Origin of the sequence: Stenotrophomonas sp. AG209 (assembly GCF_003550055.1) — a bacterium.
Lineage (GTDB): Bacteria > Pseudomonadota > Gammaproteobacteria > Xanthomonadales > Xanthomonadaceae > Stenotrophomonas.
The window spans coordinates 221,861-277,257 of record NZ_QXDB01000005.1 but is presented as its reverse complement, the minus strand read 5'-3'; the positions used below and the strand labels follow the sequence as shown (position 1 = coordinate 277,257).

Genomic DNA, 55,397 nt, shown 5'->3' with positions numbered 1-55,397 from the left:
CCACCAGTCGCTGCGCTCGTTGTTTGGTGGCAAGGGCGGCATCGACACGCCGCATCTTTACATGATGCAGCCCTACGACCCGAACCGCCGCGTGCTGTTGATGATCCATGGCCTGGCCAGCAGTCCGGAGGCCTGGGTCAACGTGGCCAACGAACTGATGCGCGACGACGAGATCCGCCAGGACTTCCAGGTCTGGCAGTTCTATTACCCGACCAACATGCCCATCGCGATGAGCCACGATGCAATGCGCCACACGCTGGCCGAAGTGTTCAAGCACTTCGACCCCAGCGGCAAGGCGCAGGCCTCGCATGACATGGTGCTGGTCGGGCACAGCATGGGCGGGGTGATCGCGCGCTTGATGGTGTCCTCTTCCGGCGACCACCTGGTCGACACCCTGCTGGCCACCGCGCAGATGACGCCCGCCCAGCGCGAGCTGCTGCGCACCAAGGGCGCGCCGGTGCTGACCTTCCTGCCGGAACCGGAAGTATCGCGGGTGGTGTTCATCGCCACGCCGCATCGCGGCACCGACGTGGCCGGCACCCGCCTCGGCCGTTGGATTGGCCGCCTGGTACGGCTGCCGCTGACCGTGCTGGAAGACGTGACGACGCTGGCCAACGACGGCCAGATCGATCGCAACGATGGCAAGCACGGCTACCAGATGAACAGCATCCAGAACCTGGACAAGGACGATCCGTTCGTCCGCGCCGTCGCCGACCTGCCGATGTCACCGAAGGTGCACTACCACTCGATCATCGCCCGCGCCAAGGCCGATGGCCCGCTGGAAAAGACCGACGACGGGCTGGTGCCCTACTGGAGCTCGCACCTGCCGCACGCGGATTCGGAGAAAGTGATCGTGTCTGGGCACAGCGTGCAGGAAGCCACGCCGGCCATCATCGAGCTGCGGCGGATCCTGCATGAGGACATGCAGGAATACGGACGAACGGGGAAGTAAGCCGCCGGCCCCGGCAGATCAGGCACCTGCCGTGCGCCGCGAGAACGTACCGTGCAGCGCTGCCGGGATCGCGAAGCCCTCCATGCGCACCTCGGGCCGGTAGCCGGCGCTGGGGGTGAAACGGAATTCGCGCGCCAGCAGCCCGCACAGCAGTACCAGCTGCGCGTTGCCGACCGCCGATCCCACGCAGGAACGCGTGGGGAAGCCATAAGGCACATAGATACCAGCGGTGCGCTTGCGCCGCTCCGGCAGCCAGCGATCGGGATCGAACTGCAGCGGGTCATCCCAGTACTTCGCCGAGCGATGCTGGATGAACGAGCTCAGCTCGAACACCGTGCCCTCGGCGATGGCCTGCCCTTCCACCTGCAGATCGCAGGCGGCCACGCGACGGTTGTTGAAGGGCGTGGAGTACAGCCGCATTACTTCCTTCAGGAAGCGCATGGTGCAGGGAATCCTGGCCATCGGCAGCGCATGGATCTCCGCATCCGAGAGCGGTGCGAATTCCTCCTCGATGCGCTGGCGCCAGTGCGGATGCATCTGCATCGCCAGCAGCAGGCAGGCGGCCATCATGCCGGGCACGCCGGAAATGGCGATCAGCTGCACGGTGACCAGGTAGGTAACCTTGTCCAGGCCGATGCGCTCGCGCAGGCTCAGCAATGACTGCGCGTAGTCCAGCGGCACGCGCCCGTCGCGTACGCGTCGCTTCAGTTCGGCGGCGATCGCCCGCGATTCGCCGCGACCGATGAGGAAGTTGCGCAGCAGATGACGCCGATGGATGACCTGCTCGACCTGGGTGGTGTAGCGCAGATGCAGGGCGCGTTCGATGGCCGCGGTGCCGCGCGCGTCGAGCCCGTCGATCACCAGTGGCACCAGCGGATGCGCCATCACCTTCCACACGGCGGGCGTGGCATCCAGCTCGCGCCCGCACAGTGCGTCCAACGCCTGCCGCATGCGCGACTGCAGCGCCTCCAGGGTCTGCGCTCCGGTAAGCTCAGCACTGCGCGTGGCGATCAGGCTGCGTACTTCGGTCCAGCGCACGCGTTCGTGCCGGCGGAACAGGTCGGCCAGCGACTCGACCACGAACAGGTGCTCGGAATTCTTCTTGTCGACCTTGCCGGCCAGCTCCGGGCAGAACACCCCGATGCCGCCGGTTTCCAGTTTCAGCACCGGTCCTTCGCGCTCCACGCGCGCAGCCAAGCGCTCGGCAGCAATGGCGCTGCCTTCATTCGACATCCCTTGCATGCAGTGCGTCTCCGGCAGGAAGGGACTCGAAAGACGAGTCCCTTCGTCTTGCTACCGCTCAATCGCGGGGTTGCCCCGCAGGATCAGAACTCGACCCAGAGCGGCCAGGTATTCCACACACTGCTCTTCTCGTTCGGATGGATATTCAGAGTGACGCGCAATGCTCGGGCGAATCTTTTCATTTTCATTCCTTTGCTTGCTGTGTGGTTATGCCGGGATTATCCCGGCACCGGCTAGATAACACGACATAATCCTGCTGTCCAACCGGGCCGCTGCCGCGATGCAGCATCCGGGTGATGGTCCATTGAGGGGAATCCCTCATCGCGCCTGCGCACGCGGCCTCCTATGCTGGGCTCACTTTCCCCCCAACGGAGGTCCGCATGAACACGCAAGAGCCCAGCCGCCAGCCCAGCCCCGATCCGGCCGAGCGCGATGCCTTCTTCCCGTCGCCGTATTCGCTGTCGCAGTTCACCTCGCCGAAGAGCGACCTGTCCGGCGCCGACTATCCGGATGCGCGCCGCGATGGCCGCTGGAAGGTACTGATGATCGCCGCCGACGAACGTTATCTGCCGACCGCCAATGGCCACCTGTTCTCCACCGGCAACCACCCGGTGGAAACCCTGCTGCCGATGTACCACCTGGACAAGGCTGGCTTCGATATCGACGTCGCGACGCTGTCCGGCAACGCCGTCAAGTTCGAATGGTGGGCCTTCCCGCGCGAGGACCGCGAGATCGGCGCCCTGTACGAACGCTACGAGGCGCGCTTCCGCCAGCCGTTGCAGCTGGACGAGGTGGTGGCTGGCCTGGGCGCCGATTCAAACTATGCCGCCATCTTCATTCCGGGTGGCCACGGCGCATTGATCGGCCTGCCTGAAAGCACGGCAGTGAAATCCGCGCTGCAATGGGCCATGGCCGGCCAGCGCCACATCATCACGCTCTGCCATGGCCCGGCAGCGCTGCTGGCGGCAGGTATCGACGAAGCCGGGGATGGCTCGCTGTTCCGTGGTTACCGCATCTGTGCCTTCCCCGACGCGATGGACCGGCAGACACCGGAGATCGGCTACATGCCGGGGCAGTTGCGTTGGTTCTTCGGTGAACGCCTGGCCCAGCAGGGCGTGCAGATCGTCAACGAGGGCATTGATGGCAGCGTGCTGCAGGATCGCCTGCTGCTGACCGGCGACAGTCCGCTGGCCGGCAATGCGCTGGGCAAGCTGGCCGCGCGCACGCTGCTCGACGCGCTGGCCGGGCGCTGAGCCAATGCCTGCGCTGGTGCCCGCGCTGCTGGAACTGGAACAGGCGCGGTCGCTGGCCGCGGTGGGCGGCGTGCTGCGCGCCGCCGCCTCGCCACTGGGCTACGACCGGCTGCTGGTGTTCGCCACCGGAACCGGGCTGGAGCGCGACGCGCAGCGCGTGTACTGGATCGAGGGTGACTGGTTCGGCGACGGCAGCGATACCGATCTCACCCGCTACCTGCACGCCTGCCCGGTCAACCGCCATGTGCTGGACAGCAATGCGCCGTTCTTCTGGAGCAAGCGCCAGGGCGTGCGCGGCGAACGCTACCAGGTGGTGAAGCAGCCGCGCGGCGATGGCCTGCATGGGTTGCAGGTACCGGTGTTCGGCCCGACCGGCCTGGAAGGTGCGGTCAGCTTCGCCGGCACCTCGATTGATGCGTCCGCCAGCGCGCGCCTGCAGCTGGAAATGGTCGGTGCGTCAGCCTTCCGTGCGGCGCGGCGGCTTGCCGAAGCGCCGGCGGATGTTCCCGTAGGCGCTTTGAGCGCACGCGAACGCGAAGTGCTGCGCTGGGTTGCCGCTGGCCGGCGCCAGGCCGAAATCGCGGCCACGCTGGGGCTGTCTGCACGCACGGTGGAGAACCATCTGCGGCGAGCGCGGCAACGGCTCGGCGTGGCTACCACCGCGCAGGCGGTGCGCGCGGCAGCCCGCCGTGGCGAGATTGAAGACTGATCCAGGCACTGCCGTTGCCGTCACGCGCAGCGCGGCGTCAGCGTACCGATGAAGTCGACCGGAATGGCAAAGCCTTCCAGCTGCATCCACGGTGTTGGCTCATCCTGTACCGTCAACTCGAAATCGCGGGTCACCAGCGCGCAGAACAGCAGCAGCTGCGCGTGGCCGACCGCACTGCCGATGCAGGCCCGCGAGGAAAAACCGAAAGGTACGTAGGCGCCCTTGTTGGCCTGGCGTCGCTCCGGCAACCAGCGATCAGGATCGAAGCTGTCCGGGTTCTGCCAATACTCCGGGGAGTGATGCTGGAAGTAGGACGACAGCTCGTACGCCCCGCCCTTGCGGATGCACACGCCCTCGATATCGATATCGTGCGAGGCCGGACGGTGCAGGGCGAACAGCCCCGGCCACAGCCGCAGGGTTTCCTTGACGAAACGCGACGTGCACGGCAGCGACTTGATCGGCAGTGCGTACAGCTGCTCCAGGCTCAGCGCCGAGGTTTCCTCGCGGATGCGCGCCTGCCAGTGCGGAAAACGGTGCATTGCGTACAGCAGGCTGGCCGCAGTGATGCCCGGCAGGCCCGACATGCCGGCCAGCACCATCGATACCAGATAGGCCACGCGATCCACCCCCACCCGCTGCACCAGCGGCAGCAGGGATTGCAGGAAGTCCTCGCGCGGCACGGTCCCGCGTGCACGACGCCGGATGTGCCGCGACACCGTGCGGGCCGCGCGGCGGGAAAGATGGAAGTCGATGATCCGTCGCCAGAACGAGAAGTTCTGCAGCACGATGGCGTTGTATCGGGTCTTCTGCTCACCGATGAGCGCATCGACATCGGAACGACTGAGGCCATCGATCAGCAGCGGCAACAGCGACTGCGAAATCGTCCACCAGCTCAGTTCGCTGAGGTCGTGCGGCCTGTCCGCGCGCTGGGCAAGGAAGCCGTGCATGCGCGTGTAGAGGTCGCGCATGTGGCCGGGACTGGCCAGCCGCCCGGCCTGCTCGCTCAGCAGTGCCCGCACCTCGCGCCACGCAACCGGATCCCTGCCTCTGCGCAGCCCGAGAAAATCAATCAGTGAATCCGGTACGGTGTGCTGGTCGGTGTTGGCCTTGTCGATCCTGACCGCCAGGGCCGGATCAAAGATGCCGACAACATCATTGTTGAAGCGCAGTACCGGCCCTTCGCGACGCACGCGTTCGAGCAGATCGTCGATGGAAACCACTTCCGCATCCGCTGCACGCTCATCCATGCCCTGCCTCCAATGCCAGGGAAGATCATCGACCTTCCCTGGCGATGTCATCGAATACGTGGAGTCCTTCCGGTCAGAAGATATTCCAGTAGCGATACTTGGAACGGATGCACTGCGTGGAATTGTCCGAACGCAGGTTCAGCGACACCTGCAGGGCGCGAATCAATCGTGACATGGCACAGCTCCTTGTGGTTCCGTTGATGGTTGCTGCGGCGCCGGGTTCAGTGGCCGGCAGCGCCGTTCTAGCACGCAGGCCCGCGCGGGCGGGTCAATGCGCCGTCAAGGCCCTGCTGAATACGCCGCGGCGACCGGCGGATACCGCCAGCGCACGCACAGCCATGAACAGGCAATCCGTGCGATGCTCCGTGAAACCGTTTTCATGGAATGGAGGGATTCCACGATGTTGTCGCGTTTCCGTCGCCCCGTACTGTGTGCCCTGCTGGCGCTTGCCCTGCCTGCGACCAGCGCCTGGGCCGCAGCGCCCGCGCCGTTGAAGGTGATGTCGTTCAATGTGCGCACCCCGGCCGATACCGAGCCCGGCAAGCGCTGGCCCGATCGTCGCGATGCGATGGTGAAGGTCATCCTCGATGCGCACCCGGCGGTGATCGGCACCCAGGAGCTGGTGCAGGAGCAGGCTGAGTACCTGGCCGGACACCTCCCCGGCTACCGCTGGTTCGGCGAGGGCCGCCGCGGCGGCAGCGGCGACGAGCACATGGGTGTGTTCTACGACAGCACGGTGCTGGCGATCGAGGAATCAGGCAACTTCTGGCTGTCCGACACGCCTGATGTGCCCGGCAGCATCACCTGGGGCAACCTGTACCCGCGCATGGTCACCTGGGCGCTGTTCCGCCGCATCGACGACGGCCGCCGCTTCTATTTCATGGATACCCACCTGCCCTACCGTGACGAGGACGAACCACGCCGGGTGAAGGGTGCCGAGCTGATCGGCAAGCGCCTGGCCAGCCTGCCGGCCGACCTGCCGGTGGTGCTGACCGGTGACTTCAACAGCGAGCCCGGCGGTGACACCTACAAGGCATTCACCCGTGTGCTGCAGGACACCCGTGCCCAGGTGAAGGCACCGCAGGGCCCGCGACTGACCTTCCACGATTTCACCGGCAAGGCCACCGTGCAGCTGGACTGGGTGCTGGTGCGCGGCTTCCGTGCGCGCAGCTTCCTGACCGATGACCGCCGCATCGACGGCGTGCTGCCATCGGACCACTTCCCGCTGGTCGTCGAACTGGACTGGCCGAAGCACTGAACCCCCACGGCAGCCACCGCTATAGCGGCGGCTGCCGCGACAGCAGGCGATACAGCGCCTGGTGCTGATCGCGCGCCTGGCAGATGCGGGCGCCGATTGCCAGGAACACGGCGACCCCGATCAGGCCCAGCCCCAGCATCGAATCCTGCAGGCGCAGGAAACCGACCGCGGCGGCCATCGTCGCCAGCACCAGCAGCACCACGACCGCCACCGACAGCCCCGCACCCGGTGGACCCGGATCGCCGAACAACATCCGTTGGGTATCCCGCCTTCCGTCCGCCATCGCCTGTCCTCCCGTGTGTCTGACCCACTAGTTACACGGCGGGCCGGCATTCCGGCAGAGTCAGAAACGTCACGACGATGGCAATGTGCACGGCATGCACCGCCCTTCCTGCGCCTGCCGCCCACGCAGGGAGCAGGACACACCGCTGCCGCGGGGCGTGAAAGCAGAAGGGGACGGAAGCCACTGCCTCCGTCCCCTGCGGTTACTGCACCTGCGCCACGCTCGGTTGCTGCGGTGATTGCCCCCAGCCGCCCAGCGCCTTGTACACGCCGACCACGCTGACATTGACTTCGGACTCGGCCGCCGCCAACGCGTCATCAGCCGCCAACTGCGTGCGCTGCGCATCCAGCAGGGTCAGGAAGTCTTCCGAACCCTCGCGATAGCGGATCTGTGCCAGCGATTCGGCACGCCGTGCCGCCTGCGCCTGCTCGACCACGATCGCCAGCCGCGCCTGCTGCTTGGAGTAGCGGGTCAGCGCGTTCTCGGTGTCTTCCAGGGCCAGCAGTACCGCCTGCTCGTACTGCGCGGCCACGCCTTCGGCTTCAGCCTTGCTGGCACGCAGGCGCGCACGCACGGTGCCGAAGTCGAATGCGGCCCAGCTCAGCGACGGGGTCAGCGACCAGGCCTTGTTGTTGCCATTGACCAGGCCGCTGGCATCGCCCCCCAGGAAACCGACGAAGCCGGACAGCGACAGCCGCGGGAACAGGTCCGCGGTGGCCACGCCCACGCGTGCGGTCGCGGCCGCCAGGCGACGCTCGGCCACGCGCACGTCGGCGCGCTGACGCAGCAGTTCGCGGGTATCGCCCAGCGGCAATGCCTTGGCGAAGGCCGGCACGTCATGCGGCGCGAGCATGTCGGTCAGCACTTCCGGGCGCTGGCCGAGCAGCACCGCCAGTCGGTTGCGCGACTGCGCCTCGGCCACTTCCAGCAGCGGGATGTCGGCCTCGATCGCCTTCAGGCGGGCGCGGCTGCTCTGCACATCCAGCTCGCTGCCGGCGCCCAGTTCCCAGCGCGCCTCGGTCAGCTTCTGCGTATCGCGCAGGTTTTCCAGGGTGTGCTGGGCTACGGCAATACGCTTCTGCGTGCCGCGCAGCTCGAAGTAGTTGCGTGCCACTTCGGCGGCGACCAGTACCTGTGCGTCGGCCAGGTTGGCCTGCTCGGCACCGAGGTCGGCACGCGCGGCTTCGGCAGCACGGCGCTTGCGGCCGAACAGATCCAGCTCCCAGCCGGCGTCGAAGCCGAGCTGGTAGCTTTCACTGAACACCCGCTGCCCACCCAGCTGCGGATCGGGTTGCTTGCGGCGGTCGTAGCTGCCGCCTGCGGTGATGTGCGGGGCCTGGTCGAAGCGGCTTTCGACGAACACCGCGCGGGCCTGGCTGACGCGGGCCACGGCCACGCGCAGGTCCAGGTTGTCCGACAGTGCGCCATGCACCAGCTGTTCCAGCACCGGATCATCGAACTGCGCCCACCAGCTGGCCACCGGCGAGACGGTGCTGAAGACCGGCTGCTGTGCGCTCTGCAGGACCACCGGTTCCTGCACCGGGGCCTTGTAGTTCGGGCCGACGCTGACACAGCCTGCCAGCACCAGGCTGGAGACGGCCATCGCCAACGTGCGGATCACCATGGCAGCACCTCGCCCAGGTAGGTGAAGCTGCCGTTCGGGCCTTCATGGCCGATCAGTGCCATCTGCACGCTGGAACGCGCGCCCTCGGCGATTTCGATTTCGCCCTGGCCACCGTTCATGTCGGTCTTCACGTAGCCCGGATGCACGGTGTTGACCTTGATCTGCGAACTGCGCAGTTCGTGTGCCAGGGCCAGCGTCCAACTGTTCACCGCTGCCTTGGAGGCGTTGTAGGCCGGGATCTTGAAATCGTAGATGCCCGATGCCGGATCGGCGTGCAGGGTCTGCGAACCGAGGATGCTGGAGACGTTGACGATGCGTCCGGCCTTGGCCTGCTGCAGCAGCGGCAGGAACGCCTGGGTCACCGCGACCAGTGCATAGACGTTGGTGTCGAAGGTGCGGCGCCAGGTATCCAGCGACTGCTCCGACGGCAGCTGCGCCGGGTTTTCCAGCAGCACGCCGGCATTGTTGACCAGGATGTCGAGACGGCCGTGGCGTTCGCGCACCTGCTGCACGGCGTCGGCGATGCTGGCGCCGTCGGTGACGTCCAGCTGCAGCGCTTCCACCGGCAGGCCCTCGGCCTGCAGCTTCAGCGCCTGCTCCACGGCGGTCTCGCGCTTGCGGCCGGCCAGCAGCGTGTGCACGCCGGCCTGGGCCAGCTGGCGCACGGTCTCCGCGCCGATGCCACGGGTGGCGCCGGTGACCAGCGCGATCTTGTTCTGATGGGTATTCATGGATGCATGCCTTGTGAGGGGAAAGCCGCCGCCGGCCAGTGACCGGCGGCGACGGGGTTCCATGTCAGTGGTGGATGGTCGGCTCGCCGTGCTGCACCAGCTGGCCACCACCGTTGCGGGTGACGAACTTGCGCAGGGCCACGTAGAACACCGGGGTGAGGAACAGGCCGAACAGGGTCACGCCCAGCATGCCGGCGAACACGGTGATACCGGTCACCGAGCGCACCTCGGCGCCTGCACCGTGCGACAGCACCAGCGGCACGGTGCCGGCGATGAACGCGATGGAGGTCATCACGATCGGACGCAGACGCAGGCGGCAGGCTTCCAGCGCGGCTTCAACGATGCCCTTGCCGCCCATCTCCAGCTCTCTGGCGAATTCGACGATCAGGATCGCGTTCTTGCACGCCAGGCCCATCAGCACCACCAGGCCGACCTGCACGAACACGTTGTTGTCGCCACCGGTCAGCCACACGCCGAACAGTGCGGACAGCAGGGTCATCGGCACGATCAGGATCACCGCCAGCGGCAGCGACCAGCTCTCGTACAGCGCAGCCAGCACCAGGAAGGCCAGCATGATCGCCACCGGGAACACGATGAAGGCCGCCTTGCCCTGGGTCGCCTGCTGGTAGCTCAGGTCGGTCCATTCGGTGGTCATGCCCACCGGCAGCACCTTGCCGGCGATCTCGGTCAGCTTGTTCATCGCCTCGGCCGACGACAGCACGCGCGGGTCGGCTTCACCGGCCAGGTCCGCTGCCGGATAGCCATTGAAGCGCAGCACCGGGTCCGGGCCGAAGGTCTGCTTGATGGTGACCATCGAACCAATCGGCACCATCTCGCCGCGGTCGTTGCGGGTACGCAGCTTGCCGATGTCCTCGACCGTCTCGCGGAACGGACCATCGGCCTGGGCGATCACCTGCCAGGTACGGCCGAACTGGTTGAAGTCGTTGACGTAGGCCGAACCGAGGTAGGTCTGCAGGGTGTCGAACAGTTCGGTGAGCTGCACGCCCTGTGCCTTGGCCTTGACGCGGTCGACCTCGGCATCCAGCTGCGGCACGTTGGCCTGGTAGCTGGAAATCGGGAAGGCCATGCCCGGCGTCTGCGCAACGGTGCCCTGCATTGCCTGCACGGCATTCTGCAGCGCGCCGTAGCCCAGGTTGCCGCGGTCCTCGATGAACATCTGGTAGCCGTTGCCGTTGCCCAGGCCGAGGATCGGCGGCGGCATCATCGCGAACGCGAAGCCCTCCTGCAGACCGGCGATCTTCTGGTTGATCTCGGCATTGATCTGCGCGGCGGTGCGGCCATGGCGCTCGGCGAACGGCTTGAGCGGAATGAACGCCACACCGGTGTTCGGCGTATTGGTGAACTGCAGCGCGTTCAAACCCGGGAACGAGATGGTGTGGGCCACGCCATCGGTTTCCTGGGCGATCTTGGCGACCTTGCGCAGCATTTCATCGGTACGCGCGATCGACGAACCTTCCGGCAGCTTCACACCGGCGATCAGGTACAGCTTGTCCTGGGTCGGGATGAAGCCCGGCGGCACCAGCTTGAAGATCACGCCGGTACCGACCAGCAGGATCGCGTAGACCACGAACACCGCACCGCGACGGCCAAGGATGCGGGCCACGCCACGCTCGTACTTCTCCGAGCTGGACTTGAAGAAGCGGTTGAACGGACGGAACACCCAGCCGAACAGGCGGTCGATCAGACGGCTCGGGCCATCCTTCGGCGCACCGTGGGCCTTCAGCAGGCGCGCGGCCAGGGCCGGCGACAGGGTCAGCGAGTTGATCGCCGAGATCACCGTGGAGATGGCGATGGTGACCGCGAACTGCTTGTAGAACTGGCCGGTGACACCGGACAGGAAGGCCATGGGCACGAACACGGCACACAGCACCAGCGCGATCGCCACGATCGGGCCGGACACCTCACGCATGGCCTGGTGTGCCGCCGCGGTGGGCGACAGGCCTTCCTCGATGTTGCGCTCGACGTTCTCCACCACCACGATCGCGTCGTCGACCACGATGCCGATCGCCAGCACCAGGCCGAACAGGCTCAGCGTGTTGATCGAGAAGCCCAGCAGGTACAGCGCGGCGAAGGTACCCACCACCGACACCGGCACCGCGATCAACGGAATGATCGAGGCACGCCAGGTCTGCAGGAACAGGATCACCACCAGCACCACTAGGGCGATGGCTTCCAGCAGCGTGGAGACCACGGCCTTGATCGAGTCGCGCACGAAGATGGTGGTGTCATACACCGCTTCGTACTTCACGTCGGCCGGCATGGTCTTCTGCATCTCGTCCATAGTCGAGATGACCTGGTCACGGATCTCCAGTGCATTGGCACCCGGCGACTGGAAGATACCGATACCGACCGCATTCTTGCCGTCCAGCTGCGAGCGCAGGGTGTAGTCGCCGGCACCCAGTTCCAGGCGGGCCACGTCGGCCAGGCGCACGATCTCGCCATCGGTGCCGCTCTTGAGCACGATGTCGCCGAATTCCTTTTCGGTCTTCAGACGGCCCTGGGCATTGATCAGGGTCAGGAACTGGCTGTTCGGCAACGGTTCGGCGCCGAGCTGGCCGGCCGAAACCTGCACGTTCTGCTCACGCATCGCGCGCACCACGTCGCTGGCGGTCAGGCCGCGCGAAGCCACCTTGTCCGGGTCCAGCCAGGCACGCATGGCGTAGTCGCCGCCACCGAAGATCTGCGCGTCACCCACGCCCGGAATACGCGCCAGCGCATCCTTGACGTGCAGGCGGGCGTAGTTGCGCAGGTACAGCGTGTCGTACTTGCCTTGCGGCGAGGTCAGGTGCACCACCATCAGGAAGGTCGGTGACTGCTTCTGCGTGGTCACGCCCTGCCGGCGCACGTCCTCGGGCAGGCGCGCCTGCGCCTGCGCCACGCGGTTCTGCACCTTCACCGCCGCCGCGTCCGGGTCGGTGCCCGGGCGGAAGGTGACGGTCATCTGCAGCACGCCGTCCGAGCCGGCCACCGACTTCAGGTACATCATGCCTTCGACGCCGTTGATGGCCTCTTCAAGCGGGGTGGCGACGGTCTCGGCGATGACCTTGGGGTTGGCGCCCGGATACACCGTGCGCACGACCACCGACGGCGGCACCACTTCGGGGTACTCGCTGATCGGCAGGATCGGAATCGTGATCAGGCCTGCGGCGAAGATCACGATCGACAGCACCGCCGCGAAGATCGGCCTGTCGATGAAGAAACGGGAAAAGTCCATGGAGGAATTCCTGGGAAAGGCATTCGGCGGGCAACAGCCACCCTGCCCCTCGTCGGGACGACGAAGGCAGGGAAGGCTGCCGCTGGCGCCGGCAGCTAAGCGGGGACGCGGATCAGTGGTTCAGTGCGGCGGTGGCATCGCGGCCCGGTGCCGGCGCAGCCTGCGGCTGCATCGCCACGGCCTTGGCCTGCACCGGCATGCCCGGCATGAAGACCTTCTGCACGCCGTCGATGATCACCTTGTCACCGGCGGCCAGGCCGTGCTCGACGATGCGCAGGCCTTCAGCGGTGCGGCCAAGCTGGATGTCGCGGCGCTGCGCCTTGCCATCCTTGTCGACCACGTACACGTACTTGCGGTCCTGGTCGGTCAGCACGGCCTTGTCGTCGATCAGCAGGGCCTGGAACTGGCCGCTGCCGAGCAGCTGCACGCGGGCGAACAGGCCCGGGGTGAACTGGCGGTCGGCGTTGTCCAGCAGCGCGCGGACGCGGATGGTGCCGGTGCTGCGCGCCACCTGGTTGTCGAGGAAGTCGACCTTGCCCGCATGCGGGTAGCCCTCTTCGCCCGACAGGCCGACCTTCACCGGCAGTTCGCTGTCACGCTCGCTCGGGCGCTCGCCCTTGCGTGCCATCTGTGCGTAGCGCAGGAAGGTGCTTTCGTCGGCATCGAAGTAGACGAACACGGTATCCAGCGAGACCAGCGTGGTCAGTACGCTGGCACTGTCGCCGGCCGTGACCAGGTTGCCGGCGGTGACCATCGCGCGGCCGGCGCGGCCGTCGATCGGTGCGCGCACCTTGGTGAACTCCAGGTTGAGGCGGGCCGCATCCAGCGCAGCCTGCGCCGCCTGCACGGCGGCACCGGACTGGTCGGCGGCAGCGCGACGCTGCTCGGCGGTCTCGGTGGAGATCGCCTGCTGCTCGGACAGCCGCTTGGCACGCTCGGACTCGCTGCGGGCCAGCGTGGCCTGGGTGCGGGCGCGGGCCAACTCGGCGGCGGCACGATCGTATTCGGCCTGGTAGCTGCGCGCGTCGATGGTGAAGAGCACTTCGCCCTTCTTCACTTCCTGGCCTTCGACGTAGTTGACCTTGTCGATGTAGCCGGACACGCGCGGGCGCAGTTCAACGCTCTGTACCGCTTCGACGCGGCCGCTGAACTCGTCCCACTGGCTGACCTGCTTGACCAGCACCGGCGCGGCGCTGACCTGCGGCGGCGGCGGTGCACCGGCTTCTTCGGCATGGCCGCCGCTGCAGGCTGCAAGCACGGCCGCGGCGAGGATCGACACGCCGACCATCGCGATGCGATGGCCGAAACGATGTGGGGTGGTGTTGGGGGAAGTCATGGCATGCATCCGTACGGAGGGGTGGTACAGCTATATGAGAAGGTGTTGCGAAAATCGGCGGCGCATACTGCGACCTCAACCATGGTCGAGGTCAAGCAACGCCTGCGGTGTCGCGCCAAAGCGGAGGAACTTCCAGGTGCAGCAGGCCGCGCGGCAGTTCGGCATCGCTGCTGTCACAGCGGACGATGGCGCGGTTGTCGCGACACCCATCGAGCAGCGAGACCACGCGGCGACCGACCAGCAGCGAGCTGGGCCACTCGATGCAGGCGTTGGCCGCGTTGGCCGGGGTACACACCGGGCTGCAGACTTCCAGCATCTGCGCGCGCACGCCGATCGCCTGCGCTTCCTGGTGCACCACCTGCGCGTACATGCGCATCGCCGCGGCGGTGATCGAGCTTTCGCCGTAACCGGCCCACGGCTTGACTGCGGCCGGGCTGCCGATCATCACGTAGCGGCGCGCGTGCATGTTGTCCTGCAGCAGCGGCAGCAGATGGCGCACGGCGTGCACGTGCGGCATCAGGTCGGCGTGCAGCGCGCCGAGCAGTTCGTCGCCGTTGCGGTCAACCACGCGGCCGCGACGGTAGGGGCCGCCCATCGCGGCGATCACTGCAGCCAACGGACGCGGCCGCTGCGCGATGCGTTCGGCCAACGCCCGTGCCGAGCCGTCATCGCTGAGCGAACCCAGCACGGTTTCCAGGCCCGGCTCATCGGCGAACTGCTCATGCAGCGCCGCCAGCCGGCCCGGATCGCGACCGACCACCAGTACCGGGCTGCCGGCCTCCAGCAGGGCGCCGACCACGCCCTGGCCCACGGCACCGGTGCCGCCGAGGACCAGAACTTCGGGCGTCAGTATCCCATTCACGGGACATTTCCTCCCAAATCCGGGATAGTCCCAATTCGACGCAGTCGGTCGCCCTTGTGTGGGACCAGGCGGATGACGCCGCCACGCTGCTGACGCATGGGCGCGGTAAACTCACGAAAATCCTTGTGTACCAAGGAACTCGGACGAGCTTCGACGGTCATCGCCAGGTCCAGGGCGTTCTGGCCGGCATGCCGGAAGCGGGCAAGAATGTTGCGCAGGCTCATGGCGAGGGGGCTCCATTTCACGAATGGCGCCACGATAGACCTCAAACCTTTACTTGATTAGTCCTGATTAAGGGGAATAATCATCCCGCTCCCGGTCCAATCGTTCTGTCACGATTGTCCCATCCCCGACGTCCAGGATCCCCGACCATGTCCCACGATCTCAACGAGACGCTGATCTTCGTCAAAGTGGTCGAGCAAGGCAGTTTCATTGCCGCTGCCAAATCGCTCGGCCTGCCCAAGACCACGGTCAGCCGCAAAGTGCAGGAGCTGGAAACGCGCCTGGGCGCGCGACTGCTGCACCGGACCACCCGCCGCCTCGGCCTGACCGAAGCCGGCTCGATCTACCACGAACATTGCCAGCGCATCGCGCGCGAGCTGGAAGAAGCCGAGAGCGCGGTGAGCCAGTTGCAGTCCGGCCCGCGCGGCTGGCTGCGCTTCACCGTGCCCTACTCGATCGGCATCACCTGGATCGCCCCGCTGCTGGGCCAGTTCCATGCGCAGTATCCAGAGATCCGCCTGGACATGCACATGGGCAACGAGAAGCTGGACCTGATCGCCGGTGAGGCGGATCTGGCGCTGCGTGTCGGTGCCCTGCCCGATTCCAACCTGGTCGCGCGCAAGCTCGGCAGCCTGCGCACGCAAGTGTTCGCCAGCCCGGCCTACATCGAGCGCTATGGCGAGCCGCTGCATCCGGAAGAGCTGCAGTTCCATCGCATCCTGGCGATGCGCAAGCCGTACCACACCGGTAATTCACCACGCTTCACCTGGCAGCTGGGCGAGAACGGCGGCGAGCTGCGCGACTTCCCGGTCACCCCGCTGATGACGGCCAACGACATGTCCGCGTTGAATGGTGCACTGGTATGTGGCGAAGGCCTGCTGCTGACCGGTGATGTGATGGCCAAGCCGTTCGTCGAGTCGGGCATGGTACGGCGCGTGCTGGCCGGCTGGACCGGCCCGGAAGTGGACTTCAACGCCGTGTTCGCCGGTGGCCGCCTGGTCTCGCCGAAGGTGCGTGCGTTCGTCGATTTCCTGGTGGAAAAGCTCAACTTCGACGCCAACTACATGCTGGCGCAGTGCCCGGGCGCGAAGCTGGCGCAGCAGCAGAAGGAAAAGGAAGACGCCGCGCTGGAGAGCAGCGGCAAGCGCATCCTGGAGAAGGTCGCTGCTTCGGCGGCGTAACCGGGTTTTGTAGAGTCGAGCTTGCTCGACTTGGTTTTTTGAACGGTGCCGACCTTGGTCGGCGCCATTCGGAAAAGCCGCCACCGGGAGCGCTGTCGGCGTGCCGAGCAACGCTCGGCACCCACAACAATGCCGCCTGCAGGAGCGGCATTTTCGTTCCGGCTGCCTGGCTTCCGGTAGATGCCGACCTTGGTCGGCGCCATTCGGAAAAGCCGCCACCGGGAGCGCTGTCGGCGTGCCGAGCAAGCTCGGCACCTACAGAAAATGCCGCCTGCAAGGGCGGCATTTTCGTTCCGGCTACCTGGCTTCCGGTAGATGCCGACCTTGGTCGGCGCCATTCGGAGAAGCCGCGACCGGGAGCGCTATCGGCGTGCCGAGCAAGCTCGGCACCTACAGAAAATGCCGCCTGCAAGGGCGGCATTTTCGTTCCGGCTACGCCGGAACAGCAGTAACGCTATGCGTTACTGCTTGAGCGGAATCACGCGGATCTCGACGCGGCGGTTCTTGGCACGGCCGGCATCGGTGCTGTTGTCGGCAATCGGATACGACTTGCCGGCGCCCAGCGTTTCGATACGCACGCTCTGCACGCCCTGGCCGATCAGGTACTGCGCCACCGAGTCGGCGCGTTCCTTCGACAGGCGGTTGTTGACCGCGTCGCTGCCGATGCTGTCGGTGTGGCCGACCACTTCGATCATGGTCTGGTTGTAGTCACGCAGGGTGCCTGCCACGCCGTTGAGCGAGCCGTAGAACTGCGGCTTCAGGGTCGACTTGCCGAAATCGAAGGTGATGCCATCCGGCAGGTTCAGCATGATGTTGTCGCCCTGGCGCTGCACATCGATGCCGGTGTTGGCGGTGCGCTCGCGCAGTGCGCGTTCCTGGCGATCCTGGTACTGGCCGACGGCAGCGCCGCTGAGCGCGCCGATACCGGCACCGATCAGCGCGTGCTGACGACGCTCGGTAGCGCTGTCGCCGGTCAGCAGGCCGGCGGCCACACCAATCGCGGTGCCGATCAGCGCATTGCGGCCGGTGCGGTTCTGCTGCTCGGTCGGGTTGCCGTACTGGTCACTCTGCACGTAGGAGCCGCCGGTGGCGCAGGCCGACAGGACGGCCGCACTCATCAGGGCCAGTGCGACGTTGCGGGTGGTGTTGCGGATCATGTGGTTCTCCTTGGTTTCCGGTCGGGCCGGCGGCTTGCGGGCGCAGAGAGAATAAACAGCCCAATGCGATGTCGGGATGATGATGCGGCGCGGCGACAGGGCCGCGTTCAGCTAACTGACTGGATCGCTCATCCCGCGCTTTACCCTGCCCCCGTCTCCCGGTAGGCGGCCAGCGCGGCATCCCGACCGGCGGCCAGGTCCACCAACGGGGTGCGCGGATAGCCGGGGGCATGCGCGGCCAGCAGCAGTGGATGCTGCCACGGCGCGAAGCGCGCCTTCACCGGCAGCGCGGCCAGTTCGGGCACCCAACGACTGATGTAACGGGCCTGCGGATCGAACTTTTCGGCCTGGGTCACCGGGTTGAACACGCGGAAATACGGCGCGGCATCGGCGCCGGTCCCGGCCACCCATTGCCAGCCCATCGTGTTGTTGGCCAGGTCGGCATCGACCAGGGTGTCCCAGAACCAGCGCGCGCCATGCAGCCAGTGCGCGCGCAGGTGCTTGCACAGGTAGCTGGCCACGATCATCCGCACCCGGTTGTGCATGTAGCCGGTGTGCCACAGCTCGCGCAGGCCGGCATCGACGATCGGCACGCCGGTGTTGCCGCGTTGCCAGTCGTGCAGCTGAGCGTCACTGGGCGTTGCCCATGGGAAGCGATCGAAGCGCGGGTTGAGGTTGTCGGTCGGCGTCTTCGGGAAGTGATGCAGCAGGTGATAGGCGAAGTCGCGCCAGCCCAGTTGCCGCAGGTAACCGTCGATGTCGGCGTCAGTGCCTGCACTGCGCAGCCCCTCCAGCGCATGGGCGATGCGCCACGGCGCGATCTCGCCGAAATGCAGGTGCGGCGACAGCCGCGAGGTCCCCACGCGATCCGGCAGGTCGCGCTGTTCACGGTAGCCGCGCAATGCACCGTCCTCGAACACGGACAGTGCCTCCAGCGCACCGGCCTCGCCGGGCTGCCAGTGCTCCCAGAAGCCGGTATCCCAGTCCAGCGTCGGTGCCAGCTGGAGATCATCCAGTGCGAGGCTGTCGACCGTGTGTGGCGTCAGTGCCTGCGGCGCGGCCTGCAGCGCCGGCAGGCGCCAATGACTGAGTACGTTGCGCCAGTACGGCGTGAACACCTTGTACGGCTGGCCCTGCTGGGTCGCGATGTCCCAGGGCTCGAATAGCAGGCTGCCATTGCAGCTCTGCGCGTCGATGCCCTGCTCGCGCAGCGTACGCTTGATGGTCGCGTCGCGTGGCTGGGTGGCCGGTTCGTACTTGCGGTTCCAGTACACCGCCTCGGCGCCGGTCTGCTCGATCAGCAACTGCAGGATCGGCAGGCTGTCACCGCTGCGCAGCACCAACGACGAACCACGCGCGCGCAGGTCCGCATCCAATCCGCCCAGTGAACGGTGGCGCCACGCATCGGAGGCCGCACCGGGCACCCACTCGCCTTCCTCGTGCGGCGCATGGATGTAGACCGGCACCACGTCGTGGCCCGCATCCAGCGCGGCCTGCAGGGCCGGATTGTCCTGCAGCCGCAGATCACGGCGGAACCATACCAACGCTACCGACACGTGCACCGCCTTCGTTGTGGAAGGCGCACATCATAGCCAGCGGCGGTGAAGGAGATGCGCGCAGACGCCGTCTGCTAGACTGCACGGCCGCTACCCGTTGGGCTCTGACATGGATGATCTGCACGCCTCATTCGCCCGCTTCGGGCTGCTGCATGCCCAGCACGAGCGTGACTGGCAGGGCCCGTTCCCGCTGCCCCCGGCACTGGCGTGCTTCTACGCGCAGGTCGGGCCGCTGGGCGAAGAGATCAATGCCAGAGTTGGCCGCGCCGGCATCACCGTTCCCGGCCTTGATGTCTGGATACCGCCACTGCAACGCCTGTGGAGCCAGCAGGCCGGCTATCGATGGCACGGCATCAGCGGCGAACGGATCAACGACTGGCCATCGAACTGGCTGGTGATTGCCGATCGCGGCGCTGATCCGTTCATCCTCGACCTGGACGACGGCCGTGTGCTGTTCAGCCACCACGGTGCCGGCCTGCTGGATGCCGGCGAGATCACTACCGATGTGCCGACCTTGATGGCGGCTCTGGCTGCTGCAGGCACGGTGTACCTCGATGCCGGCGATGACCTCTACAACGACGATGACGATGGCGGCATCCGTCCTGAATACCAGGAGGCAGCCGTACAGGCGGTGGCCCGGGTACTGGGCGACCGCATGCAGGCCGAGTCGTTCATCGAGACGTTGCTGGACTGAATCCACGCATGCCGTGGATCTACTTTTCGAAGCGCTTCATCGCTTCGATGATCAGCGTGCGCGCCTCGGCAGCATTGCCCCAGCCGTTGAGCTGCACCGGGTTGCGACCGGGCGGCAGGTCCTTGTAGACCCGGAAGAACGCCTCGATGCGCTGGCGCTCGACCTCCGGCAGATCCGCCAGGTCGCGGATGCTGGCGTAAGTCGGGTCGACCTTGTCGGTCGGCACACCGATGATCTTCTCGTCGTGCTCGCCGCCATCGATCATCTTCAGGTAACCGATCGGCCGGAAGCGCACGATCACGCCTGGGTGCAGGGGTTCGCGGGTCAGCACCAGCGCATCCAGCGGATCGTTGTCACCGGCCAGGGTGCGCGGCATCGAGCCGTAGTTGGCCGGATAGGCCACCGGCATCGACTGGAAGCGATCCACGTGTACCAGGCCGTCTTCCTTGATCTCGTACTTGGTGAAGCTGCCGGCCGGAATCTCCACCGCCAGATTCACCTCCTGCGGGGCCTGCTTCGGCTGGGCGACTAGGAACGGATGCAGCACGGTATCGGCGGCCGTCACCGCACTGGCCAGTAACAGCAGCGCGGCGCCGATGGCAGCGACAGGAAGGATTCGTCGGAGCGTGGTCATTGGCATCTCGTCATTCCCAGCAGCGGTCGGCGCGACCCGTGGCGGTCTGCGCACGCGGGCAGTCGCGCGGTGCGATGCGGCCTTCGGTCAGCTCCGTGCGCTGCTTTCCACCCTTGGCATCACGACGCAGTTCGAAGGCATCGTAAAGACGGCCGGTCACGGTGCGTGCTTCATAGCGCAGGTGCTGCGGGTCGATGTTCAGCACCTGGAACAGCTGGGTGTCCTCGGCCACCGGGTCCATCGTCCTGCGCGCTTCGTCGGAAAGGCGGTACTGCTTCGGTCCGGCCACGGTCACCACATACTGCGGCGTCGCGGCCTGCCCTTCGCCACGGCGGCCATAGGTGTGATCGTGGCCCTGCAGCACCAGATCGACGTTGTGGCGGCGTACCACCGGCAGCAGCACGTCACGCAACGCGGCGTTCTCGCGCCCTTCGCGCGGCGAGTAGAACGGCTGGTGCAGCAGCACGATGGTCCATGGCTGCGGGTTGCCGGTCAGGACCTTATCCAGCCACTGTGCCTGCGCCTTGGCCGTGCCGAGGTCGAGTGCCGAGGTACCATCGACCACGGCCACGCGCACGCCCTGTGCATCGAACCAGTAGCTGGTCTGCTGCGCGGCGGTGGCGCCATTGCCCGGCAGCGCGAAGGTCACCGGCCAGTGCCGGCCCAGCACGCGACGCTCCTGCGGGGTGTCCTCGAATTCCTCGAAGTACTCATGGTTGCCGATCGCGGGGGCCACCAGCGTTTCCTGCGCCAGCCAGCCGGTGGCGGCAAACCACTCGCCCCATTCGCTGTCGTCCATGTTGTCGCCGCCACTGACCAGGTCACCGGCGAACAGGCTCATGCGCGCCTGCGGCGCAGCCTTCTGCGCGGCACGCACCACGCGGCTGACATGGCTGACGTTCTTGTTCTGGGTATCGCCGAAGTACAGCAGGGTCAGCGGCTGGTCGGCGCCGGCCAGCGTGCGCAGCTGGTTCCAGGCGCTCCAGCTGCCATTGCCCTGCACGCGATAGACGTACTGGGTGTCCGGCTGCAGGCCATCGATGTCGGCACGGTGATGGTGCGACAGCCCGTTCTCGGTCTGCAGCGCACGCGTCGTCGCACGCACCTGGCGGATGCCCTCGATGGCCGGCGAATCTGCGGCCAGCGCGATCTCCAGCAGTGGCGCCTGCACGCTGCCATCGGTACGCCAGGCCACGGCGAAACCGTGGCTGGGATCAGCCGAGGGCGAGGCGACGATGCGGTCCGGCACCGACGTCGCTGCGTAGTGGCGGCTACCCGCCGGCACCTGGGTATTCGGTTCGGCCGCCGCGAACGACAGCGACGGCAGCGCCAGCAGCAGGCCCAGCGCCAGCGCGCGCATCACGCACTGCCGGCTCATGCGCCACACTCCAGCGGCAGCGCGAGCTGCTTGGCGATGCTCTCCCAGTCGAACGCCACCACGCCCTGGTCGTCATGCACCGCATACAGCGCACCGTGCGGGAAGCGCGCGCTGGGCTGCTGCATCATCCAGATGCCATCGGTGTTGGCCACGGTGTTGCCCTGGAACGCGCCGACCGGCTTCAGCGTGTGCCGGTCGAACAGGTGGAACACGCTGCGTTGCTTGCCCTGCTCGGTGGTGATCCACCAGCCGTCCTCGCCACAGGTGCGCAGGGTCACGCCTTCGGCCTGCGCCTTGAACACGTCGCGGCCGAAGGTGGTACCGGTGAAGCGTCCGGCCAGCGTGTAGACCTTGAACTCGCTGGCGTAGCTCTCGTCCTCTTCGGCAATCAGCAGCCGGTCGTTCTCGGGGTCGCCCCAGATCGACTCGACCACGCGCAGCGCACCGGCTTCGGTGGTATCGCCGATGCTGGCCACCAGCTTCGCCTCGACCTTGGCGCCATCGCGGGTCACGTGGTACTGGCGCACGCGCTTGTCCAGCTCGGCCAGCGGCGGCAGGATGTCACGCCCCTGCGCATCCTCGCCGTTGTCCCAGGAGTCGGTGACGTAGACGCTGTAGCCATCGGCACGGCGGTCGACCCACAGCCCGTACGGCTTGCGCAGGTCGTCCGCAGCGAACGTCGCCAGCGGCGTGAAGTCCGGCAGGCTCAGCACCTGCACGCGGTGATTGTCGCGCTCCACGATCCACAGCAGGTCGTCGGTCACCGCGATGCCGTTTGGGCGGTCGAACTGCCCCGGTGCGGTGCCGCTGCTGCCGACGTCACGCAGGTGCTGGCCGGTGCTGCCGTCGTAGACCACCAGCTTGTCGGTGGCCTTGGCGGTGGCGATCAGCCACAGCGTGCCGTCCGGCGCGCGCCAGGCCGCCGGCGAGTCGATGTTGTCGGCCGGGGTCATCGGGGAAAGGAAGGCCTCGGCGATGGTGGTCACCACGCGCCCGCCGCTGGCGGCCGGCGCGACCGCTCCCGCAACCGGATCGGTGCCGGTGGCCGGCGTGCAGCCGGCGACCAGCGTGGCCGCCAGCGCGGCGGCCAGGACAGTGACGCCACGCCCCATCACAGCGCCACCTTCAGGCCCAGCGCATAGGTGCGGCCGTACTCTTCCATCTGCAGGGTGCGCGAACGCGTGCCCTGGTACAGCTCAAGCGGCTTGTCCAGCAGGTTCTGCGCTTCGAAGTACACGCTCACGCGCGGGGTGAACTTGTAATCCAGCGAGAAATCGAGCTGGGTGTTGGGTGCCACATAGATGTCGAATGCGCGCCCCTTGCCGATGCTGTCCAGGTACTCGCTGCGGTACACCGCCGCCAGGCGCGTGCTTACACCATATTTTTCATAGCCGATGTGCGCGCTGTAGACATGCTTGGAGGCACGCGGCAGGGTGAAGTCCTCGCCCTCCCGATCCTTGATGCCGGCATCGAATTTGGTATCCAGCCAGGTGCCACTGGCACCGACCAGCAGGCCATCCAGGCCGTCCGGCAGGAAGGCCAGCTGCTGCTGCCAGTTGAATTCCGCACCACGCACGGTGGCCTTGCGGCCATTGATCGGCTGGGTCACGTCGAAACCACCGTAGGCCGGATCATTGGTACGCACGGTTTCCACGATGTAGCCATCGATCGACTTGTGGAACAGGCCCAGCGAAACGATGCCGCTGCTGCCGATGTACTTCTCCACCGACAGGTCGATGTTCTTCGACTCGTACGGATCGAGTTCCGGATTGCCCAGGCGCACTTCCTCGTCACCCCGGCTGTAACCCACGCGCGGCGAGACGTCGCCGAAGGACGGGCGCGATACGGTCTTGTTGGCCGAGGCGCGCAGCACCCAGTCATCGGCCGCGTCATAGCGCAGGTGCAGGCCCGGCAGCACGTTGGTGTAGCTGCTGTTGGCCACGCGCGGGGTGACGGTGAAGCTGCGGCCGTTGGCGGCCACGTCCACCTGGTTGCCGACCGCCTTGAAGCGGGTGTTCTCCACGCGCACGCCGCCGATGATGCGCAGCGCGCCTACGTCCCAGGTACCCATGGCATAGCTGGCGAAGATGTCCTCGCTGGCCACGTAATCCTCTTCCAGCGACGTCATTGCATTGCCGCCGACGTCCTGCGGGCGGGAACTGTATTGGCTGCCGCTGGCCGCCCAGAACGCGCGCATCGCGGCCGAGTCCATGCCATCGCCCATGTTGCCGTGGCGATGCTCCGGCGAGGAAGTGGTCCAGCTCGACAGCGCCACCTTCGGGCCGACACGCAGTTCGCGCTCATCCACATTCACGTCGCGGTCGCGCCAGCGGCCAAGCAGGCCGAACTTGATGCTGCTGCTGTCGCCGTCGAAGCGCACGTTGACCTGTGCGCTGTGTTCCTTGTCGTTCACCTGCTTGGGCGAGAGCACGAAGCGGTCGAACGCGTAGTTGCTGTTGTCCAGCCACTGCGGGTTGTCGAAGCTGTAGCTCGGCAGGCGGCTGCTCTGGTCCAGGGTGCCGTTGAAGACCTTGCCGTTGAGCTTGAAGCGCGCCTCCATCTCGTCGTTCACGCGCTCTTCGGTACGGGTGTAGCCGATCCGGTAATCGACCACGGCGTTGGTCAGCTTGTTCTCGCCACCGAGGCTGGCCGCAAACGTGTTTTCCTTCTTGGTGCGGTAGCGCATGCGCTTGTCGATAGAATCCTTCGGCATGCCGTCCAGGCGGTACTGGTCGGTGCCGGTCTTGACCATCTTCGCGTCGTCGAAGTTGAAAATCACGCGCTGGCGGGTCTCCGCATCATCGAACTGGCTGTACAGCGTGCGCAGGTAGTACTTGCTGTCTTCGTTGGGACGCCAGTCGAGGTTGAGGTTGGCACCGATGCGCTTGCGCTCGATCTCGTACTTGCGGTGCTGCAGGTTGATCGCAGTCACGTCACCGGGGGCGGCATCGTCCTCGCCGTCGTACTCCACTTCGGTGTTGTCCGACTCGAACTTCCGCTTCTGGTAGTTCACGCCCAGCGCCACGCCGAAGGTATCGTTGAACACCTCGCTGTAGTTGAAGGCGGCCTTGGGGCTGGTCTCGCCGGACAGCTGCTGGTGGCTGCCCTCGATCTTGCCGCGCAGGCTGCGACCGTCGCGGTCGAAGGCCGACGCCGATTCCACCAGCACGGCGCCACCGATGGCATCACCCGGCATGTCCGGGGTCGGCGACTTGACCACGCGCAGGCGCTCGGTGGAATCGGAGGGGATCACGTCCAGCGGCGCGGCACGGCTGGAATCTTCCGGCGTGCCGATGGCGATGCCGTCCACGCTGACGCTGTTGAGATTGGCATCCAGGCCACGAATGACCACGAAGCGGCCTTCGCCCTGGTCGCGGGTCACACTGACGCCCGGCAGGCGCTGCAGTGATTCGGCCACGTTCTTGTCCGGGTACTGGCCCAGGGCATCGGAGGACACCGCATCCTCGATGGCATCGCTGCTGCGCTTGAGGTCGACTGCACGGATCTGCGATTCGAGCTGGGCGCGCACTTCAATGCGATCCAGGTCGACCGCGTCGGCCGCCACGGCGCCGGTGGCGGCTACCGCCTGCTGCCCGGCGGCCTGCAGCGGGGCTGCGGCCCCCATCGCCAGGGTCAGGGTGATGGCAACGGCCAACGGAGTCTTGATATGCACTGGGAATCCCCATTCCTGTTAAGAATGGGTCTGCACGGTATGTCCGCAAGGTTGCATGACCGTGACATGCATCTGCACATTTCATGTACGGCGGCTCGGGGCCCGGTTTGGGGTTCGACACGCCAATCCGGCAAAATGGCGTCCTCTCTCCTTTTCCCCCTTCCCGACCATGAAGATCGTCGAAGTGCGCCACCCGCTGGTGCAGCACAAGATCGGCCTGATGCGCAATGCCGCGCTCAGCACCAAGGATTTCCGCGAACTGGCCAACGAGCTGGGTACGCTGCTGGCCTACGAGGCCACCGCCGACCTGGACACCGAGCCGCACACCCTGCCCGGCTGGGCCGGCCCGGTCACGGTGCAGCGCATTGCCGGCGCCAAGATCACCGTGGTGCCGATCCTGCGTGCCGGCCTGGGCATGCTCAGCGGCGTGCTGTCACTGATCCCCGCCGCCCGCGTCAGCGTGGTCGGCCTGCAGCGCGATGAGGAAACCCTGCAGCCGGTGCCCTACTTCGAGCGCCTGACCGGCCGCCTGGAAGAGCGCGACGCGCTGATCCTGGACCCGATGCTGGCCACCGGCGGCACCCTGATCGCCACCATCGACATGCTCAAGCGTGCCGGCGCACGCCGCATCAAGGGCATCTTCCTGGTGGCCGCGCCGGAAGGCATCGAAGCGGTCAAGGCCGTGCACCCGGACGTGGAAATCTACACCGCGGCCATCGATGCCCAGCTCAACGACAAGGGTTACATCCTGCCGGGCCTGGGCGACGCCGGTGACCGCATCTTCGGTACCCGCGTCGGTTGAGCCGGCGAGCCGGGGTCAGAGCCCTTTCTGCGAAAGGGATCTGACCCCATCCCGCATTCCGGCCTACAGCCCGGCTGCGAAGGTTTCCAGCTGGCCGATGACGGTGTTCCAGCCGTCGAAGAAGCCCAGCTGCTCATGCTGGTCACGCAGGGCCTTGTCCGGGTGCATCACCCGCGCCGTGTAGCGGCAGCCCTGCCCCTCGTCCTCCATGGTGATGATGGCGGTGAAGCCCAGCCAGGGTGACTGCGGCCGCCAGCCTGCGCCCAGCATCGAGGTGAACACCAGGCGCTGCTGCGGCACGATCTCCAGGAAGCTGCCCGGATTGTCACTGCTGCCGCCATCCGGGCCCTGCATGAAGGTGTGGAAGGCCCCGCCGGGGCGCAGGTCGAATGCGCGCACCTCGGTGGTCCACGGCTCCGGGCACCACCACTGGCGCAGCAGTTCCGGGTCGGTCCACGCCCGCCACAAGGCCGCGCGCGGTGCGTTCAACACACGGCTGATGACCAGATCGGTATCGGGGTTGTTACCTGCGTCTACGGCCACGGGCCTGCTCCTGTCGGTGAAGGGTTTCGACGAAATCGACCATGCGGTCGGCGCGCGCCTCCCACACGGCACGCTGTTCGGCCAGCCACTGCTCGGCCTGGCCCAGCCGCGCCGGCACCAGTTCGCAGGTGCGTATGCGCCCCTGCTTGTGGCTGCGCACCACGCCGCTGCGTTCCAGCACGGCCAGATGTTTCATCAGCGAGGGCAAGGCCATCTGGAAAGGCTCGGCCAGCACCGACACCGTGCGTGGCCCCTGCCCCAGCGCGGCCACGATCGCGCAACGGGTCGGGTCGGCCAGTGCGTGGAAGACTTCCTGGATGGCGGGATCATACTTACCCATATGGCTAAGTAATACGCCGATCTGAATGCCGATGCAAGCGGACGCAGCCGAGGCGCGATTCTTCACGTGGCCTTGCGGGCCGGAAGCGAATGCTCCGCGCACCCGCCACCGCTTGGAGCACCCTGATGAAAGCCTCTTTCCTGCTGGCCGCCGCCCTGCTGGTCGGCCTGCCCCTGGCTGCCAACGCCACCACCCCGCAGCAGCAGCGCATGGCCGAATGCTCGGCCAAGAACAAGGGCTTGAAGGGTGATGCCTACAAGACCGCGCAGAGTTCCTGCCTCAGCGGCCACGCTGCCGACTCCAAGCCGGCCAATGCGCAGCAGGAACGCATGCGCAAGTGCAACGCCGACGCGGGCGCCAAGAAGCTGGCCGGTGATGCGCGCAAGACCTTCATGAGCAGCTGCCTGAAGGCGTCTTGACGCCTGTCTCTTGCAGGGCGCCATCCACGCATGGCGTGGATCTGCCGCGTCAGTGGAAGGCCGGGCATTGCCCGGCCTTTTCATTACCCCAGGGCGCGCGCCTTCAGCTCGCCCTGCTCGTGCAGGGTCACGAAACGCCCCTTGTCATCGCGCCCGAGCTGCGCCAGCGCGACCTGCGGGTCATGGGTGAAGAACAGCCGTACGTTGCGCGCCAGCTTGTCTTCAAGGAACTGCCGCTTCTCGTCGATCAGCAGTTCGGCGTTGCGGTCGTAACCCATGGTGATCGGCACGTGCACCCATGAACGCCCTGGAATCAGGTCGGCACAGAACACCACGCCACCGTGCGCACCCTCGCCTGCATGCGCGTGGCCGACGATCTCGGCCAGCATCAGTCCCGGCGTATGCCCGTCGCTGTAGCTGAAGCGCACGCTGCGGCCGAGGATCTTCGAGTACTCCCCGTCCACCACTTCCAGCCGGCCACTGGCCTGCAGCAGGCCGGGCAGCTCCGGAATGAAGCTGGCCCGGTCACGCGGGTGCGGTTGCACGGCGCGCTGCCAATGCTGCGCGCCGACCACGTAGGTCGCGTTGGGGAACAGCAATTCGGGCTCGCGACCTTCGCTCCATGCCGCCAGCAGGCCGCCGGCATGATCGAAATGCAGGTGGCTGAGCACGACGACATCGATGTCCTCATGCTCGAAACCCGCTTCGCGCAACGAATCGATCAGCACGTGCTGGCTTTCCTGCACGCCATAGCGCTCACGCATGCGCGGGTCGAAGAATGCACCGATGCCGGTTTCAAACAGCACCGTCTTGCCTTCCAGCGGGCTGGCAAGCAGCGCACGGCAGGCCAGCTCGATGCGATTGAGCTCGTCCGGTGCCGCCCATTTTTCCCACAACGCACGCGGTGCGTTGCCGAACATCGCACCGCCATCAAGGCGCTGCGAGTTTCCACGAATAGACCAGAGTTTCATGCGCCGATTATCGGCGCCGGCTCGTTAAATAATCGCTAGAAAGGAAACAGAAAACCCCGCCGACAAAGGCGGGGTTTCGATGATCTGCCAGATTGCCGGCCAGCGGCCGGCGCGACCGGATCAGCGCGCCGGTACGACCTGGGCGCTGCCCACCGGGTTGCGCGGGTCGCTGCCACCGAACAGTCTGTTCGCCTTGCGGTCCCATTCCACGGTCTGCAGGTTGCCCCACACGTGGCTGGAACCGCGGCCGCCTGCGGCGACGTCACCCGGCAGATCGATCTTGTGGCCCATTGCCTGCAGCTGCTTCACCGTCGCCGCGTCGAATGCATCGTCCTCGGCCTCGATCAGGTCCGGCAGCCACTGATGGTGGTAGCGCGGCAGCGCGGCCACCTGCTGTGCGTCCAGGCCGGCGTCGTAGCCGAGGATGCCCAGCAGCACCATGGTGATGATGCGGCTGCCGCCTGGGGTGCCCAGCACCACCACCTTGTCGGCGTTCTCCATGAAGGTCGGCGTCATCGAGCTGAGCATGCGCTTGCCAGCCTTCGGCGCATTGGCCTCGTAGCCCATCACGCCAAACGCGTTGGGCGTGCCCGGCTTCAGCGCGAAGTCGTCCATCTCGTTGTTCAGCAGTACGCCGGTGCCCTTGGGAATCAGCCCCGAGCCATACAGCAGGTTGACGGTCTGGGTGGCGCCAACGCGGTTGCCGTCGCGGTCGATGATCGAGAAGTGCGTGGTCTCGTCGTCTTCCAACGGCGTCGGGTTGCCCGACAGCAGGTCGCTGGGCGTGGCCTTCTCCGGATGGATGGTCGCCCGCAGGCCCTGCGCGTAGTCCTTGCTGGTCAGCACTTTCTGCGGGATCTGCACGAAGTCCGGATCACCGAGGAAGAAGGTGCGGTCGCGGTAGGCGCGGCGCATCGACTCCACCACCAGGTGGGTGCGGTGCGCCGGGTCCATCTTCCTGATATCCCAGCCTTCCAGGATCTGCAGCATGCTGGCCAGCGCGATGCCACCGGACGACGGCGGCGGCGCGGTGGTGATCTTCCAGCCGTTGTAATTGAACACGATCGGCTCGCGCTGCTTCACGCGATAGCCGGCCAGCTCTTCGGCGGTCCACTTGCCACCAGCCTGCTTCACGCCGGCCAGCAGCAGCGAACCGGTCTGGCCCTTGTAGAAGCCATCGAAGCCACCGGCGGCCAGCCGCTCCAGCGTCTGCGCCAGCTCCGGCTGCTTGAACAGGTCACCGGTGGCGATCGGCTTGCCATTGCGCAGGTAGACCTCGCGCGTGCCGGGGTAACGCTCCATCACTTCACGGCGCGAGGCATAGCCCTTGGCCATGCGGTCGTACACCGGGAAGCCTTCGCGCGCGATGCGGATCGCCGGCTGCAGCGACGCCGACAGGGGCAGCTTGCCGTACTTGGCCGACAGTTCGACCAGCGCTGCGGGCAGGCCGGGAATACCCGCCGACCAGGCACCGTTGACCGAACGATCACGGTCCAGGTTGCCCTGCTTGTCCAGGAAAGCCTGCGGGGTCGCAGCGGCCGGTGCGGTCTCGCGTGCATCCAGCATCACATCCTTGCCGGTAGCCGCGTCGTGCAGCAGGAAGAAGCCGCCGCCGCCCAGCCCGGAACTGATCGGCTCGACCACCGCCAGCGTGGACGACACCGCCACCGCGGCGTCGAAGGCGTTGCCGCCCTGCGCCAGGATGTCGATGCCGGCCTGGGTGGCCAGCGCGTGGCCGCTGGCAATGGCCGCGCCGTCGGGGCGCTCGGCACGGGCCGGGCTGTCGGCCCAGGCAATCGGGCTCAGCAACAGGCCGAGCAGCAACAGCGGACGGACGATCAGCGTCTTCATTCGGATGGAGGCTCCGCGTAGAGTTCGGGGTGATCGTGCTGCAGCTGGCGCAGCTTGGCCAGCAGCTGGTCTTCCGTTTCCACGATCTCCGGGTCCGGGTCGATGCACTCGACCGGGCAGACGACCACGCACTGTGGCTCGTCGAAATGACCCACGCATTCGGTGCAGCGCGCAGGGTCGATCACGTAGATGGTTTCACCCATCGCAATGGCCTGGTTCGGGCAGGCCGGCTCGCATACGTCGCAGTTGACGCAGAGCTCGTTGATTTTCAGTGACACGGCGATACTCCTCGCCCGCGCCCTGGGACAAAGGACCGGCCAGCGCGGGCGCGCGGGCCGGTCAGGTCATCAGCGGCGCCCCTGCAGGACGCCGCCCGGGCCATGCCGGAGCATGGCCGCCATGGCTCGGTATTACTTGGCTTCGACGAAAATGTACTCGGCACCGGTCGGCTGGATCGCAGCCTGCACGCGGGCATTGTCGGCCGACTGGCCGATGAAGACGACGCGCACGCCCTTCATCGAATCCGGCGACACGTCCTTGAACACGGCCTGGATCATGTCAGCCATCTTGCCCGAGGCCGACGAACCGAAGGCCAGCATGTTGCCCGGCTGCACGCCACGGGCCACGGCCTGGGTCGCGCTCTCGGTCTGGCGCTCGTACTTGGCCTGGAAGTCCGGGTCCGATTCCGGCGAGAGGTAGTACAGGAACGGGCTGTTGGTGATGTTGCCCATGTTCTGGATCGCCACTTCCTGCAGGTACTTCTTCCAGCCTGCATCGTCGTCCTTGGACGGAGCGACCAGAGCCTGCTTGGCCTCGTCGACCGGAGCGGCCTCTTCCTTCTTGCAGGCGGTGAAGGCCAGGGCCAACGAAGCGATCAGCATCGCGCGCATGGTGGTGTTCATGGGTTTCCTCCCGGAATGGTGCGTGGTGTTGTACGTAATGGGGTGCGGGTACAGCGGGGCTTACGACTGTGCCGACTTCGCTTCTCGGACCTTGCGCAGGGCTTCGAGCACCGCGGCCGGCACGAAACCGGACACGTCGCCGCCCAGGCGTGCGATCTCGCGGACCAGCGAGGACGAAATGAAGCTGTGCTGCTCGGCCGGGGTCAGGAACAGGGTCTCGACCTCGGGGATCAGGTGACGGTTCATGCTGGCCATCTGGAACTCGTACTCGAAATCGGACACCGCGCGCAGGCCGCGCAGCAGCACCCCGCCCTGGACCGAGCGTACGAAATGGGCCAGCAGGGTATCGAAGCCGATGACCTCGACGTTGCCGTGGTGGGCCAGCGCGCCACGCGCCAGCTGCACGCGCTGCTCCAGCGGCAGCGCCGGGCCCTTGGACGGGCTCTGCGCCACGCCGACCACGACCTTTTCAAACAACGGCGCGGCGCGGCTCACCAGGTCGATGTGACCGTTGGTGATCGGGTCGAACGTGCCGGGATAGACGGCGATGCGGCGGTTGGCCACGGTCATGGGCGGATGCAGATGTTCAGATGAGGTCAAAGTGTAGCAGTGGCGCGGCGGTACAGGGCAAAGCGCACCTCGCGGGTGCCACCCTCGCGGTGCAGCAGCCAGTCCGGCGGCAGCACCGGCACGTGGCCGGCCGGCGATTCCAGGTACAGCCAGGCATCGGCGGCCAGGTGCCGGGGCAGCTGGGCCAGCACGTCCTGCCACAGGCCATCGGCGAATGGCGGGTCGATGAAGACCAGGTCGGCCTGCTGCGCGGGTGCGCCCTGCAGCCAGCGCAGGGCATCGGCCTGCACGACGCTGATCTGGTCGCCGGCCTGCAGCTTGGCCACCGCAGCGGTCAGATTGCGCCCCAGCTGTGCATCGCGCTCGACCAGGGTGGCGTGGGCGGCACCGCGCGAGACCGCCTCCAGCCCCAGCGCACCGCTGCCGGCGAACAGGTCCAGCACGCGGGCCCCGCCGAGCCTGGGCATCAGCCAGTTGAACAGGGTTTCGCGCACGCGGTCGCTGCTGGGGCGAAGCCCCGGCAGGGTCGGCACCGGCAGGCGGGTATTGCGCCAGCGCCCGCCGATGATGCGGACCTGGCCGTCATTGCCCCCACGGCCGCTCATCGGCGCCCCCGGCGGCGGGAGGTATTCGAGAAATTCAGCATGAGCGGGATTGTAGTTCGGCCGGGCGGCGCCCGGGGACGCGCCAACGCATGCGCGCTGTCGCTCCCACGCTTCGCTGCGCGAAACGCGGGCCCACCTACCAACTTCCACACCCCCGCCGCTTCGCGGCCGCCCCCTGACTCAGGGGGCTCTACCCCAGACGCGATCCGATGCCCGACATACAGGTGGGGTCAGATCCGTTTTCCTGCGGAAAGCGGATCTGACCCTGGTTTGGATTTCGATATCTGAGAGATTCCATCCACGCATGGCGTGGATCTACTGGCCGCCGGCCAACTGTCGAAGGCGGGGCGGTGTCGGATTGCGGGGTGTCCGCGGCATGGATGCCGCGGCCAAGCCCCCAAGGACGGGTTCACGGCGTCCCCGCAATCCGACACTGCCCCGCCATCCCACGGATAGCCCGCTGTTGCTTCGGCTGTTGCTCTGGCCTCTGCGGGTGCAGGGCGCAGCCCTGCCCGACCAACCCCTTGATTTCGGGACAATCAGCCATACCCCTTGGCGAGGCCGCACGCGCTGGCGCGGCATTGCACACGGAGCCTTATCGATGACCGAGACCACCCAGACCGAAACCCTTGGCTTCCAGACCGAAGTCAAGCAGCTGCTGCAGCTGATGATCCACTCGCTGTACTCCAACAAGGAAATCTTCCTGCGCGAGCTGGTCTCCAACGCCGCCGACGCCGCCGACAAACTGCGCTTCGAGGCCCTGACCCAGCCGGCTCTGCTGGAAGGCGACAGCGAGCTGCGCGTGCGCGTCAGCTTCGACCCCACCGCCCACACCATCACCATCGAAGACAACGGCATCGGCATGAGCCGCGCCGAAGCCATCGCCCACCTCGGCACGATTGCAAAGTCCGGCACCGGTGACTTCCTGCGCCAGCTGTCCGGTGACCAGAAGAAGGATTCGCAGCTGATCGGCCAGTTCGGCGTCGGCTTCTACAGCGCCTTCATCGTCGCCGACGAAGTGGAAGTGACTTCGCGCCGCGCCGGCCTGGCTGCAGGCGAAGGCGTGCGCTGGACCTCGCGCGGCGAAGGCGATTTCGACGTCGCCACCGTCGACAAGGCCGAGCGCGGCACCCGCATCGTGTTGCACCTGAAGGATGGCGAACACGATTTCGCCGATGGCTGGCGCCTGCGCAGCATCCTCAAGAAGTACTCGGACCACATCGGCCTGCCGATCCAGATGCCCAAGGAGGGCGGTGAAGAAGGCGCAGCGGTCGAGTGGGAAACCGTCAACCGCGCCAGCGCACTGTGGACCCGTCCACGCACCGAAATCAGCGATGCCGAGTACACCGAGTTCTACAAGCACGTCGCGCACGATCACAGCGATCCGCTGGCGTGGAGCCACAACAAGGTCGAAGGCAAGCTGGAGTACACCTCGCTGCTGTACGTGCCGGGCCGCGCGCCGTTCGACCTGTACCACCGCGATGCGCCCAAGGGCCTGAAGCTGTACGTGCAGCGCGTGTTCGTGATGGACCAGGCCGAGCAGTTCCTGCCGCTGTACCTGCGCTTCATCAAGGGCGTGGTCGACTCCAACGACCTGTCGCTGAACGTCTCGCGCGAGATCCTGCAGTCCGGCCCGGTCATCGATTCGATGAAGGCGGCGCTGACCAAGCGCTCGCTGGACATGCTGGAGAAGCTGGCCGCCGACAAGCCGGAGCAGTACGCCACGTTCTGGAAGGAATTCGGCCAGGTGCTGAAGGAAGGCCCAGCCGAGGACTACAACAACCGCGAGAAGGTGGCCGGCCTGCTGCGCTTCGCCTCCACCCGTGGCGACGGCGATGCGCAGAGCGTGTCGCTGGCCGAGTACCTCGGCCGCATGACCGAAGGCCAGGACAAGATCTATTACCTGACCGGCGAGAGCTACAGCCAGGTCCGCAACAGCCCGCACCTGGAAGTGTTCCGCAAGAAGGGCGTGGAAGTGCTGCTGCTGACCGACCGCATCGACGAGTGGCTGATGGGCTACCTGACCGATTTCGACGGCAAGGGCTTCGTCGACATCGCCCGTGGCGACCTCGACCTGGGTGCCCTGGAAACCGAAGCGGACAAGCAGGAACAGGAAGCAGCGGCCAAGGACAAGCAGGGCCTGGTCGAGCGCCTGAAGACGGTGCTGGGCGATGACGTGGCCGAAGTGCGCGTCTCGCACCGCCTGACCGATTCGCCGGCGGTGCTGGCCATCGGCGAGCAGGACCTGGGCCTGCAGATGCGCCAGATCCTGGAAGCCAGCGGGCAGAAGGTGCCGGACAGCAAGCCGGTGCTGGAGATCAATCCGGGCCACCCGCTGATTGCCAAGCTCGATGCCGAAGCCGATGGCGCGCGTTTCGACGACCTCGGCCGGGTCCTGTTCGACCAGGCCGCACTGGCCGCTGGTGACAGCCTGAAGGACCCGGGTGCCTACGTGGCGCGCCTGAACAAGCTGCTGCTGGAACTGTCGGCCTGATCGACAGATCGGGTGCCGGGCAAGGCTTGGCGATGCTCTGGTAGGTGCCAACCTTGGTTGGCACTGCTGCCCTGGTAGAGGCCAACCTTGGTTGGCGCCCACCAGGGGCAGCGGTTGGCACCTGCCAAAGCGGTGTTGCTCAGGCTTCCCGATCCAACAGCGAGCCCAGCATCTGGTCGTGGCGGCGGATCACCGCAGCATTGGCAGCGAAGGCCACCACCTCGGCTTTCGCGGCCAGCAGATCACCCAGCGGCGCGGGGGCATTGGCGCCGGTGGACGTCACCGAAGCCTGCACCCCACCCTGCTCGGTGGTATTGCGCTGCAACTGCAGGCGCTGGGCGTCCGGGGTCACCAGGTTGGCCACGTTGTGCGCGGCCACCTGCACGCCCTGCTGGGCCGCACGCATCCCGCTGAGGGCGATTCCCATCACGTTGTCCATGGCGGTCTCCGGGCCGCACGACGCAGCCCTCCGGACCGGTTAACGGCCGGTGGGCCGCGACCTTGAGTCCACATCGGCCGGACAGGCCCGAGTGGTAGCATATCCCTCTGATTTCAGCGCCTTTTGCCAATGCTCAGTTTTTTCCGCCGCAAGAAGCCCCAGGATGCCCCCGCAGCGGAGGCACCCAAGACCCAGCACTACTCGGCTGAAGAGCTGGCGGCGGCATTCCCGTCGGCCGCGCCGGTCGAGGACAAGGAACCCGCGCCGGTAGCTGCGCCGGCCGCACCTGCCCTCGTTGAGCCGCCCCCGGCAGCGGTCGCCCCGGTAACGGTCGAGCCCACCCAGGCGGCTCCCGCTCCGGTGGTCCCGGCCGTCCCGGCACCCATTGCCCCGGCCCCGATCGCGCAGATCGACGTCGCCCCTGTCGCTGCGCCGGCCATCGAGCCGATGCCTGCGCCACTGCCGGAACCTGCGCCTGCACCGACCCCAGCAGCGGTCTCCGACGACCTGCCTGCCGCCGCCTCGGTCGATGCCGCCCCGGCGCCTGCCGGCAAGCCCGGCTGGCGCGAACGCTTGCGCAACAGCGTCATCGCGCGCAGCTTCGGCGGCCTGTTCTCGCGCAATCCCAAGCTCGATGACGACCTGCTGGACGAGCTGGAAACCGCGCTGATCACCGCCGACGTCGGCGTGGGCGCCACCACCGACCTGGTCGAGGGCCTGCGCAAGCGCATGAAGTCGCGCGAGTTCGCCGACGCCAATGCACTACTGGCCGCGCTGCGCGCCGAGCTGATCGCGATCCTGCAGCCGGTCGCCAAGCCGCTGGTGATCGACCGCAATGCCAAGCCCTTCGTGGTGCTCACTGTCGGCGTCAACGGCGTCGGCAAGACCACCACCATTGGCAAGCTGGCCAAGCGCTTCAAGGATGACGGCCACAGCCTGATGCTGGCCGCCGGCGATACCTTCCGCGCCGCCGCCGTGGCCCAACTGCAGGCCTGGGGCGAGCGCAACGGCGTGGCCGTGGTCGCGCAGGGCCAGAACGCGGACGCCGCCTCGGTGGCATTCGATGCACTGCAGGCCGGCAAGGCCCGCGGCACCTCGGTGCTGATCGCCGACACCGCCGGCCGCCTGCACACCCAGTCAGGCCTGATGAACGAGCTGGGCAAGATCCGCCGCGTGCTCGGCAAGATCGATCCCACCGCGCCGCACGAAGTGCTGATGGTGATCGACGGCACCACCGGCCAGAACGCGCTGTCGCAGCTGCGCCAGTTCAATGCCGCGGTGAACGTGACCGGCCTGGTAGTGACCAAGCTGGACGGCACGGCCAAGGGCGGCGTGGTGTTCGCACTGGCCCGCGAGTTCGGCATTCCGATTCGTTTCGCCGGCATCGGCGAGCGCCCGGAAGACCTGCGCGTGTTCGATCCGGAAGCCTTCGTCGACGCCCTGCTGCCCGAAGCACTGGGCGCCTGATACACCGTGCAGCCACGCATGGCGTGGCTCTACTGCAATCCGGTAGAGCCACCCCACGGGTGGCTGCCTCTCTGGAATTCCAATGCCCCGCCAGCCGCACGCCAGCGCCGAGACTGCAGAACGGGACGGTTTCGTCGCCCGCCTGCTGCACTGGTTCGACGACCACGGCCGCCACGACCTGCCCTGGCAGCACCCGCGCAGCCCCTATCGGGTCTGGCTGTCGGAAATCATGCTGCAGCAGACCCAGGTGGCCACGGTCATCCCGTACTTCCAGCGGTTCCTGCAGCACTTCCCGACCCTGCCCGACCTCGCCGCCGCCAGCAATGACGCGGTGATGGCGCAGTGGGCCGGGCTCGGCTACTACGCCCGCGCACGCAACCTGCATGCCGCCGCGAAGCGCTGCGTGGAACTGCACGACGGCGATCTGCCACGTGACTTCGATGCACTGCATGCACTGCCCGGCATTGGCCGCAGCACCGCAGGTGCGATCCTCAGCCAGGCCTGGAACGACCCGTTCGCGATCCTCGATGGCAACGTCAAGCGCGTGCTCAGCCGTTACCACGGCATCGACGGCTTTCCCGGCCTGCCGGCCATCGAGAAACAGTTGTGGGCCATTGCCGAGGCGCACGTGGCGCAGGTGCCGGCCGGGCGCATGGCCGACTACACCCAGGCACAGATGGACCTGGGTGCGACGGTGTGCAGCCGCGCCAGGCCAGCCTGCGTGATCTGCCCGCTGCAGGACGCGTGCGTGGCGCGCCGCGAAGGCCGCACCGCTGAACTACCCACGCCCAAGCCCAGCAAGACCCTGCCCGAGCGCGAAGCAGTGGCCCTGCTGCTGCGCGATGCCCAGCAGCGCGTACTGCTGCAGAAGCGGCCGGACACCGGCATCTGGGCGCAGCTGTGGACGCTGCCGCAGGCCGACGCCGGCAGCGAGCTGCAGGACTGGTTCGACGTGCACGTTGAAGGCTCCCTGGAAGACGCCGAAGAGCTGCCGGTGCTGCAGCACACCTTCAGCCACTACAAGCTGCACCTGCAGGTACTCTCGCGGCAGGTACACGGCCTGCGCGTGGAAGAACCCACGCTGCGCTGGGTCGCCACCGACGAGCTTCCCGCGCTGGGCCTGCCGGCCCCCATCCGCAAGCTGCTCGATGGCGCCGCGATCAAGGCGCCGAAACGAACGTCCAAGAAACCCCGCAACCACGAGTGAGTACCATGTCCCGAACCGTCTTCTGCCAGTACGAACAACGCGATGCCGAGGGCCTGGACTTCGTGCCCTACCCCGGCGAACTGGGCCAGCGCATCTTCAACAACATCGGCAAGCAGGCCTGGGCTGCGTGGCTGGCGCACCAGACCATGCTGATCAACGAGAACCGCCTGTCGCCGCGCACCCCGGAACATCGCGCGTTCCTTGAAGGCGAACTGGTCAAGTTCCTGTTCGAGAAGGACGCGGAAAAGCCAGCCGGCTTCACCCCGGAAACCTGACAACAAAACGGGGACGGAGGGGATTAAGTCGTTTGTGGCACAAACGACTTAATCCCCTCCGTCCCCTTTTTTTGATCATTTGGCCGGGGCGGTTTCCGCCTCGCGCTCCTGCACCTGCGCCTGGCGCAGCTCCTGCTCGGAAGTGCGCAACGCCTTCACGTCCAGCTTGCGGATGCTGTTGATGAAGCACGGCATGCGCGGGCCACCGGTCGGGTCGCGCACCAGCACCTTGTCAAAACGCGACGACACCCGGCCCATGCTGCTGGTCAGCCCGATGGCGGTGGCGTAGGACAGGTCTGGACACGGGCCACTCAGTTCCAGCAGGTAAGCCTCGCTCGGCCGGGTCCAGACCGCCAGGGCGCTGTCACCCAGCTCGGTCCAGCCATTGAGGTTGCCGAAGAACTGCATGTCGTTCTGCGGCGCGCCGGCGTGGGCACGGTACAGATCCAGCTTCTCGGTACTGCTGAGCCGGCCGGTGGTCGCGCAGGCGGCCAGCGCCAGGCAGAGTCCGGCGATCAGGATCGGGGTCTTCATGGCGATCTCCTCGGGGAACCTGCTTCGATCATGCGCCGGCCGATGTGCGGCCGGCGCGATGGCAGGTAAACCCGTTCAGGCGCCGGGAGGCGGCCGTTGCCGGCCGCTCAGACGTCGGCGTGGGCCAGTGCGTGCAGGCGCCCTTCGCGCAGCTCCAGCACCCGGTCCAGGCGCCGCGCCAGGCTGCGGTCGTGGGTGACCAGCACCAGGCTGGTATGGCGCGCGCGGTTGAGTTCCAGCATCAGCTCGAACACGGTGCCCGCGGTGCGGTCATCCAGGTTTCCGGTGGGCTCGTCGCCGAGCACGCAGGCCGGATGATTGACCAGCGCACGCGCCACTGCGGCACGTTGGCGTTCGCCGCCGGACAGCTCGCCCGGCTTGTGGTCCAGGCGATGGCCGAGGCCGACCGCTTCCAGCAGCGTGGTGGCCCGGCTGCTCGCTTCGGCCACGGCGGTGCCGGCCAGCAGCACCGGCATCATCACGTTTTCCAGCGCGGTGAACTCAGGCAGCAGGTGGTGGAACTGGTAGACGAAGCCCAGCGCCTGGTTGCGCAGCAGGCCACGCGCAGTGTCCGACAGCGCCGACATGCGCTGGCCGGTCACGTAGACCTCGCCCGCAGTCGGAATGTCGAGGCCACCCAGCAGGTGCAGCAGCGTGCTCTTGCCGGCACCGGAAGCACCGATGATCGCCACGGTTTCGCCGGCGGTCACGGTCAGGTCCAGGCCATCGAACACCGGGGTCTGCATGCGCCCTTCGGCGTAGGTCTTGCCCAGTGCTTCGGCGCGGATCACTTCATCGCCGCGGTTGAAGACCTTATTCATAACGCAGGGCCTCCGCCGGCTGGGTGCGTGCTGCCCGCCAGGCGGGATAGAGGGTGGCCAGGAAGCTCATCAGCAGCGCGACCACGGTGATCGCCACCACGTCGCCGGTCTGCATGTCGGTCGGCAGGCCGGTGATGTAGTAGACGTCCTCCGGCAGCAGCTTGACGTTGAACACGCTTTCGATCGCGCCGAGGATGCGTTCCAGGTTGAGGGTCAGGGTGATGCCGCCGATCAGGCCGGCCAGGGTGCCGAAGATGCCGATCAGCGAACCCTGCACCATGAACACCTGCATCACCCCGCCCGGGGTCAGGCCCAGCGTGCGCAGGATGGCGATGTCGGCCTGCTTGTCGGTGACCAGCATCACCTGCGAGGACACCAGGTTGAACGCGCCCATGGCGATGATCAGCGACAGCAGGATGCCCATCACCACCTTCTCCATGCGCAGCGAGTGGTAGAGGTTGGCGTTCTGCTGGGTCCAGTCACTCACCCGGTACGCGCCGCCAAGGCTCTGCGCCAGGTCCACGCCCACTTCCAGCGAGCGGTCCATGTCGTGCAGTTTCAGGCGCACGCCGGTGGCGCCGTCGCTGCGCAGCACGCGCTCCAGGTCCTGCATGTTGGCAAAGCCGACGCCGCGGTCGACCTCGTTGTAGCCCGCCTCGAAGATGCCGCTGACGGTGAAGCGTTTCATTCGTGGTACCGCGCCGGCAGGCGTGCCCTGCACTTCGGCGAAGGTCACCAGCACCTGGTCGCCCACGTCCACGCCCAGCCAGATCGCCAGTTCCTTGCCCAGCAGCAGGTTGAAGCTGCCCGGCGTGAGGCTGTCATAGCTGCCCTTGGTGACCTTCTTGTCGATCACAGACACCTTCGGCTCCAGCGCCGGATCGATGCCCTGGATGATCGCGCCCTGCACGCGCGGGCCGCTGATCATCGACTGGATCTCGATGTACGGCGCGGCACCGGCCACGCGCGGATCCTTGCGGGCGATGTCGACCACGCGCATCCAGTCCGGCATCGGCTCGCCGTCGCGGCTGATGGTGGTGTGGGCGGTCATCTGCAGCAGGCGGCTGCGGATTTCCTTCTGGAAACCGCTCATCACCGCCAGGGTGGTGATCAGCACCGTGACGCCGAGCGCGATGCCCAGGATCGATGCCATCGAGATGAAGGAGATGAAGCCGTTGCGGCGCTTGGCGCGCAGGTAGCGCAGGCCAATGGCCACGGGAATGGGTTTGAACATGCAGGCACGCCGGTCAATTCAGCTTATGGTGCCATCGTACGGGGCCGACGGGAAACGGCACGTGCGGCCACGGCCAGTCGCAGTTCACGTCGCTGCCCGGAATCCAGCACATCGGGCCAGAACAGCAGGCGTTGGCGGCGCCGTTCCTCACGCCAGAGCAACAGCAGCCACGGCCCGCGCACGACGAGTTGTGGTGCATCGGCGTCCTGCCCGGCCACCTGCAGCGGCTCGGGCGGTACCGGCAGAAGCACCGGCACGCGTGGCCTGCGCTGGCGCCAGGCCAGTTCGGCCAGGCCCACGCACCAGGCCAGCACCACCGCGGGCATCAGCAGCCGTGAAGGCAGATCCGATGCGCGCAGCAGCAAGGGCGCAGCCAGCAGCACCGCCAACTGGGCGGCGGCCTGCAGCCGCGAGGGGCGCCACTCAAGGCTTGAGGGCGAGGATCTTCTGCATGAGGGGGATCGCGTGCGCATGCGGGCAGGCCTCGTAGCCCATGAACCAGCGCCACAACTTATCGTCCTCGCAGTCGAGCAGGAACAGGAAAACCTCGCGCTCTTCGGTCGGCGCAGTGCTCCACTCGTGGTCCAGGTAACGGCCGAACAGCTGATCCAGCTCACGCATGCCGCGGCGGCAGCGCCAGCGCAGCTTCTTCAGCAGAACATCTTCTTCCATCGTGTTTCTCCAGATACAGCAAAGCCACGCATGGCGTGGCTCTGCTGGGGTGGCAAAGCCACGCGTGGCGTAGCTCTACCGGGTACAGCCGGGCCCGATCAGGCGCGGCGTTCCATCATCAGCTTCTTGATCTCGGCGATCGCCAGCGCCGGGTTCAGGCCCTTCGGGCAGGTCCGGGCGCAGTTCATGATGGTGTGGCAGCGGTACAGCTTGAACGGATCTTCCAGATCGTCCAGGCGCGCACCGGTGTCCTCATCGCGCGAGTCGATGATCCAGCGGTAGGCCTGCAGCAGGATCGCCGGGCCCAGGTAACGCTCGCCGTTCCACCAGTAGCTCGGGCAGCTGGTCGAGCAGCAGGCGCACAGGATGCACTCGTACAGGCCATCCAGCTTCTTGCGGTCTTCCGGCGACTGCAGGCGCTCACGGTCCGGCGGTGCCGGAGTCTGGGTGCGGATCCACGGCTTGATCGAGGCGTACTGCGCGTAGAAGTGGGTCAGGTCCGGAACCAGATCCTTGACCACGTTCATGTGCGGCAGCGGGTAGATCGGCACTTCCTTCTTGCCGCAGTCCGAGATGGCTCGGGTGCAGGCCAGGGTGTTGGTGCCGTCGATGTTCATCGCGCACGAACCACAGATACCTTCGCGGCACGAGCGGCGGAAGGTCAGGGTCGGGTCGATCTCGTTCTTGATCTTGATCAGGGCGTCCAGGACCATCGGGCCGCAGGCGTCCAGATCGACTTCATAGGTATCGGTGCGCGGGTTGCTGTCGTCGTCCGGACTCCAGCGGTAGATCTTGAAGGTGCGCACGTTCTTGCCGCCGTTCTTGACGGGGAAGTGCTTGCCCTTCGTGATCTTGGAATTCTTGGGGAGTGAAAACTCGGCCATGGCTGCTCTCGTTGGCTCAGGCGGCCCGCGCCCGTGGGCGCGGATTGCATGGTAGGCGGGGTCGGATCAGTACACGCGCGGCTTCGGCGGCACCACGGACACGTCGTCGGTCAACGTGTACATGTGCACCGGACGGTAGTCGAAGCTGCACTTGCCCTTCTCGTCGACGCTGACCAGGGTGTGCTTCTGCCAGTTGACGTCGTCGCGGTCCGGATAGTCCTCGTGCGCATGCGCGCCGCGGCTCTCCTTGCGCTGTTCGGCCGAGTTGATCGTCGCCACCGCGTTGAGCAGCAGGTTGTTCAGCTCGTAGGTCTCGATCAGGTCCGAGTTCCAGACCAGCGAACGGTCGGAGACCTTCACGTCCTGGAACGAGTCGAAGATCTTGTCCATCTTCTCGCAGCCTTCCTTCAGCGTCTGGCTGGTGCGGAAGACCGCCGCGTCGGCCTGCATGGTGCGCTGCATGCGATCGCGGATGACCGAGGTCGGGGTATCGCCGTTGGCGTGGCGCAGCTTGTCCAGCAGGCCCAGCGCCTTGTCGCAGGCATCGGCCGGCAGCGGCTTGTGCGAAGCGCCCGGCTTGATGGTCTCGGCGCAGCGGTTGGCCACCGCACGGCCGAACACCACCAGGTCCAGCAGCGAGTTCGAGCCCAGGCGGTTGGCGCCGTGCACGGACACGCAGGCCGCTTCACCGATGGCGTACAGGCCCGGCACCACCGCATCCGGGTTGTCGCCGACCTTGCGCACGACTTCGCCGTGGTAGTTGGTCGGGATGCCACCCATGTTGTAGTGCACGGTCGGGATGACCGGGATCGGCTGCTTGTGCACGTCGACCCCGGCGAAGATGCGGGCGCTCTCGGCGATGCCCGGCAGCTTCTCGTCGATCACGCCCGGGCCCAGGTGGGTCAGGTCGAGCAGGATGTGGTCCTTGTGCTCGCCGACGCCGCGGCCTTCTCGGATCTCGATGGTCATCGAACGGCTGACCACGTCGCGCGAGGCCAGGTCCTTGTAGTGCGGTGCGTAGCGCTCCATGAAGCGCTCGCCGCTGCTGTTGCGCAGGATGCCGCCTTCACCGCGGACACCCTCGGTGATCAGGCAGCCGGCGCCGTAGATGCCGGTCGGGTGGAACTGCACGAACTCCATGTCCTGCATGGCGATGCCGGCACGCATGGCCAGGCCGCCACCGTCGCCGGTGCAGGTGTGCGCCGAGGTGGCGCTGAAGTAGGCACGGCCGTAACCGCCGGTGGCCAGCACCACGCCCTGGGCGCGGAACAGGTGCAGGGTGCCGTCGGACATGTCCAGCGCCAGCACACCGCGGCAGGCGCCTTCGTCATCGAAGATCAGGTCGAGTGCGAAGTACTCGATCATGAAGCGCGCATCGTGCTTCAGCGACTGCTGGTACAGGGTGTGCAGCATCGCGTGGCCGGTACGGTCGGCCGCCGCGCAGGTACGCTGCGCCGCCGGGCCTTCGCCGTACTTGGTGGTCATGCCACCGAACGGACGCTGGTAGATCTTGCCTTCGGCGGTGCGCGAGAACGGCACGCCGTAGTGTTCGAGCTCGATGATGGCCGGGATGGCCTCACGGCACATGTATTCGATGGCGTCCTGGTCGCCCAGCCAGTCCGAACCCTTGATGGTGTCGAAGAAGTGGTAGCGCCAGTCGTCCTCGCCCATGTTGGCGAGTGCGGCCGAGATACCGCCCTGGGCGGCAACGGTGTGCGAACGGGTCGGGAAGACCTTGGTCAGGCACACGGTCTGCAGGCCCTTGGCGGCCAGGCCGAACGTGGCGCGCAGGCCGGCGCCGCCGGCGCCGACCACGACCATGTCGTACTTGTGTTCGGTGATCTTGTAAGCGGACATCTAATCTGGATTCCTGTGTTGGTGCCTGGGCTCAGGCAACGCCGAGGGCGATGCGGCCCACCGCAAACACACTGACGATCATGCCGAGCACGGCGACGAACTTCACCGCGGTCTGCAGCACCAGGGCCAGCAGCGATTCGTGGATGTAGTCTTCCAGCACGACCTGCATGCCGAGCTGCGCGTGCCAGAACATGGCGATCAGCAGGCCGATCAGCGGCACGGCGTTCCACGGCTTGGCCACGGCGGCGGCGGCGGTCGCGTAGTCCGAGCCCAGCAGGCCCAGCACGAAGACCAGGAACCAGATGCCCAGTGCCACCAGGGCGGCGGCGGTCAAGCGCTGGTGCACGAAGTGCTCGGTGCCGGTCTTGGCCGAGCCAAGGCCGCGCACGTTCTTCAACGGGGTACGGAACTTGCTCACGCGGCACCTCCGAACATCACATAGGCCCACACCAGCAGGGTGATCACCAGGCTGCCGATGACCGACAGCCAGCTGCTGCGGATGAAGGCGGGGATGCTGAAGCCGATGGCGAAGTCCTGCACCACATGGCGGATGCCATTGCACAGGTGATAGGCGAACGACCATGTCCACGCGAACAGGAACACGCGGCCATACCAGGCCCCGGCATGGCCGGTGAAGCAGTTCCAGGATTCGGGCCCCATCATCAGGGCCAGCAGGCCGGCGGCGATGATGAGGGCACCAACAGACAGAAAGACGCCAGTGGCTCGATGCAGGATCGAGGTGGCCATCTGAATCTGCCAGCGATACACCTGAAGGTGCGGGGAAAGTGGGCGTTGTCTGGTCGCCATTCGCTGGGCTCGTTGTCTCGGCTGGGCGGCACGCGGCCGCGTTGGCTCAATGCTGATCAGAAATCGATGCAGCGTCCGTTTTTCTCCCAATCGCCATACCGCACCGGATCAAGTCCGCCGCGGCCGCCGAATTCTTCTGCTTTTTCCTGTTCCACGGGCACGGGTGCCGCGGGGACCAGCGGGGCTTCAGATTCGTCGTCGGGAGTGGGGGTTGTTTGGCCTATCATGTTCGGTCTCGCAACGCACAAATTTTAGACCTCGTTCACGTGCCTGACAACCTGCCCCCTGCTTTCGTCGGATATCCGCGCCTGCCCGGCCACCAGCTGCTGAGCCTGCAAGGCCCGGATGCGGCTGTCTTTGCCCACGCCCAGTTCAGCAGCGATGTCACCGCCCTGCCCCTGCAGCACTGGCAGTGGAGTGCCTGGCTGAGCGCCAAGGGCCGCACCCTGGCGGTGTTCCAGCTGCTTCGGCTGGCCGACGACCACGTGATGCTGGTACTGGCCGACGGCGATGCCGATGCGATTGCGTCGCAACTGCAGCGCTTCGTGTTCCGCCGCAAGGTGAAGGTGCAGGTGCGCAGCGATCTGGCGGTGGCCGGCGCGTTCACCGCACCCGAGGCCGCCAGCGGCGCCGCCATTGCGCAGACCGCAGGAGACGGCTGGGAGCTGGACCTGGGCAGCGATGCCCTGCCGCGCACCCTGCGTATCGGCAGCGCCGATGCCTTCGCCGCCGGCAGCGAAGCTGATGAGGCCGCCTTCACCCTGGCCTGGCGCCAGGCCGACCTGCGCTACGGCCTGCCGCGGCTGGACGAAAGCCAGCGCGAAGTGTGGACCCCGCAGCAGCTCGGCCTGGACCGCCTGAACGGCTACAGCGTGAAGAAGGGCTGCTATCCGGGCCAGGAAATCGTCGCCCGCACCCACTTCCTCGGCAAGGCCAAGCGTGCGGTGCAACTGCTGCATACCGCAGCACCGGCACGGGCCGGCGATGGCGTACAGCAGGACGGCGCGGCACTGGGCACGATCGCCTGCGTGGCCGGCGACCTGGCGCTGGCGGTGCTGCCGCTGGAGGCCAGCGACGCCGATCTGCAGGTGAGTGATGCCAGCGCGCAGCGCGTGCCGCTGCTGGACGGACTGGCGCGCTGAACCCGGCGGGAAACCGCATCTGGTGGGTGCGGACCTTGGTCCGCACTGCTTCTGCCGGCATCCCATCCACGCCTGGCGTGGATCTACTGAACCCGGTGGGTGCGGACCGTTGGTCCGCACGCCTTCGGCGAATGAATGGTAGTGCCAGCCGCTGGCCGGCAACCACGCATGGTTGAGGTTGCCGGCCAGCGGCCGGCACTACCCGTTACAGCCGCTCGCTGGTTTCCGGATTGAAGAAATGCAGACCCTGCGGGTGGATCGCCACGCGGATCTGCTCGCCCACCGCCGGCAGCGCCTGCGGCGCCACGCGCATGGTCAGCGCATGCTGGCCACTGCTCAGGTTGACGAAGATCTCGTTGCCGACCGGTTCGATGCCTTCGATGCGCGCGGTGAACGCATGCGCATCATCGGCAGCCGCCGGTTGCAGGTGTTCCGGACGCACGCCCACCGCGATCGGCTTCTGCAGCCATGCCGGATCGATCGTGGCCTGGCCCAGCGGTGCGCGCCATTCGCCGTCGACCACGGTCACGCCGCCGGCATCGCCCTGCAGCGTGCCACGCAGCACGTTCATCGCCGGGCTGCCGAGGAAACCGGCCACGAACAGGTTGGCCGGGCGGTCGTACAGCGCCATCGGCGTATCGATCTGCTGGATGATGCCGTCCTTCAGCACCACGATGCGCTGGCCCAGGGTCATCGCTTCGACCTGGTCGTGCGTCACGTAGATCATGGTGGTGCCCAGCTTGCGGTGCAGCTGCGCGATTTCGGTACGCACGCTGTGGCGCAGCTTGGCATCCAGGTTGGACAGCGGCTCGTCGAGCAGGAACACCGCCGGCTCGCGCACCAGTGCGCGACCCAGCGCAACACGCTGGCGCTGGCCACCGGACATCGCCTTGGGCAGCTTGTCCATCATCTCGGTCAGGCCCAGCGTCTGCGCCGCCTCGGCGATGCGCTTGTCAATGGTCGCCTTGTCATGACCGCGCAGCTTCAGCCCAAAGGCCAGGTTCTCGGCCACGGTCATGTGCGGGTACAGCGCATAGCTCTGGAACACCATCGCGATGTCGCGGTCCTTCGGCGCAACATCGTTGACCACGCGATCACCGATGGTCAGCGTGCCGCCGCTGATCTCCTCCAGGCCAGCCACCATCCGCAGCAGGGTCGACTTGCCACAGCCGGACGGGCCGACCAGCACCATCAGCTCGCCATCGGCGACCTCGAAGCTGGCGTCCTTCACCGCGACCTGGCCGTTGTCATAGACCTTGCGCACACCCTGCAACTGCACTTTTGCCATATCACCTATCCGGTCCGCCCGAAGCCGGGCTGTCTTTTGGGACTGCCTCGGCCCTCCCGATGGCAGTGATGATTGCGCGCCTGCCGCATGACGGCGAGCACTGCAATCGAATACAGTTGCCCATTCTGCCATGTAAACGTTTTCACGTGGCACTATCCGATGATCGGTGCGCACCGATCTGCGTCGGCGGTTGAACGAAGGTTCCGCCGAGGTAGTGGTTTCGAATGGAACGGTCTTCCGGTACCCCGGAGAACGCCCCTGACGAGCCTCGGACAGGCAGTTGCGCGGATGTCCCCCGAACCCAGCCATGAAGCGATTGACAACGATGTCACCCGGATCTGAAACTCGAGCGATGCACGACACCCTCTTCCTGTTCGGTGCCACAGGTGATCTGGCCCAGCGCTACCTGTTCCCTTCGCTGCTTCGCCTGCTTGGCGACGGCCTGCTGCCGGAGGACTTCCGCATCCGCGCACTGGCCCTGTCCGGGCATGACACCGAAGCCTTCCATGACATCCTGCGGCCGCGCCTGCAGCAGGCCATGCCGATGGCCACGCAGGACGACATCAGCGCCCTGCTGCGCCGCATCGACTACCGTTCGGTGGACCTGCGCGACGTCGACTCGGTTGCCGCCGCGGTCGCCGACCTGGTGCACCGCAAGTGCGTCAGCTACCTGGCCATCCCGCCGGGCCTGTACATCTCCACCTGCGAAGGCCTGGCCAAGGGCGGCGCCCTCGCCGCGCCGGCACGCCTGATGCTGGAAAAGCCGATCGGCAGCGACAGCGAGAGCGCCGAGGAAATCATCAGCACCATCGGCCAGTGGATCGACGAGGACCGTGTGTTCCGCCTCGACCATTACCTGGGCAAGGCGGCGGTGCAGAACCTGATCGCACTGCGCTTCGGCAACACGCTGCTGGAAGCGGTGTGGAACCGCAACTACATCGAATCGGTGCACATCCTGGTGGCCGAGAGCGAAGGCGTGGATGGCCGCGATGCCTATTACGCCCGCTCCGGCGCGCTGCGCGACATGGTGCAGAGCCACATCCTGCAGCTGCTGTGCATGGTGGCGATGGAACCGCCGGCCTCGCTGGAAGCCGACCGCATCCGCGACGAGAAGGTCAAGGTGCTGCGCGCCCTGCGTCCGCTCGATGCCAAGCACGCCGCGCGTGACAGCATCCGTGGCCGCTACACCGCCGGCACCATCAACGGCCAGCCGGCCCAGGCCTACCAGCCGCCGGAAGGCAGCGACGTGGAAACCTTCGCCGGTGTCACCGCGCATATCGACAACTGGCGCTGGAGCGGCGTGCCGTTCCACCTGGTCACCGGCAAGCGCCTGCCCGAGCGCACCACCCGCGTGGTGGTCACGCTGAAGCCGGTCACCCACTGGCTGTTCGAGCGCCCGCAGCGCGCGCAGGCCGCACCGAACCGCCTGGTGTTCCAGCTGCAGCCGCAGGAAAACATCGAACTGGGCCTGATGAGCAGCCTGGCCGGCCCGGAATGGGGCGCGCTGGAACTGCATCCGCTGGAACTGGAACTGTCGGTGCCAACCGGCCTGCACCGCCGCATCGCCTACGAGCGCCTGTTCCTGGATGCGTTCAACGGCAACCACACGCTGTTCGTGCGCGATGACGAAGTGCGTGCTGCCTGGGCCTGGATCGACAGCGTGGCCGATGCCTGGAAGGACGCCAAGCTGCCGCTGGAACCCTACCCCGCCGGCCAATGGGGCCCGGCCAACGCAGGCGAGTTCCTGCCGCAGGGCGTGGACGCGCCGGACAGCGGAGCGTCGGCATGAGTGCCAGCTCGCAGCCGGTGCTGGTCGCCGACATCGGTGGCACCAACGCCCGCTTCGCCCTGGCCGACACGTCGCTGGACGCACCGCTGCTGAAGGACAGCATCCGCGAGTACGCGGTGGCGGAGTTCCCGTCGCTGGGTGATGCCGCGCGCCACCATCTGGAACAGATCGGCGCCACGGCAAGCCGCGGCGTGTTCGCGGTGGCCGGTCGCGTGGATGGAGACGAAGCACGCATCACCAACCATCCGTGGGTGATCTCGCGCAGCCGCACCGCCGCCATGCTCGGGTTTGACGAGTTGCACCTGATCAACGACTTCGCCGCACAGGCGATGGCGATTTCACTGCTGCAGCCCGATGACGTGGTCCAGGTCGGCGGCGCCGCCTGGGTGCCGGGCAAGCCGGGCCAGCCACGCAACTATGCGGTGATCGGGCCGGGTACGGGCCTGGGTGTCGGCGGCCTGATCCTGCGCCACGGGCGCTGCTACCCGCTGGAAACCGAAGGCGGCCATGTCAGCTTCCCGCCAGGAACCCCGGAGGAGATCCGCATCCTTGAGATCCTGTCCGAACAGTTCGGCCGCGTCTCCAATGAGCGCCTGATCTGTGGCCCCGGGCTGGTCAACATCCATCGCGCCGTGTGCGAGATGGCCGGCATCGATCCGGGCCAGCTGCAGCCGGTGGACGTGACTGCCCGCGCCCTGCACGGTGATCCGCAGGCGATGCGCACCGTCGATGTGTTCTGCGCCGTGTTCGGCGCCATTGCTGGCGATCTGGTACTGACCCAGGGCGCGTGGGACGGCGTGTTCCTGACCGGCGGACTGACCCCGAAGATGCTCGATTCGCTGCAGCACTCCGGTTTCCGCCAACGCTTCGAGCACAAGGGACGCTTCTCCTCGATCATGGCGCGCGTGCCCTCGTTGGCGGTGATGCATCCCCACGCCGGATTGCTGGGCGCCGCCGCCTATGCCACCGACGCCGAACGTGACGCACCTGGAGTTGCCGCATGAGCCCCACCACCTTCCACGACGACCGCATCGAGTTCATCAACCACGGCGATGCCGATGGCTGGATCGAAGCGGTAGCCGCCGAGATGGCGCAGACCCTCAACCACGACATCAACGAAGTGGGCCGTGCCCGCATCCTGCTGTCCGGTGGCACCACGCCGGCACCGGTCTACCAGGCCCTGGCCGAACTGGACGTGCACTGGGACCGGGTGGAAGTGAGCCTGGCCGACGAGCGCTGGCTGTCGCCGCAGGATCGCGACAGCAATGCCTGGCTGGTGCGCGAACACCTGCTGAAGCGCGCCGAGGGCGCCCATTTCGATCCGCTGGTGCGGATCGGCAAGCCCCTGCCCGAATGCGTGTACACCGCCAACCTGCAGGCGCAGCACAGCCAGCCGCCGAGCCTGGTGGCACTGGGCATGGGCAACGACGGCCACACCGCCTCGCTGTTCCCGGGCTCGAAGGACCTGGCCCGCGCACTGGAAAGCACCCTGCCCTACGCGGCGCTGGATGCCACCGGCTGCCCCGGCGCGAACCAGTGGCCGCTGCGCATCACCCTGACCCCGCATGGCCTGCGCCAGTGCCGCCAGCGCCTGCTGCTGCTGCGCGGCAAGCAGAAGCTGCAGGTGCTGCGCCAGGCGCTGGACAGCAACGACGCCCAGCAGTATCCGATCCTCAATGCGATCAACCTGGAAGGCGCGCGCCTGCGCGTCCACTGGGCTGATTGATGTCGGCGGCGGCGCCGTGCCGCCGCTTGCCTCTCGCCACCTCGAACGCCGGTAGCCAATGAGCCTCCATCCGCAACTGCAAGCCATCACTGAGCGCGTCATCCGCCGCAGCGCCGCTTCGCGCGCCGCTTACCTGGCCGCGATCGACGCCTCCCTGCGTGAGGGCCCGTTCCGCAGCCGCCTGAGCTGCGGCAACCTTGCCCACGGGTTCGCCGCCTGTGGCGGTACCGACAAGAGCCGCCTGCGCGGCGGCGTGACGCCGAACCTCGGCATCATCACCGCCTATAACGACATGTTGTCTGCGCACCAGCCGTTCGAGACCTATCCCGAGCAGATCCGCGAGATCGCCCGCGAGCTGGGCGCCACCGCACAGGTGGCCGGCGGCGTGCCGGCGATGTGCGACGGCGTCACCCAGGGCCGCGGCGGCATGGAACTGTCGCTGTTCTCGCGCGATGTGATCGCGCAGGCCACCGCGATCGGGCTCAGCCATGACATGTTCGACACCACCGTCTACCTCGGTGTGTGCGACAAGATCGTGCCGGGCCTGCTGATCGGTGCGCTGGCCTTCGGCCATCTGCCGGCGGTGTTCGTGCCTGCCGGTCCGATGACCCCGGGCATCCCGAACAAGCAGAAAGCCGAAGTGCGCGAGCGCTACGCTGCCGGCGAAGCCACCCGCGAAGAACTGCTGGAAGCGGAGTCCGCGTCGTACCACGGCGCCGGCACCTGCACCTTCTACGGCACTGCCAATTCCAACCAGGTGCTGCTGGAAGCGATGGGCGTGCAGCTGCCGGGCGCGTCGTTCGTCAATCCGGGCACGCCGCTGCGCGACGCCCTCACCCGTGAAGCCACCGAGCGCGCGCTCGACATCACCGCACTGGGCGACGACTTCCGCCCGCTGGGCCGGATCATCGACGAGCGCGCGATCATCAACGCGGTCATCGCGCTGATGGCCACCGGCGGATCGACCAACCACACCATCCACTGGATCGCGGTGGCGCGCGCAGCCGGCATCGTGCTGACCTGGGACGACTTCGACGAACTGTCGCAGCTGATTCCGCTGCTGGCCCGCGTCTACCCGAATGGCGACGCCGACGTGAACCGCTTCGCGGCCGCTGGCGGCCCGGCCTTCGTGTTCGGCGAGCTGATCAAAGCGGGCCTGATGCACGGCGACCTGGTCAGCGTGGCGCGCGGCGGCATGGCCGACTACGCCCGCGAACCGCAGCTGCGCGATGGTCAGCTGGTCTACCTGCCGGGCCTGGAACACAGCGCCGATGACGAAGTGGTGCGCGGCGTCGACAACCCGTTCGAACACCAGGGCGGCCTGCGCCTGCTGCGCGGCAACCTGGGCAAGTCGCTGATCAAGCTGTCGGCGGTGAAGCCGCAGTACCGCACGATCGAGGCACCGGCGGTGGTGGTCGATGCGCCGCAGGTGCTGAACAAGCTGCATGCCGGCGGCCTGTTGCCCGAGCATTTCGTGGCGGTGGTGCGTTACCAGGGCCCGCGTGCGAACGGCATGCCCGAACTGCATTCGCTGGCGCCACTTCTGGGGCTGCTGCAGAACCAGGGCCGGCGCGTGGCACTGGTCACCGACGGCCGCCTGTCCGGCGCCTCGGGCAAGATTCCGGCGGCGATCCATGTGACGCCGGAAGCGGCGCGGGGTGGTCCGCTGGCCAAGGTCCGCGAAGGTGACATGATCCGCCTCGACGGTGAGGCCGGCACGCTGGAAGTGCTGGTGGACGCGGCCGAATGGACCGCACGCTCGCTGGCGCCGAACACCGCGCCTGCCGCGCATGACCTGGGCCGCAACCTGTTCGCGATCAACCGTCGCGTGGTGGGCCCGGCCGACCAGGGTGCGATTTCGATTTCGTGCGGGCCGGCGGCGGCCGATGGCGGGCCGTGGGAGTACGACGCGGAGTACGAGTTGGGGCACGATGCCGCGGCGGCGGCGGCGCCGCATGAGGCGAAGGACGCCTGAGGGGTGAAGGGCGTTGCGGGTGTGCGTTGGCGGTGAGTGTGCTGGTGACGGCGGAGGGCAGGCCGTCGCCAGGACACGCCGTGAATACATCCCTGTAGGCTCGGTCGCGCCATCCATGGCGCGAACGGTCCTGACGACGGCCTGCCCTCCGCCGCATCACTCTCTCCGGCGCATCGACGCCGCGAAGTGATCACTGAAAATCAAATTCAAACGCAGAAGCAAAGGCAGAAGCAGAGCTATGGGTATCGAACAACATCAGGTGAAGGCGGCGGAGCTGTTGCATGCGGCGGGCATCCTGCCGGTGGTGACGATTCATACGCTGGACCAGGCGCGTGCGGTCAGCGCGGCGCTGCTGGAAGGTGGTTTGCCGGCGATCGAGCTGACGCTGCGCACACCGGTGGCGATGGAAGCGCTGGCGATGCTCAAGCGCGAGCTGCCGGACGTGGTGGTGGGTGCGGGCACGGTGCTGACCGTGGAGCAGATGCAGCAGTCCATCGATGCGGGTGCGGATTTCCTGGTGACCCCGGGTACGCCGCCGGCGCTGGCCGATGCGCTGGCCGCCGCCCCGCTGCCGGTGGTGCCAGGCGCGGCCACGCTGACCGAGCTGCTGTCGCTGTATGCGCGCGGCTTCCGCGTGTGCAAGCTGTTCCCGGCCACGGCCGTGGGCGGGCTGGCGATGATCAAGGGCCTGGCCGGCCCGGTCGCCGACCTCAAGCTGTGCCCGACCGGCGGCATCACCGAAAACACCGCCGCCGAGTACCTTGAGCAGAAGAACGTGGTCTGCATCGGCGGTTCGTGGATGGTGCCGGGCAACTGGATCGCCGACGGTGCCTGGGACAAGGTCCGCGCCAGCGCCGCCGACGCCGCGAAGATCATCAAGCGCGTACGCAGCCACTAAACCCGGCGAGCTGTAGAGCCGAGCCCACGCTCGGCTCCGGCATCATCAGGGGTCAGAGCCCTTTCCCACCGGGAAAGGGATCCGACCCCGCGCGACCCGCTCCTGCTCTTCCTTCTTCATTCCGCGGTGGACGCGCACGGAACCTGTCCGTGGCCCTGCGGAGGGATTGCGCAGGGGCGTAAGCGCCATGGATAGCGCGCCCGAGCCTCCAGGGATGGATTCACGGCGTCCCCTGCGCAATCCTTCCGCAGGGCCAACCCCACGAATCCTGCCGCACACCGCGAGGGGCTCAGCCGTTGGCCGAATCCCTCACAGCGGCCGTGCCGGATCCACCAGCCCATACTGGCTGGCCATGCGCGCCAGCGCGATGTTGTCGTGGATCCCCATCTTCTCGAACAGCCGCGCCTTGTGCGTGTTCACCGTCTTCGCGCTCAGGCTCAAGCGCCGCGCGATGTCTTCCTGGCGCAGGCCCTGGGTCAGCAGCAACGCCACTTCCAGCTCGCGCGGCGACAGGCTGTCGAACGGCGAGCCATTGCCTTCCACAGTCGACAAGGCCAGGTTCTGCGCGATGCTGGTGCCCAGATAGCGACGGCCCATGGCCACGTCGCGCACCGCACGGAGCAGCTCCTGCGCATCGCAGCCCTTGCCGATGTAGCCGGCAGCCCCGGCTTCCAGCAAGCGCTTCGGCAGCGGCCCGTCTTCCAGCACCGATACGATCACCACGCGGGTGTTGCGGTGACTGCGGACGATGCGCTCGGTCACTTCCATGCCACTCACGCCGGGCAGGTGCAGGTCGCACAGCACCACGTCCGGCAGCAGCTGACGGACATCGCGCAGCGCGTCTTCACCGGTCTCGGCTTCGCCCACCACCTCGATGTCGGTCTCCCCCGACAGGATCATCTTCATCCCGGTGCGGACCAGCGCGTGGTCATCCACCAGGTAGACTCGAATCGTCATTCACGTACCTCTTCGCATGCGGCCATTGCAGGTCAAGCTAGGCAGGGCGCCGATACCCCTGCAAGCGCGTTCGAGATGCGACCCAGGCATTCTGCCTTGCGCATCACAGTACCGCGCGTTGTGCTTGCCCCCTGTCTTGCAGAACCTGCTGCAACGAAACAACTGATCTATTACGTAGACGCCCCGGAGGGGTCATCCACGTCAATCCCCCTGTGATGATGCTTCGCTGGCCGTCGCTGGCGGCGAATCCTGACGTCGCCAAGGATGCCGGCGACTGAACATGACCAGATAGCACCCTACCACCCAAACCAGCGCGGCACACCACCCGGCCAGGATGTCGGAGGGGTAATGCACCCCCAGATAGACCCGGGAGACGCTGACCAGCAGGCTGAACGAGGGCGCCAGCACGAGCACCGGCCAGCGCCAGCGGGTATTCCAGGCCAGCAGCACCAGGGTCACGGCCAGGGTCATCGAGCCCATCGCGTGGCCACTGGGAAAGCTGAACGTCGATTCCGGCGCGATCGATTCCCACAGGCTGGGGCGCTGGCGCTGGAAGAAATGCTTGCTGCCCATGTTCAGCAGCGCCGAGCCGACGAAGCTGACCGCCACGAACGTGGCCTCGCGCCAACGCCGGTAGCCCAGCAGCACGCCGATGATCAGCACGTCGGCCGGAATCAGGAACCATTCGTAGCCCAGTCTGG

At 66.8% G+C, this 55,397-nt stretch carries 55 protein-coding genes (2 of these 55 running past the window's edge); 18 read left to right on the top strand and 37 right to left on the bottom strand.

Annotated features, from left to right (window positions below; all coding sequences use genetic code 11):
• A protein-coding gene (locus tag DFO63_RS20335) for an alpha/beta fold hydrolase (protein ID WP_119007686.1) crosses the window boundary here: on the top strand, positions 1–952 show its 3' portion. The gene continues 1,070 nt to the left of window position 1, outside the view; the window shows 952 of its 2,022 coding nt (coding positions 1,071–2,022); its start codon lies off the left edge, out of view; it ends in the stop codon at positions 950–952.
• Between the two features lie 18 nt (positions 953–970).
• Here DFO63_RS20335 and DFO63_RS20330 read toward each other — a convergent pair whose 3' ends face one another.
• Positions 971–2,194, bottom strand: a complete 1,224-nt coding sequence (locus DFO63_RS20330; protein WP_233490848.1) for a cytochrome P450 — start codon at positions 2,192–2,194, stop codon at positions 971–973.
• A gap of 380 nt (positions 2,195–2,574) precedes the next feature.
• Here DFO63_RS20330 and hchA point away from each other — a divergent pair, with 380 nt between their 5' ends.
• On the top strand, positions 2,575–3,447 hold the full coding sequence (gene hchA / locus DFO63_RS20325; protein ID WP_119007685.1) for a glyoxalase III HchA: 873 nt from the start codon (positions 2,575–2,577) through the stop codon (positions 3,445–3,447).
• 4 nt (positions 3,448–3,451) lie between these two features.
• Positions 3,452–4,156, top strand: coding sequence for a PA1136 family autoinducer-binding transcriptional regulator (locus tag DFO63_RS20320; RefSeq protein WP_049445539.1), 705 nt, complete (start codon positions 3,452–3,454; stop codon positions 4,154–4,156).
• Between the two features lie 20 nt (positions 4,157–4,176).
• On the opposite strand, the gene DFO63_RS20315 is transcribed toward DFO63_RS20320, so the two are convergent.
• On the bottom strand, positions 4,177–5,403 hold the full coding sequence (locus DFO63_RS20315) for a cytochrome P450 (RefSeq protein ID WP_101765284.1): 1,227 nt from the start codon (positions 5,401–5,403) through the stop codon (positions 4,177–4,179).
• Between the two features lie 400 nt (positions 5,404–5,803).
• Between DFO63_RS20315 and DFO63_RS20310 the strand changes: the two genes are divergently transcribed.
• Positions 5,804–6,661: an endonuclease/exonuclease/phosphatase family protein gene (locus DFO63_RS20310; protein WP_049445442.1), complete on the top strand. Its 858-nt coding sequence runs from the start codon at positions 5,804–5,806 to the stop codon at positions 6,659–6,661.
• A gap of 19 nt (positions 6,662–6,680) precedes the next feature.
• Here the strand turns inward: DFO63_RS20310 and DFO63_RS20305 are convergent, their stop codons facing one another.
• The 7 genes from DFO63_RS20305 to DFO63_RS20275 form a co-directional block, all read right to left on the bottom strand.
• The gene (locus DFO63_RS20305) at positions 6,681–6,944 is read right to left on the bottom strand and encodes a hypothetical protein (protein ID WP_049414598.1); all 264 of its coding nucleotides are present in this window, start codon (positions 6,942–6,944) and stop codon (positions 6,681–6,683) included.
• Between the two features lie 202 nt (positions 6,945–7,146).
• On the bottom strand, positions 7,147–8,568 hold the full coding sequence (locus tag DFO63_RS20300; protein WP_014646790.1) for an efflux transporter outer membrane subunit: 1,422 nt from the start codon (positions 8,566–8,568) through the stop codon (positions 7,147–7,149).
• A complete protein-coding gene (locus tag DFO63_RS20295) occupies positions 8,562–9,299 on the bottom strand; it encodes an SDR family oxidoreductase (RefSeq protein WP_049445446.1) in 738 nt (245 codons plus the stop codon). The genes DFO63_RS20300 and DFO63_RS20295 overlap by 7 nt, the downstream gene beginning before the upstream one ends.
• A 64-nt stretch (positions 9,300–9,363) precedes the next feature.
• Positions 9,364–12,534 (bottom strand): multidrug efflux RND transporter permease subunit, encoded by a 3,171-nt coding sequence (locus DFO63_RS20290; protein ID WP_014036828.1) that lies wholly within the window; start codon positions 12,532–12,534, stop codon positions 9,364–9,366.
• Positions 12,535–12,646: 112 nt separating this feature from the next.
• On the bottom strand, positions 12,647–13,870 hold the full coding sequence (locus DFO63_RS20285) for an efflux RND transporter periplasmic adaptor subunit (protein WP_014036827.1): 1,224 nt from the start codon (positions 13,868–13,870) through the stop codon (positions 12,647–12,649).
• Between the two features lie 91 nt (positions 13,871–13,961).
• Entirely contained in the window at positions 13,962–14,732 is a 771-nt protein-coding gene (locus DFO63_RS20280) for an SDR family oxidoreductase (protein ID WP_049445448.1), read from the bottom strand.
• Positions 14,729–14,956, bottom strand: a complete 228-nt coding sequence (locus DFO63_RS20275) for a hypothetical protein (protein WP_014036825.1) — start codon at positions 14,954–14,956, stop codon at positions 14,729–14,731. The genes DFO63_RS20280 and DFO63_RS20275 overlap by 4 nt, the downstream gene beginning before the upstream one ends.
• Positions 14,957–15,103: 147 nt before the next feature.
• Here DFO63_RS20275 and DFO63_RS20270 point away from each other — a divergent pair, with 147 nt between their 5' ends.
• Complete coding sequence (locus tag DFO63_RS20270) at positions 15,104–16,135, top strand: LysR family transcriptional regulator (RefSeq protein ID WP_005409107.1); 1,032 nt, start codon at positions 15,104–15,106, stop codon at positions 16,133–16,135.
• Positions 16,136–16,596: 461 nt separating this feature from the next.
• On the opposite strand, the gene DFO63_RS20265 is transcribed toward DFO63_RS20270, so the two are convergent.
• The gene (locus DFO63_RS20265) at positions 16,597–17,292 is read right to left on the bottom strand and encodes an OmpA family lipoprotein (protein WP_010484399.1); all 696 of its coding nucleotides are present in this window, start codon (positions 17,290–17,292) and stop codon (positions 16,597–16,599) included.
• Between the two features lie 140 nt (positions 17,293–17,432).
• Positions 17,433–18,848, bottom strand: coding sequence for a deoxyribodipyrimidine photo-lyase (locus DFO63_RS20260; protein WP_119007684.1), 1,416 nt, complete (start codon positions 18,846–18,848; stop codon positions 17,433–17,435).
• Positions 18,849–18,957: 109 nt separating this feature from the next.
• Here DFO63_RS20260 and DFO63_RS20255 point away from each other — a divergent pair, with 109 nt between their 5' ends.
• Positions 18,958–19,542 (top strand): SMI1/KNR4 family protein, encoded by a 585-nt coding sequence (locus DFO63_RS20255; RefSeq protein WP_101765282.1) that lies wholly within the window; start codon positions 18,958–18,960, stop codon positions 19,540–19,542.
• A gap of 19 nt (positions 19,543–19,561) precedes the next feature.
• Here DFO63_RS20255 and DFO63_RS20250 read toward each other — a convergent pair whose 3' ends face one another.
• The 4 genes from DFO63_RS20250 to DFO63_RS20235 are packed head-to-tail and all read right to left on the bottom strand — an operon-like array spanning position 19,562 to position 25,227.
• Positions 19,562–20,176: an inorganic diphosphatase gene (locus tag DFO63_RS20250; RefSeq protein WP_119007683.1), complete on the bottom strand. Its 615-nt coding sequence runs from the start codon at positions 20,174–20,176 to the stop codon at positions 19,562–19,564.
• A gap of 10 nt (positions 20,177–20,186) precedes the next feature.
• Positions 20,187–21,536 carry a metallophosphoesterase family protein gene (locus DFO63_RS20245; protein WP_259337453.1) on the bottom strand — a complete coding sequence of 450 codons (1,350 nt, stop codon included), beginning with the start codon at positions 21,534–21,536 and terminating at the stop codon, positions 20,187–20,189.
• A gap of 14 nt (positions 21,537–21,550) precedes the next feature.
• Positions 21,551–22,666, bottom strand: coding sequence for a phytase (locus tag DFO63_RS20240; protein WP_049445457.1), 1,116 nt, complete (start codon positions 22,664–22,666; stop codon positions 21,551–21,553).
• Complete coding sequence (locus DFO63_RS20235; protein WP_119007681.1) at positions 22,666–25,227, bottom strand: TonB-dependent receptor; 2,562 nt, start codon at positions 25,225–25,227, stop codon at positions 22,666–22,668. The genes DFO63_RS20240 and DFO63_RS20235 overlap by 1 nt, the downstream gene beginning before the upstream one ends.
• A gap of 169 nt (positions 25,228–25,396) precedes the next feature.
• On the opposite strand from DFO63_RS20235, the gene upp reads away from it, so the two are divergent.
• Complete coding sequence (gene upp, locus DFO63_RS20230; RefSeq protein ID WP_005409099.1) at positions 25,397–26,029, top strand: uracil phosphoribosyltransferase; 633 nt, start codon at positions 25,397–25,399, stop codon at positions 26,027–26,029.
• 63 nt (positions 26,030–26,092) lie between these two features.
• Here the strand turns inward: upp and DFO63_RS20225 are convergent, their stop codons facing one another.
• On the bottom strand, positions 26,093–26,572 hold the full coding sequence (locus tag DFO63_RS20225) for an SRPBCC family protein (protein ID WP_049445461.1): 480 nt from the start codon (positions 26,570–26,572) through the stop codon (positions 26,093–26,095).
• Entirely contained in the window at positions 26,553–26,912 is a 360-nt protein-coding gene (locus tag DFO63_RS20220) for a metalloregulator ArsR/SmtB family transcription factor (protein ID WP_119007743.1), read from the bottom strand. The genes DFO63_RS20225 and DFO63_RS20220 overlap by 20 nt, the downstream gene beginning before the upstream one ends.
• Before the next feature lie 125 nt (positions 26,913–27,037).
• On the opposite strand from DFO63_RS20220, the gene DFO63_RS20215 reads away from it, so the two are divergent.
• Positions 27,038–27,331: a PsiF family protein gene (locus DFO63_RS20215; protein WP_049445544.1), complete on the top strand. Its 294-nt coding sequence runs from the start codon at positions 27,038–27,040 to the stop codon at positions 27,329–27,331.
• An 83-nt stretch (positions 27,332–27,414) separates the two neighbouring features.
• On the opposite strand, the gene DFO63_RS20210 is transcribed toward DFO63_RS20215, so the two are convergent.
• From DFO63_RS20210 to rsmD, 6 genes are all read right to left on the bottom strand, one after another.
• Positions 27,415–28,302: an MBL fold metallo-hydrolase gene (locus DFO63_RS20210; RefSeq protein ID WP_049445465.1), complete on the bottom strand. Its 888-nt coding sequence runs from the start codon at positions 28,300–28,302 to the stop codon at positions 27,415–27,417.
• 120 nt (positions 28,303–28,422) lie between these two features.
• A complete protein-coding gene (gene ggt, locus DFO63_RS20205) occupies positions 28,423–30,153 on the bottom strand; it encodes a gamma-glutamyltransferase (protein WP_101765276.1) in 1,731 nt (576 codons plus the stop codon).
• On the bottom strand, positions 30,150–30,431 hold the full coding sequence (locus tag DFO63_RS20200) for a YfhL family 4Fe-4S dicluster ferredoxin (RefSeq protein ID WP_004153175.1): 282 nt from the start codon (positions 30,429–30,431) through the stop codon (positions 30,150–30,152). Before DFO63_RS20200 ends, ggt begins: the two co-directional genes overlap by 4 nt.
• A gap of 132 nt (positions 30,432–30,563) precedes the next feature.
• Complete coding sequence (locus DFO63_RS20195; RefSeq protein WP_004153167.1) at positions 30,564–31,055, bottom strand: hypothetical protein; 492 nt, start codon at positions 31,053–31,055, stop codon at positions 30,564–30,566.
• A 60-nt stretch (positions 31,056–31,115) separates the two neighbouring features.
• Entirely contained in the window at positions 31,116–31,625 is a 510-nt protein-coding gene (coaD, locus tag DFO63_RS20190) for a pantetheine-phosphate adenylyltransferase (protein ID WP_014036814.1), read from the bottom strand.
• A gap of 26 nt (positions 31,626–31,651) precedes the next feature.
• Positions 31,652–32,230, bottom strand: a complete 579-nt coding sequence (gene rsmD, locus DFO63_RS20185) for a 16S rRNA (guanine(966)-N(2))-methyltransferase RsmD (protein ID WP_101765275.1) — start codon at positions 32,228–32,230, stop codon at positions 31,652–31,654.
• Between the two features lie 601 nt (positions 32,231–32,831).
• Between rsmD and htpG the strand changes: the two genes are divergently transcribed.
• Positions 32,832–34,724, top strand: a complete 1,893-nt coding sequence (htpG, locus tag DFO63_RS20180; RefSeq protein WP_119007680.1) for a molecular chaperone HtpG — start codon at positions 32,832–32,834, stop codon at positions 34,722–34,724.
• A gap of 139 nt (positions 34,725–34,863) precedes the next feature.
• Here the strand turns inward: htpG and DFO63_RS20175 are convergent, their stop codons facing one another.
• On the bottom strand, positions 34,864–35,163 hold the full coding sequence (locus tag DFO63_RS20175; RefSeq protein ID WP_049445474.1) for a hypothetical protein: 300 nt from the start codon (positions 35,161–35,163) through the stop codon (positions 34,864–34,866).
• Between the two features lie 129 nt (positions 35,164–35,292).
• Between DFO63_RS20175 and ftsY the strand changes: the two genes are divergently transcribed.
• The 3 genes from ftsY (at position 35,293) to DFO63_RS20160 (ending at position 38,112) form a co-directional block, all read left to right on the top strand.
• Positions 35,293–36,630, top strand: coding sequence for a signal recognition particle-docking protein FtsY (gene ftsY / locus DFO63_RS20170; RefSeq protein WP_119007679.1), 1,338 nt, complete (start codon positions 35,293–35,295; stop codon positions 36,628–36,630).
• 82 nt (positions 36,631–36,712) lie between these two features.
• A complete protein-coding gene (gene mutY, locus DFO63_RS20165; RefSeq protein ID WP_119007678.1) occupies positions 36,713–37,837 on the top strand; it encodes an A/G-specific adenine glycosylase in 1,125 nt (374 codons plus the stop codon).
• A gap of 5 nt (positions 37,838–37,842) precedes the next feature.
• Positions 37,843–38,112 (top strand): oxidative damage protection protein, encoded by a 270-nt coding sequence (locus tag DFO63_RS20160; RefSeq protein WP_119007677.1) that lies wholly within the window; start codon positions 37,843–37,845, stop codon positions 38,110–38,112.
• 75 nt (positions 38,113–38,187) lie between these two features.
• On the opposite strand, the gene DFO63_RS20155 is transcribed toward DFO63_RS20160, so the two are convergent.
• From DFO63_RS20155 to DFO63_RS20110, 10 genes are all read right to left on the bottom strand, one after another.
• Positions 38,188–38,646 (bottom strand): DUF6491 family protein, encoded by a 459-nt coding sequence (locus DFO63_RS20155; protein ID WP_119007676.1) that lies wholly within the window; start codon positions 38,644–38,646, stop codon positions 38,188–38,190.
• A gap of 107 nt (positions 38,647–38,753) precedes the next feature.
• Positions 38,754–39,467: a lipoprotein-releasing ABC transporter ATP-binding protein LolD gene (gene lolD / locus DFO63_RS20150; RefSeq protein ID WP_014036806.1), complete on the bottom strand. Its 714-nt coding sequence runs from the start codon at positions 39,465–39,467 to the stop codon at positions 38,754–38,756.
• Entirely contained in the window at positions 39,460–40,701 is a 1,242-nt protein-coding gene (locus DFO63_RS20145; protein ID WP_014036805.1) for a lipoprotein-releasing ABC transporter permease subunit, read from the bottom strand. Before DFO63_RS20145 ends, lolD begins: the two co-directional genes overlap by 8 nt.
• A gap of 23 nt (positions 40,702–40,724) precedes the next feature.
• Complete coding sequence (locus DFO63_RS20140; protein ID WP_119007675.1) at positions 40,725–41,174, bottom strand: hypothetical protein; 450 nt, start codon at positions 41,172–41,174, stop codon at positions 40,725–40,727.
• A complete protein-coding gene (locus DFO63_RS20135; protein ID WP_005409080.1) occupies positions 41,125–41,373 on the bottom strand; it encodes a succinate dehydrogenase assembly factor 2 in 249 nt (82 codons plus the stop codon). Before DFO63_RS20135 ends, DFO63_RS20140 begins: the two co-directional genes overlap by 50 nt.
• A 98-nt stretch (positions 41,374–41,471) precedes the next feature.
• Complete coding sequence (locus DFO63_RS20130; protein WP_005409079.1) at positions 41,472–42,257, bottom strand: succinate dehydrogenase iron-sulfur subunit; 786 nt, start codon at positions 42,255–42,257, stop codon at positions 41,472–41,474.
• A gap of 66 nt (positions 42,258–42,323) precedes the next feature.
• Positions 42,324–44,114 carry a succinate dehydrogenase flavoprotein subunit gene (gene sdhA / locus DFO63_RS20125; RefSeq protein WP_049445482.1) on the bottom strand — a complete coding sequence of 597 codons (1,791 nt, stop codon included), beginning with the start codon at positions 44,112–44,114 and terminating at the stop codon, positions 42,324–42,326.
• Between the two features lie 31 nt (positions 44,115–44,145).
• Positions 44,146–44,532 carry a succinate dehydrogenase, hydrophobic membrane anchor protein gene (gene sdhD, locus DFO63_RS20120; RefSeq protein ID WP_049400952.1) on the bottom strand — a complete coding sequence of 129 codons (387 nt, stop codon included), beginning with the start codon at positions 44,530–44,532 and terminating at the stop codon, positions 44,146–44,148.
• Positions 44,529–44,921 carry a succinate dehydrogenase, cytochrome b556 subunit gene (gene sdhC / locus DFO63_RS20115; protein ID WP_024958620.1) on the bottom strand — a complete coding sequence of 131 codons (393 nt, stop codon included), beginning with the start codon at positions 44,919–44,921 and terminating at the stop codon, positions 44,529–44,531. Before sdhC ends, sdhD begins: the two co-directional genes overlap by 4 nt.
• A gap of 56 nt (positions 44,922–44,977) precedes the next feature.
• Entirely contained in the window at positions 44,978–45,148 is a 171-nt protein-coding gene (locus tag DFO63_RS20110; RefSeq protein WP_005409075.1) for a DUF1674 domain-containing protein, read from the bottom strand.
• Between the two features lie 39 nt (positions 45,149–45,187).
• Between DFO63_RS20110 and DFO63_RS20105 the strand changes: the two genes are divergently transcribed.
• A complete protein-coding gene (locus DFO63_RS20105) occupies positions 45,188–46,063 on the top strand; it encodes a folate-binding protein YgfZ (RefSeq protein WP_119007674.1) in 876 nt (291 codons plus the stop codon).
• A gap of 205 nt (positions 46,064–46,268) precedes the next feature.
• Here the strand turns inward: DFO63_RS20105 and ugpC are convergent, their stop codons facing one another.
• Complete coding sequence (gene ugpC, locus DFO63_RS20100) at positions 46,269–47,351, bottom strand: sn-glycerol-3-phosphate ABC transporter ATP-binding protein UgpC (protein WP_119007673.1); 1,083 nt, start codon at positions 47,349–47,351, stop codon at positions 46,269–46,271.
• Positions 47,352–47,703: 352 nt separating this feature from the next.
• Between ugpC and zwf the strand changes: the two genes are divergently transcribed.
• From zwf to eda, 5 genes are all read left to right on the top strand, one after another.
• Positions 47,704–49,140, top strand: coding sequence for a glucose-6-phosphate dehydrogenase (gene zwf, locus DFO63_RS20095; RefSeq protein ID WP_049445486.1), 1,437 nt, complete (start codon positions 47,704–47,706; stop codon positions 49,138–49,140).
• Positions 49,137–50,144 (top strand): glucokinase, encoded by a 1,008-nt coding sequence (glk, locus tag DFO63_RS20090; RefSeq protein WP_119007672.1) that lies wholly within the window; start codon positions 49,137–49,139, stop codon positions 50,142–50,144. Before zwf ends, glk begins: the two co-directional genes overlap by 4 nt.
• On the top strand, positions 50,141–50,866 hold the full coding sequence (pgl, locus tag DFO63_RS20085) for a 6-phosphogluconolactonase (protein ID WP_049445490.1): 726 nt from the start codon (positions 50,141–50,143) through the stop codon (positions 50,864–50,866). The genes glk and pgl overlap by 4 nt, the downstream gene beginning before the upstream one ends.
• 58 nt (positions 50,867–50,924) lie before the next feature.
• Positions 50,925–52,841, top strand: a complete 1,917-nt coding sequence (edd, locus tag DFO63_RS20080; RefSeq protein WP_049445492.1) for a phosphogluconate dehydratase — start codon at positions 50,925–50,927, stop codon at positions 52,839–52,841.
• A 238-nt stretch (positions 52,842–53,079) separates the two neighbouring features.
• Complete coding sequence (gene eda, locus DFO63_RS20075; protein WP_119007671.1) at positions 53,080–53,739, top strand: bifunctional 4-hydroxy-2-oxoglutarate aldolase/2-dehydro-3-deoxy-phosphogluconate aldolase; 660 nt, start codon at positions 53,080–53,082, stop codon at positions 53,737–53,739.
• 309 nt (positions 53,740–54,048) lie between these two features.
• Here the strand turns inward: eda and DFO63_RS20070 are convergent, their stop codons facing one another.
• Together DFO63_RS20070 and DFO63_RS20065 are read right to left on the bottom strand one after the other, a co-directional pair.
• Complete coding sequence (locus tag DFO63_RS20070; protein WP_005416124.1) at positions 54,049–54,696, bottom strand: response regulator; 648 nt, start codon at positions 54,694–54,696, stop codon at positions 54,049–54,051.
• 201 nt (positions 54,697–54,897) lie between these two features.
• Positions 54,898–55,397: the 3' portion of a phosphatase PAP2 family protein gene (locus DFO63_RS20065; RefSeq protein ID WP_119007670.1), read on the bottom strand. The gene runs 250 nt beyond the window's last position; only the last 500 of its 750 coding nucleotides appear in the window; its start codon lies off the right edge, out of view — the gene reads right to left on this strand; the stop codon is at positions 54,898–54,900.

What these genes read in the sequence shown, in the direction of transcription:
- DFO63_RS20300 (WP_014646790.1), bottom strand. Translation starts at nt 8,568, where the DNA reads ATGGTGATCCGCACGTTGGCGATGGCCGTCTCCAGCCTGGTGCTGGCA.
- glk (WP_119007672.1), top strand. Translation starts at nt 49,137, where the DNA reads ATGAGTGCCAGCTCGCAGCCGGTGCTGGTCGCCGACATCGGTGGCACC.
- DFO63_RS20265 (WP_010484399.1), bottom strand. Translation starts at nt 17,292, where the DNA reads ATGATCCGCAACACCACCCGCAACGTCGCACTGGCCCTGATGAGTGCG.
- DFO63_RS20290 (WP_014036828.1), bottom strand. Translation starts at nt 12,534, where the DNA reads ATGGACTTTTCCCGTTTCTTCATCGACAGGCCGATCTTCGCGGCGGTG.
- htpG (WP_119007680.1), top strand. Translation starts at nt 32,832, where the DNA reads ATGACCGAGACCACCCAGACCGAAACCCTTGGCTTCCAGACCGAAGTC.
- DFO63_RS20070 (WP_005416124.1), bottom strand. Translation starts at nt 54,696, where the DNA reads ATGACGATTCGAGTCTACCTGGTGGATGACCACGCGCTGGTCCGCACC.
- rsmD (WP_101765275.1), bottom strand. Translation starts at nt 32,230, where the DNA reads ATGAGCGGCCGTGGGGGCAATGACGGCCAGGTCCGCATCATCGGCGGG.
- hchA (WP_119007685.1), top strand. Translation starts at nt 2,575, where the DNA reads ATGAACACGCAAGAGCCCAGCCGCCAGCCCAGCCCCGATCCGGCCGAG.
- lolD (WP_014036806.1), bottom strand. Translation starts at nt 39,467, where the DNA reads ATGAATAAGGTCTTCAACCGCGGCGATGAAGTGATCCGCGCCGAAGCA.
- edd (WP_049445492.1), top strand. Translation starts at nt 50,925, where the DNA reads ATGAGCCTCCATCCGCAACTGCAAGCCATCACTGAGCGCGTCATCCGC.
- DFO63_RS20295 (WP_049445446.1), bottom strand. Translation starts at nt 9,299, where the DNA reads ATGAATACCCATCAGAACAAGATCGCGCTGGTCACCGGCGCCACCCGT.
- DFO63_RS20215 (WP_049445544.1), top strand. Translation starts at nt 27,038, where the DNA reads ATGAAAGCCTCTTTCCTGCTGGCCGCCGCCCTGCTGGTCGGCCTGCCC.
- eda (WP_119007671.1), top strand. Translation starts at nt 53,080, where the DNA reads ATGGGTATCGAACAACATCAGGTGAAGGCGGCGGAGCTGTTGCATGCG.
- zwf (WP_049445486.1), top strand. Translation starts at nt 47,704, where the DNA reads ATGCACGACACCCTCTTCCTGTTCGGTGCCACAGGTGATCTGGCCCAG.
- DFO63_RS20310 (WP_049445442.1), top strand. Translation starts at nt 5,804, where the DNA reads ATGTTGTCGCGTTTCCGTCGCCCCGTACTGTGTGCCCTGCTGGCGCTT.
- ggt (WP_101765276.1), bottom strand. Translation starts at nt 30,153, where the DNA reads ATGAAGACGCTGATCGTCCGTCCGCTGTTGCTGCTCGGCCTGTTGCTG.
- DFO63_RS20315 (WP_101765284.1), bottom strand. Translation starts at nt 5,403, where the DNA reads ATGGATGAGCGTGCAGCGGATGCGGAAGTGGTTTCCATCGACGATCTG.
- mutY (WP_119007678.1), top strand. Translation starts at nt 36,713, where the DNA reads ATGCCCCGCCAGCCGCACGCCAGCGCCGAGACTGCAGAACGGGACGGT.
- sdhA (WP_049445482.1), bottom strand. Translation starts at nt 44,114, where the DNA reads ATGTCCGCTTACAAGATCACCGAACACAAGTACGACATGGTCGTGGTC.
- DFO63_RS20110 (WP_005409075.1), bottom strand. Translation starts at nt 45,148, where the DNA reads ATGATAGGCCAAACAACCCCCACTCCCGACGACGAATCTGAAGCCCCG.
- DFO63_RS20220 (WP_119007743.1), bottom strand. Translation starts at nt 26,912, where the DNA reads ATGGGTAAGTATGATCCCGCCATCCAGGAAGTCTTCCACGCACTGGCC.
- DFO63_RS20250 (WP_119007683.1), bottom strand. Translation starts at nt 20,176, where the DNA reads ATGACCACGCTCCGACGAATCCTTCCTGTCGCTGCCATCGGCGCCGCG.
- DFO63_RS20145 (WP_014036805.1), bottom strand. Translation starts at nt 40,701, where the DNA reads ATGTTCAAACCCATTCCCGTGGCCATTGGCCTGCGCTACCTGCGCGCC.
- DFO63_RS20305 (WP_049414598.1), bottom strand. Translation starts at nt 6,944, where the DNA reads ATGGCGGACGGAAGGCGGGATACCCAACGGATGTTGTTCGGCGATCCG.
- DFO63_RS20255 (WP_101765282.1), top strand. Translation starts at nt 18,958, where the DNA reads ATGGATGATCTGCACGCCTCATTCGCCCGCTTCGGGCTGCTGCATGCC.
- DFO63_RS20135 (WP_005409080.1), bottom strand. Translation starts at nt 41,373, where the DNA reads ATGGAAGAAGATGTTCTGCTGAAGAAGCTGCGCTGGCGCTGCCGCCGC.
- DFO63_RS20130 (WP_005409079.1), bottom strand. Translation starts at nt 42,257, where the DNA reads ATGGCCGAGTTTTCACTCCCCAAGAATTCCAAGATCACGAAGGGCAAG.
- pgl (WP_049445490.1), top strand. Translation starts at nt 50,141, where the DNA reads ATGAGCCCCACCACCTTCCACGACGACCGCATCGAGTTCATCAACCAC.
- DFO63_RS20175 (WP_049445474.1), bottom strand. Translation starts at nt 35,163, where the DNA reads ATGGACAACGTGATGGGAATCGCCCTCAGCGGGATGCGTGCGGCCCAG.
- DFO63_RS20240 (WP_049445457.1), bottom strand. Translation starts at nt 22,666, where the DNA reads ATGGGGCGTGGCGTCACTGTCCTGGCCGCCGCGCTGGCGGCCACGCTG.
- DFO63_RS20270 (WP_005409107.1), top strand. Translation starts at nt 15,104, where the DNA reads ATGTCCCACGATCTCAACGAGACGCTGATCTTCGTCAAAGTGGTCGAG.
- DFO63_RS20330 (WP_233490848.1), bottom strand. Translation starts at nt 2,194, where the DNA reads ATGCAAGGGATGTCGAATGAAGGCAGCGCCATTGCTGCCGAGCGCTTG.
- DFO63_RS20275 (WP_014036825.1), bottom strand. Translation starts at nt 14,956, where the DNA reads ATGAGCCTGCGCAACATTCTTGCCCGCTTCCGGCATGCCGGCCAGAAC.
- ftsY (WP_119007679.1), top strand. Translation starts at nt 35,293, where the DNA reads ATGCTCAGTTTTTTCCGCCGCAAGAAGCCCCAGGATGCCCCCGCAGCG.
- DFO63_RS20320 (WP_049445539.1), top strand. Translation starts at nt 3,452, where the DNA reads ATGCCTGCGCTGGTGCCCGCGCTGCTGGAACTGGAACAGGCGCGGTCG.
- DFO63_RS20140 (WP_119007675.1), bottom strand. Translation starts at nt 41,174, where the DNA reads ATGCGCACGCGATCCCCCTCATGCAGAAGATCCTCGCCCTCAAGCCTT.
- DFO63_RS20245 (WP_259337453.1), bottom strand. Translation starts at nt 21,536, where the DNA reads ATGCGCGCGCTGGCGCTGGGCCTGCTGCTGGCGCTGCCGTCGCTGTCG.
- DFO63_RS20285 (WP_014036827.1), bottom strand. Translation starts at nt 13,870, where the DNA reads ATGACTTCCCCCAACACCACCCCACATCGTTTCGGCCATCGCATCGCG.
- ugpC (WP_119007673.1), bottom strand. Translation starts at nt 47,351, where the DNA reads ATGGCAAAAGTGCAGTTGCAGGGTGTGCGCAAGGTCTATGACAACGGC.
- coaD (WP_014036814.1), bottom strand. Translation starts at nt 31,625, where the DNA reads ATGACCGTGGCCAACCGCCGCATCGCCGTCTATCCCGGCACGTTCGAC.
- DFO63_RS20155 (WP_119007676.1), bottom strand. Translation starts at nt 38,646, where the DNA reads ATGAAGACCCCGATCCTGATCGCCGGACTCTGCCTGGCGCTGGCCGCC.
- sdhC (WP_024958620.1), bottom strand. Translation starts at nt 44,921, where the DNA reads ATGGCGACCAGACAACGCCCACTTTCCCCGCACCTTCAGGTGTATCGC.
- DFO63_RS20195 (WP_004153167.1), bottom strand. Translation starts at nt 31,055, where the DNA reads ATGAACACCACCATGCGCGCGATGCTGATCGCTTCGTTGGCCCTGGCC.
- DFO63_RS20210 (WP_049445465.1), bottom strand. Translation starts at nt 28,302, where the DNA reads ATGAAACTCTGGTCTATTCGTGGAAACTCGCAGCGCCTTGATGGCGGT.
- DFO63_RS20160 (WP_119007677.1), top strand. Translation starts at nt 37,843, where the DNA reads ATGTCCCGAACCGTCTTCTGCCAGTACGAACAACGCGATGCCGAGGGC.
- upp (WP_005409099.1), top strand. Translation starts at nt 25,397, where the DNA reads ATGAAGATCGTCGAAGTGCGCCACCCGCTGGTGCAGCACAAGATCGGC.